At 72.0% G+C, this 55899-nt stretch carries 52 protein-coding genes, 1 rRNA gene, 2 pseudogenes and 1 riboswitch (1 of these 56 only partly in view); of the genes and pseudogenes, 20 read left to right on the top strand and 35 right to left on the bottom strand.

The window, feature by feature from the left end:
* Positions 1-234, bottom strand: partial view of a LysR family transcriptional regulator gene (locus ACFY2L_RS22990; protein WP_390657195.1) — the 5' portion only. It extends 669 nt beyond the left edge of the window; 234 of the gene's 903 nt are visible here — the first part of the coding sequence; its start codon is at positions 232-234; its stop codon lies off the left edge, out of view.
* Positions 235-308: 74 nt separating this feature from the next.
* Between ACFY2L_RS22990 and ACFY2L_RS22985 the strand changes: the two genes are divergently transcribed.
* A complete protein-coding gene (locus ACFY2L_RS22985; RefSeq protein WP_390657194.1) occupies positions 309-1244 on the top strand; it encodes a DMT family transporter in 936 nt (311 codons plus the stop codon).
* Positions 1245-1333: 89 nt separating this feature from the next.
* Here the strand turns inward: ACFY2L_RS22985 and ACFY2L_RS22980 are convergent, their stop codons facing one another.
* Positions 1334-2665, bottom strand: a complete 1332-nt coding sequence (locus ACFY2L_RS22980) for an aminotransferase class I/II-fold pyridoxal phosphate-dependent enzyme (protein ID WP_390823229.1) — start codon at positions 2663-2665, stop codon at positions 1334-1336.
* Between the two features lie 35 nt (positions 2666-2700).
* Here ACFY2L_RS22980 and ACFY2L_RS22975 point away from each other — a divergent pair, with 35 nt between their 5' ends.
* Together ACFY2L_RS22975 and ACFY2L_RS22970 are read left to right on the top strand one after the other, a co-directional pair.
* Complete coding sequence (locus ACFY2L_RS22975) at positions 2701-3384, top strand: pyridoxamine 5'-phosphate oxidase family protein (RefSeq protein ID WP_390657192.1); 684 nt, start codon at positions 2701-2703, stop codon at positions 3382-3384.
* The gene (locus tag ACFY2L_RS22970; protein WP_390823228.1) at positions 3384-4016 is read left to right on the top strand and encodes an FMN-binding negative transcriptional regulator; all 633 of its coding nucleotides are present in this window, start codon (positions 3384-3386) and stop codon (positions 4014-4016) included. Before ACFY2L_RS22975 ends, ACFY2L_RS22970 begins: the two co-directional genes overlap by 1 nt.
* A 208-nt stretch (positions 4017-4224) precedes the next feature.
* Here the strand turns inward: ACFY2L_RS22970 and ACFY2L_RS22965 are convergent.
* The 3 genes and pseudogenes from ACFY2L_RS22965 to ACFY2L_RS22955 all read right to left on the bottom strand — a co-directional run.
* Positions 4225-4356 (bottom strand): annotated as a pseudogene (locus tag ACFY2L_RS22965) (EamA family transporter); the annotation flags it as partial.
* Between the two features lie 25 nt (positions 4357-4381).
* Positions 4382-5383 (bottom strand): DMT family transporter, encoded by a 1002-nt coding sequence (locus ACFY2L_RS22960; RefSeq protein WP_390657190.1) that lies wholly within the window; start codon positions 5381-5383, stop codon positions 4382-4384.
* A gap of 84 nt (positions 5384-5467) precedes the next feature.
* A complete protein-coding gene (locus ACFY2L_RS22955) occupies positions 5468-6091 on the bottom strand; it encodes a Clp protease N-terminal domain-containing protein (RefSeq protein WP_390657189.1) in 624 nt (207 codons plus the stop codon).
* 244 nt (positions 6092-6335) lie between these two features.
* Here ACFY2L_RS22955 and ACFY2L_RS22950 point away from each other — a divergent pair, with 244 nt between their 5' ends.
* Positions 6336-6764, top strand: a complete 429-nt coding sequence (locus tag ACFY2L_RS22950) for an SRPBCC family protein (RefSeq protein WP_390657188.1) — start codon at positions 6336-6338, stop codon at positions 6762-6764.
* Positions 6765-6860: 96 nt separating this feature from the next.
* Here ACFY2L_RS22950 and ACFY2L_RS22945 read toward each other — a convergent pair whose 3' ends face one another.
* Complete coding sequence (locus ACFY2L_RS22945) at positions 6861-7514, bottom strand: PadR family transcriptional regulator (protein WP_390823227.1); 654 nt, start codon at positions 7512-7514, stop codon at positions 6861-6863.
* A gap of 163 nt (positions 7515-7677) precedes the next feature.
* Here ACFY2L_RS22945 and ACFY2L_RS22940 point away from each other — a divergent pair, with 163 nt between their 5' ends.
* Entirely contained in the window at positions 7678-8106 is a 429-nt protein-coding gene (locus tag ACFY2L_RS22940) for a VOC family protein (RefSeq protein ID WP_390823226.1), read from the top strand.
* 261 nt (positions 8107-8367) lie between these two features.
* Here ACFY2L_RS22940 and ACFY2L_RS22935 read toward each other — a convergent pair whose 3' ends face one another.
* Positions 8368-9789: a sensor histidine kinase gene (locus ACFY2L_RS22935; RefSeq protein ID WP_390657185.1), complete on the bottom strand. Its 1422-nt coding sequence runs from the start codon at positions 9787-9789 to the stop codon at positions 8368-8370.
* Positions 9786-10472 carry a response regulator transcription factor gene (locus ACFY2L_RS22930; protein WP_390823225.1) on the bottom strand — a complete coding sequence of 229 codons (687 nt, stop codon included), beginning with the start codon at positions 10470-10472 and terminating at the stop codon, positions 9786-9788. The genes ACFY2L_RS22935 and ACFY2L_RS22930 overlap by 4 nt, the downstream gene beginning before the upstream one ends.
* 192 nt (positions 10473-10664) lie before the next feature.
* On the opposite strand from ACFY2L_RS22930, the gene ACFY2L_RS22925 reads away from it, so the two are divergent.
* The 4 genes from ACFY2L_RS22925 to ACFY2L_RS22910 all read left to right on the top strand — a co-directional run bounded on the left by ACFY2L_RS22925 (position 10665) and on the right by ACFY2L_RS22910 (position 15420).
* Positions 10665-11213, top strand: a complete 549-nt coding sequence (locus ACFY2L_RS22925) for a hypothetical protein (RefSeq protein ID WP_390823224.1) — start codon at positions 10665-10667, stop codon at positions 11211-11213.
* Between the two features lie 283 nt (positions 11214-11496).
* Positions 11497-13773 carry an MMPL family transporter gene (locus tag ACFY2L_RS22920; RefSeq protein ID WP_390823223.1) on the top strand — a complete coding sequence of 759 codons (2277 nt, stop codon included), beginning with the start codon at positions 11497-11499 and terminating at the stop codon, positions 13771-13773.
* The gene (locus ACFY2L_RS22915; protein WP_390823222.1) at positions 13770-14486 is read left to right on the top strand and encodes a DUF2993 domain-containing protein; all 717 of its coding nucleotides are present in this window, start codon (positions 13770-13772) and stop codon (positions 14484-14486) included. The genes ACFY2L_RS22920 and ACFY2L_RS22915 overlap by 4 nt, the downstream gene beginning before the upstream one ends.
* 142 nt (positions 14487-14628) lie before the next feature.
* Complete coding sequence (locus ACFY2L_RS22910; RefSeq protein ID WP_390657180.1) at positions 14629-15420, top strand: SDR family NAD(P)-dependent oxidoreductase; 792 nt, start codon at positions 14629-14631, stop codon at positions 15418-15420.
* A 27-nt stretch (positions 15421-15447) separates the two neighbouring features.
* Here ACFY2L_RS22910 and ACFY2L_RS22905 read toward each other — a convergent pair whose 3' ends face one another.
* From ACFY2L_RS22905 to ACFY2L_RS22865, 9 genes are all read right to left on the bottom strand, one after another.
* A complete protein-coding gene (locus tag ACFY2L_RS22905) occupies positions 15448-16287 on the bottom strand; it encodes a class II glutamine amidotransferase (RefSeq protein ID WP_390657179.1) in 840 nt (279 codons plus the stop codon).
* 148 nt (positions 16288-16435) lie between these two features.
* Complete coding sequence (locus tag ACFY2L_RS22900; protein ID WP_390657178.1) at positions 16436-16849, bottom strand: hypothetical protein; 414 nt, start codon at positions 16847-16849, stop codon at positions 16436-16438.
* Positions 16850-16889: 40 nt separating this feature from the next.
* Positions 16890-17333 carry an SHOCT domain-containing protein gene (locus ACFY2L_RS22895; protein WP_390657177.1) on the bottom strand — a complete coding sequence of 148 codons (444 nt, stop codon included), beginning with the start codon at positions 17331-17333 and terminating at the stop codon, positions 16890-16892.
* Between the two features lie 121 nt (positions 17334-17454).
* On the bottom strand, positions 17455-18123 hold the full coding sequence (locus ACFY2L_RS22890) for an HdeD family acid-resistance protein (protein WP_390657176.1): 669 nt from the start codon (positions 18121-18123) through the stop codon (positions 17455-17457).
* A 17-nt stretch (positions 18124-18140) separates the two neighbouring features.
* Entirely contained in the window at positions 18141-18338 is a 198-nt protein-coding gene (locus tag ACFY2L_RS22885) for a hypothetical protein (protein WP_390657175.1), read from the bottom strand.
* A gap of 113 nt (positions 18339-18451) precedes the next feature.
* Complete coding sequence (locus ACFY2L_RS22880) at positions 18452-18970, bottom strand: hypothetical protein (protein WP_390657174.1); 519 nt, start codon at positions 18968-18970, stop codon at positions 18452-18454.
* A gap of 19 nt (positions 18971-18989) precedes the next feature.
* Entirely contained in the window at positions 18990-20594 is a 1605-nt protein-coding gene (locus ACFY2L_RS22875; protein ID WP_390823221.1) for an MFS transporter, read from the bottom strand.
* A gap of 154 nt (positions 20595-20748) precedes the next feature.
* Entirely contained in the window at positions 20749-23877 is a 3129-nt protein-coding gene (locus tag ACFY2L_RS22870; protein WP_390823220.1) for a LuxR C-terminal-related transcriptional regulator, read from the bottom strand.
* A 93-nt stretch (positions 23878-23970) separates the two neighbouring features.
* Positions 23971-24945, bottom strand: a complete 975-nt coding sequence (locus tag ACFY2L_RS22865; RefSeq protein WP_390823219.1) for an NAD-dependent epimerase/dehydratase family protein — start codon at positions 24943-24945, stop codon at positions 23971-23973.
* Positions 24946-25121: 176 nt separating this feature from the next.
* On the opposite strand from ACFY2L_RS22865, the gene ACFY2L_RS22860 reads away from it, so the two are divergent.
* Entirely contained in the window at positions 25122-25931 is an 810-nt protein-coding gene (locus ACFY2L_RS22860; protein ID WP_390657170.1) for a PhzF family phenazine biosynthesis protein, read from the top strand.
* A gap of 4 nt (positions 25932-25935) precedes the next feature.
* On the opposite strand, the gene ACFY2L_RS22855 is transcribed toward ACFY2L_RS22860, so the two are convergent.
* Both ACFY2L_RS22855 and ACFY2L_RS22850 read right to left on the bottom strand, forming a co-directional pair.
* A complete protein-coding gene (locus tag ACFY2L_RS22855; protein ID WP_390823218.1) occupies positions 25936-26739 on the bottom strand; it encodes a CPBP family intramembrane glutamic endopeptidase in 804 nt (267 codons plus the stop codon).
* Positions 26740-26832: 93 nt separating this feature from the next.
* Positions 26833-28350: a glutamate-cysteine ligase family protein gene (locus ACFY2L_RS22850; RefSeq protein WP_390823217.1), complete on the bottom strand. Its 1518-nt coding sequence runs from the start codon at positions 28348-28350 to the stop codon at positions 26833-26835.
* A 566-nt stretch (positions 28351-28916) separates the two neighbouring features.
* On the opposite strand from ACFY2L_RS22850, the gene ACFY2L_RS22845 reads away from it, so the two are divergent.
* The 3 genes from ACFY2L_RS22845 to ACFY2L_RS22835 all read left to right on the top strand — a co-directional run bounded on the left by ACFY2L_RS22845 (position 28917) and on the right by ACFY2L_RS22835 (position 31362).
* Positions 28917-29507 carry a hypothetical protein gene (locus ACFY2L_RS22845; protein WP_390657167.1) on the top strand — a complete coding sequence of 197 codons (591 nt, stop codon included), beginning with the start codon at positions 28917-28919 and terminating at the stop codon, positions 29505-29507.
* A 418-nt stretch (positions 29508-29925) separates the two neighbouring features.
* Positions 29926-30114: a DUF5999 family protein gene (locus ACFY2L_RS22840; protein ID WP_057580598.1), complete on the top strand. Its 189-nt coding sequence runs from the start codon at positions 29926-29928 to the stop codon at positions 30112-30114.
* A gap of 201 nt (positions 30115-30315) precedes the next feature.
* On the top strand, positions 30316-31362 hold the full coding sequence (locus tag ACFY2L_RS22835) for a LacI family DNA-binding transcriptional regulator (RefSeq protein ID WP_390823216.1): 1047 nt from the start codon (positions 30316-30318) through the stop codon (positions 31360-31362).
* Here ACFY2L_RS22835 and ACFY2L_RS22830 read toward each other — a convergent pair.
* From ACFY2L_RS22830 to ACFY2L_RS22815, 4 genes are all read right to left on the bottom strand, one after another.
* On the bottom strand, positions 31355-32416 hold the full coding sequence (locus ACFY2L_RS22830) for an endo-1,4-beta-xylanase (RefSeq protein WP_390823215.1): 1062 nt from the start codon (positions 32414-32416) through the stop codon (positions 31355-31357). The genes ACFY2L_RS22835 and ACFY2L_RS22830 overlap by 8 nt on opposite strands.
* A 59-nt stretch (positions 32417-32475) precedes the next feature.
* Positions 32476-33240: a carbohydrate ABC transporter permease gene (locus ACFY2L_RS22825; protein WP_390657876.1), complete on the bottom strand. Its 765-nt coding sequence runs from the start codon at positions 33238-33240 to the stop codon at positions 32476-32478.
* 62 nt (positions 33241-33302) lie between these two features.
* Positions 33303-34301 carry a carbohydrate ABC transporter permease gene (locus ACFY2L_RS22820; RefSeq protein ID WP_390657164.1) on the bottom strand — a complete coding sequence of 333 codons (999 nt, stop codon included), beginning with the start codon at positions 34299-34301 and terminating at the stop codon, positions 33303-33305.
* A 43-nt stretch (positions 34302-34344) separates the two neighbouring features.
* Positions 34345-35637 carry an extracellular solute-binding protein gene (locus ACFY2L_RS22815; protein ID WP_390657875.1) on the bottom strand — a complete coding sequence of 431 codons (1293 nt, stop codon included), beginning with the start codon at positions 35635-35637 and terminating at the stop codon, positions 34345-34347.
* A 400-nt stretch (positions 35638-36037) separates the two neighbouring features.
* Between ACFY2L_RS22815 and ACFY2L_RS22810 the strand changes: the two genes are divergently transcribed.
* The 6 genes from ACFY2L_RS22810 to ACFY2L_RS22785 all read left to right on the top strand — a co-directional run bounded on the left by ACFY2L_RS22810 (position 36038) and on the right by ACFY2L_RS22785 (position 41883).
* Positions 36038-37996, top strand: a complete 1959-nt coding sequence (locus tag ACFY2L_RS22810) for an amino acid transporter (RefSeq protein WP_390823214.1) — start codon at positions 36038-36040, stop codon at positions 37994-37996.
* Between the two features lie 100 nt (positions 37997-38096).
* Positions 38097-38492, top strand: coding sequence for a molybdopterin-binding protein (locus ACFY2L_RS22805; protein WP_390657162.1), 396 nt, complete (start codon positions 38097-38099; stop codon positions 38490-38492).
* Between the two features lie 158 nt (positions 38493-38650).
* On the top strand, positions 38651-39472 hold the full coding sequence (gene modA / locus ACFY2L_RS22800) for a molybdate ABC transporter substrate-binding protein (RefSeq protein WP_390657161.1): 822 nt from the start codon (positions 38651-38653) through the stop codon (positions 39470-39472).
* On the top strand, positions 39469-40353 hold the full coding sequence (locus ACFY2L_RS22795; protein WP_390823213.1) for an ABC transporter permease: 885 nt from the start codon (positions 39469-39471) through the stop codon (positions 40351-40353). The genes modA and ACFY2L_RS22795 overlap by 4 nt, the downstream gene beginning before the upstream one ends.
* Positions 40350-41435, top strand: a complete 1086-nt coding sequence (locus ACFY2L_RS22790) for an ABC transporter ATP-binding protein (RefSeq protein WP_390823212.1) — start codon at positions 40350-40352, stop codon at positions 41433-41435. Before ACFY2L_RS22795 ends, ACFY2L_RS22790 begins: the two co-directional genes overlap by 4 nt.
* A gap of 28 nt (positions 41436-41463) precedes the next feature.
* Positions 41464-41883: a molybdopterin-binding protein gene (locus ACFY2L_RS22785; RefSeq protein WP_390657158.1), complete on the top strand. Its 420-nt coding sequence runs from the start codon at positions 41464-41466 to the stop codon at positions 41881-41883.
* A gap of 62 nt (positions 41884-41945) precedes the next feature.
* On the opposite strand, the gene gcvP is transcribed toward ACFY2L_RS22785, so the two are convergent.
* A complete protein-coding gene (gene gcvP, locus ACFY2L_RS22780; RefSeq protein ID WP_390657157.1) occupies positions 41946-44831 on the bottom strand; it encodes an aminomethyl-transferring glycine dehydrogenase in 2886 nt (961 codons plus the stop codon).
* A 185-nt stretch (positions 44832-45016) separates the two neighbouring features.
* Positions 45017-45112: riboswitch (glycine riboswitch) on the bottom strand.
* A gap of 112 nt (positions 45113-45224) precedes the next feature.
* Here gcvP and ACFY2L_RS22775 point away from each other — a divergent pair.
* Positions 45225-45596, top strand: coding sequence for a PRC-barrel domain-containing protein (locus tag ACFY2L_RS22775; protein WP_390657156.1), 372 nt, complete (start codon positions 45225-45227; stop codon positions 45594-45596).
* Here the strand turns inward: ACFY2L_RS22775 and ACFY2L_RS22770 are convergent.
* The 11 genes and pseudogenes from ACFY2L_RS22770 to rrf all read right to left on the bottom strand — a co-directional run.
* A pseudogene (locus ACFY2L_RS22770) lies at positions 45518-47007 on the bottom strand (DNA polymerase IV). The gene ACFY2L_RS22775 and the pseudogene ACFY2L_RS22770 overlap by 79 nt on opposite strands.
* A 65-nt stretch (positions 47008-47072) precedes the next feature.
* A complete protein-coding gene (locus ACFY2L_RS22765) occupies positions 47073-47756 on the bottom strand; it encodes a MerR family transcriptional regulator (RefSeq protein ID WP_390657154.1) in 684 nt (227 codons plus the stop codon).
* A gap of 242 nt (positions 47757-47998) precedes the next feature.
* Positions 47999-48472 (bottom strand): bifunctional nuclease family protein, encoded by a 474-nt coding sequence (locus tag ACFY2L_RS22760; protein ID WP_055634823.1) that lies wholly within the window; start codon positions 48470-48472, stop codon positions 47999-48001.
* A gap of 83 nt (positions 48473-48555) precedes the next feature.
* Positions 48556-49293 carry a MerR family transcriptional regulator gene (locus tag ACFY2L_RS22755; RefSeq protein ID WP_390823211.1) on the bottom strand — a complete coding sequence of 246 codons (738 nt, stop codon included), beginning with the start codon at positions 49291-49293 and terminating at the stop codon, positions 48556-48558.
* Between the two features lie 42 nt (positions 49294-49335).
* On the bottom strand, positions 49336-50220 hold the full coding sequence (locus ACFY2L_RS22750; protein ID WP_390657874.1) for an FHA domain-containing protein: 885 nt from the start codon (positions 50218-50220) through the stop codon (positions 49336-49338).
* A gap of 82 nt (positions 50221-50302) precedes the next feature.
* Positions 50303-51136, bottom strand: coding sequence for a DUF881 domain-containing protein (locus tag ACFY2L_RS22745; protein WP_390657152.1), 834 nt, complete (start codon positions 51134-51136; stop codon positions 50303-50305).
* A gap of 5 nt (positions 51137-51141) precedes the next feature.
* Entirely contained in the window at positions 51142-51474 is a 333-nt protein-coding gene (locus tag ACFY2L_RS22740; protein ID WP_003988855.1) for a small basic family protein, read from the bottom strand.
* Positions 51471-52367: a DUF881 domain-containing protein gene (locus ACFY2L_RS22735; RefSeq protein WP_390657151.1), complete on the bottom strand. Its 897-nt coding sequence runs from the start codon at positions 52365-52367 to the stop codon at positions 51471-51473. The genes ACFY2L_RS22740 and ACFY2L_RS22735 overlap by 4 nt, the downstream gene beginning before the upstream one ends.
* Before the next feature lie 107 nt (positions 52368-52474).
* Complete coding sequence (locus ACFY2L_RS22730; protein WP_390657150.1) at positions 52475-54970, bottom strand: sugar phosphate nucleotidyltransferase; 2496 nt, start codon at positions 54968-54970, stop codon at positions 52475-52477.
* 116 nt (positions 54971-55086) lie between these two features.
* On the bottom strand, positions 55087-55695 hold the full coding sequence (locus ACFY2L_RS22725) for a CDP-alcohol phosphatidyltransferase family protein (RefSeq protein WP_390657149.1): 609 nt from the start codon (positions 55693-55695) through the stop codon (positions 55087-55089).
* A gap of 109 nt (positions 55696-55804) precedes the next feature.
* A 5S ribosomal RNA gene (gene rrf / locus ACFY2L_RS22720) occupies positions 55805-55899 on the bottom strand; the annotation flags it as partial.

Here is a 55899-nt window from a genome sequence, read left to right as displayed (position 1 = left end):
GAGCTCGACCTGGGACAGGATCCGGGAGGCGTGGTCGGCGAGCAGCCGCCCCGCGTCCGTCAGCCGTACCCCCCGCCCGTGCTTGGCCAGGAGCCGCTGCCCCACCTCCCGCTCCAGTTTGGCCAGCTGCTGCGAGACGGCCGAGGTCGTGATGTGCAGTCCGGCCGCCGCGGCGCTGACCGAGCCGTGCCGGGCGAGGGCATCGAGGGTGCGCAGGCGCTCCAGGTTCAACATGTAAGCAATGCTACGAGATACCGGGTGCGAATTCTCGATTGTGCTTATAGGTGCGGTCCAGCATCGTTACGGCCATGACCACCGTCACCGACACCACGAGCCGGACCCCCGCCGCCGTCACCGCCCGCCCCCGCCGCACCCTCGACTGGCGTCTGCGCTTCGGCGCGCTCTCGCTGATCTGGGGCTTCAGCTTCCTGCTCATCAAGGTGGGCACCCACGGCTACGCGCCCTTCCAGGTCACCCTGGGCCGGCTGGTCTTCGGTACGGCGGTGCTGGCCGCCGCGATGGCGGTGAAGCGGGAACGACTGCCGCGCGGGGCACGCACATGGGCGCATCTGACGGTCGCCGCGTTCCTCCTGAACGCCCTGCCGTTCTCCCTGTTCGCCTACGCCGAGCTGACGATCCCGTCCACACTGGCGGGCATCTGCAACGCGACCTCGCCGCTGTGGGGCATGGCCCTCTCCCTGGTCGCCCTGTCGGAGGACCGGCCGACCCGGGTGCGCGTCGCGGGCCTCGGCCTGGGCTTCCTCGGTGTACTGACGGTCCTGGGCGCCTGGCAGGGCTTCGCCGGCCTGGACGGCCGGGGCACCGCGATGGCGCTGCTGGCGTCGCTGAGCTACCCGGTCGGCTGGATCTACGTCCGCCGGACGCTGGCGGGGGCGGGGGCCTCGGCGCTGTCGATGACGGGCGCGCAGCTGTTCGTCGCGAGCCTCCAACTGGCTCTGGTCACCCCGCTGTTCACGAGCCTTCCGACCCGCTTCGCGCTGCTGCCGCTGCTGGCGATCGCCGCACTGGGCGCCCTCGGCACCGGTCTGGCCCTGCTGATCCAGTACGGCCTGGTCGCCGAGGTCGGCCCGACGACCGCGCAGATGGTCACGTACTTCATCCCGGTGATCGCGACGGGGGCGGGGGTGGCCCTGCTGGGCGAGTCGCTTCGCTGGAGCACGCCGGTGGGTGCGGTGATCGTTCTCGCGGGGGCGGCACTGACACAGGTGAGGGGCAGGTCGTAGACCGCGGGTGGGGTGCGGCGCACGCACGGCTGCGGGTCCGTCGTGGCCGGTCGCGGCCGCGCACTCCGGCGGGACCGCCCACCCCGCCCCTAGACGTAACTCCGTGCCGGTGACGGGCCCACCGCCGAGGCCACCGCGTCCGCCAGCGGGCCGGTCTCCTCCCCCGTCAGCGTCGACACCGTGATGCGGATCGCCGGCGCGGACCCGAGACGGAACCGTGCCCCCGGCGCCACCGCCCACCCGGCGTGCAGCAGCCGGGCCACCGCCCCCGTCTCGTCCGGCACCGGGACCCACACGTTCATCCCGCTGCGGCCGTGAGAGGCGACCCCCCGCTCGGCCAGCGCGGCCGTCAACGCCTCGCGCCGCTCCCGGTAGGAGGCGGCCACCGCGCGGCCGTCCACCGCCCCGTCCGCCCACAGCCGCACCACGGCCCGCTGCACCAGCAGGCTCACCCAGCCGGGCCCCAGCCGCTGCCGCCCCCGCACCCGGTCCACCGTCACCGCGTCGCCGGTCAGCACGGCGAGTCGCAGGTCGGGGCCGTACGCCTTGGCGACCGAGCGGACGAAGGCCCAGTGCCGAGTGACGCCCGCGAGGGGGTGCAGGGGCAGGTCGACGATGCCGTGGCCGTGGTCGTCCTCGATCAGCAGGGTCCTGGGATGGCCTGCGAGGACGGCCCGCAGTTCCCCCGCCCGTGCGGCGCTCACGGACGCGCCCGTGGGGTTCTGCGCCCGGTCGGTGACGAGTACGGCGCGCGCCCCGGCCTCCAGCGCGGCCCGCAGATCGCCGGGGAGCGGCCCCTCGTCGTCCACGCCCACCGGGACCGTGCGCAGCCCGAGCGCGGGCACGAGGTCCAGGGTCCGCCCCCAGCCGGGGTCCTCGACGGCGACCCCGTCACCGGGTTTGAGGTGCGCCGTCAGCACCCGCTCGACGGCGTCCAGGGATCCGGAGGCCACGGTGAGCGGTCCGGCGGGCACGCCGTCGGCGTCGAGCGCGGCCCGGGCCGCCTGGGCCAGTTCGGGGTCCACGGGGTCGGCCCCGTACAGGACCGGAGCACGGTCGCCCCGCGCGGCGGCCGCCGCGAACGCGCCCGCGAGCGGGGGCAGCAGGGCCGGGTCGGGATTGCCGTCCGCCAGGTCACGGACCCCCGCCGGGACGTCGACGCGCACCTTCTCGCGGCCGGTGGTGGCCGGCTTGGGCCGCACCCGGCTGCCGCGGCGTCCGTGGGTCTCGATCACCCCGCGCTCACGCAGGGTGCGGTACGCGGCCGCCACGGTGTTCGGGTTGACCCCGAGCGTGACCGCCAACTCCCGCATCGGAGGCAGCGGTTGGCCCGGTTCCAGCACACCTTCGCCCACCGCGCGCTCGATGCTCGCGGAAATGTCCGCCGCACGCCGGCCTTGGATCGGATACTCTCCTAGCACAAAGAAGATTATGCACTAGTGCAATGGAGAACGCCATGCAGGGGACTCCCCAGCCGACGCCGCAGCCCGCCGCGTACCCCGCGACCGACCGCACGGTCCCCACGCGTGCCGCGCACAAGGCCTCCTACGACAGGGAACTGGTGCACTCGATACTCGACGAGGGCTATGTCTGCCACCTCGGATTCGTGCGCGACGGCGCGCCGGTGGTGCTGCCGACGCTGTACGGCCGGGTCGGCGAGACGCTCTATGTGCACGGTTCGACGGGCTCGCGCCCGCTGCGGATGACCGGTCAGGCCGACCCGGGGCTTCCGGTGTGCCTGACGGTGACCCATGTGGACGGTCTGGTCCTGGCCCGCTCGGCCTTCCACCACTCGGTCAACTACCGCTCGGTCGTGGTGCACGGCCTCGCGTACGACGTCACCGACCCGCAGGAGAAGCGCGCGGCGCTCGACGCCCTGGTCGACCATGTGGTCCCCGGCCGCGCCGCCGACTCCCGCCCGGCCGACAAGAAGGAGCTGGCGGCGACCGCGGTGATCCGCCTCGACCTGAACGAGGTCTCCGCCAAGACCCGCACCGGCGGTGTGAACGAGGAGCCCGAGGACCTGGCACTTCCCTACTGGGCGGGCGTGGTCCCGCTGCGCAAGGGCTACGGCACCCCGCTCCCCGAGGCCGACCTCGCCCCCGGCACCGCGCTGCCGGACTACCTGGCGGTCCTGTGATGCTCGTCCACCCCTGGGACGCGCCCCGCGACGACGACGAGTGGCGCGGCTGGCTGGCCACGCACGACTTCGGCCAGCTGGCCGTGAACGGCCTCGCGGGCGAACCGCCGTTCGTCCAGCCCCTCCACTTCGCGTACGACGCCGACCGGGGCGAGGCGCTCACCCATCTGGCCCGCCCCAACCCGCTGTGGCCCGCCCTGGAGGCGAACCCGGTGGTCGTGCTGAGCGTGGTCGACGACTACGTGTTCGTCCGCGGCCCCTGGCAGGCGGAGCCGGGCGGCCCGGCCGAGCACGGCACTCCGACCAGCTTCTACGCGGCGGTCCAGCTCCACTGCACGGCCCATGTCGTGGACGACCCGGCCGCCAAGGCCGACCTCCTCAACCGCCAGCTGGGCCATTTCCAGCCGGAGGGCGGCTCGGCCCGGGCGGCGGTGGGCGAGGCACCGTACGGCCGTCTGCTCTCCGGCATCCGGGGCCTTCGCCTCGAGGTGACGGACGTACGGGCGAAGTTCAAGTACGCGGGCCGTCGGTCGTCCGAGGTCCAGGACCGCGTCGCGGCCGGGCTGGCGGCGCGGGGCGGACCGGGCGACGCGGCGGCACGGGAACATCTGCTGCGCCGGCGCGCCGTCTGACCCGCCGGTCCGTCACACCGGCACCGCCCCTCCCCTCGCCTCCGCCCACGCGAGGCCCCGCACCGAGCCCGGCATCAGCAGGATGCCACCGAGCGTCGGAGCCGTGAGGGGCGCTGCGCACCAGCGGCGACCGGTGTCGGGCTCGCCGCCTTCCAGACGGCCTGCTTCACCAGCGGTCACCACCAAGCGGGTGCGGCGGCCCGGGCAGCGGGGTGGTCCGGGGGCGCGGGCGCAGCAGGCGGGCGGCGAGCAGCGGCACCAGCCCGGCCGCGCACCGCCAGAACGGCGGCGCGACGGCGCCGGGATCGCCGGCCCGGAAGACCAGGGAGGCGGCGGCACCCCCGTCGGAAGGCACGATCGCCACCCTAGGCAGCGGTCGAGGGCACCGGCGACTCCCTTTCCGGCGTGCCGCCGGCCACCGGCTCGAGGGAGCCCTTGGCGGGTGTGGACGACTGGGCGATGAAGGCGCCCAGGAGCACCACCGCACCGCCGGCGATCTGCGGCGGCGACAGGTGCTCGCCGAGCAGGATCCAGGCCAGGACGGTCGCGACGACCGCCTCCAGGCAGGCCACCACCCCGGCGACCGGCGGGGAGAGCCGGCGTACCGAGACCACGCCGGTGACGTAGGCGACGACCGTGGCGATCAGCACGATCCACGCGAGCAGCAGCCAGGCCGGGACCTCGGTGCCGTTCATTCCGGCGGTGTGCCGGAGCACCGGCCAGTCCAGGTTCCAGGGGCGGGCCACGGCGGTCAGCACCAGGGCGCCGACGAGGAGGCCGTAGGCGATCACGCCGAGCGGGTCGGGGACGTCGTCGCCGGAGTCGCTGCCCTGGTCGGACAGCACGAAGTAGCCGACCTGACAGCAGGCGGCGGCCAGCGCGAGAAGCAGTCCGAGGGCGTCGAAGCGCAGCCCCGACCACACCTCCACGACACACGCGAGCCCGCCCACCGCGAGGACCACGCCGAACGCGGCGGCGCGGGTCACCGGCCGCCGCTGCACGAACCGCACCCAGCCGAGCACCAGGGCGGGCGCGAGGTACTCCAGAAGCAGCGCGACGGCGACGGGCATCCGGGAGATCGAGGCGAAGTAGAAGGCCTGCACCCCGGCCACTCCGAGCAGACCGAACCCGGCGAGCAGGGCGGGCCTGCGGTGCAGCAGCGCGCGATGGCGGACGGCGAGCGGCAGCATCACCAGGGCGGCGCCGGTCACCCTCAGCCAGACCACGTGCAGCGGGTCGAGCCCCGCCTCGATCAGCGGCTTGGCCGCGACCCCCGATCCGCCGAAGGCGATCGCCGACCCGACCGCCAGACCGAGCCCGATGCCCTTTCCGCGGTTGACCTGACTCACAGACGTACGCACCGGCACATGATGACAGGCGATGACATGACCGTCATCTCTTGTGACACCTGTCTGGGGCTGTGGACGCGGAGGGCCGGGGAGCGGCCGGTTTCAGCGCGCGGCCTCGCCACCCCCGGCACACTCCTCCAGCCCGTCCGCGATCCGCGCGCGCAGGTCGCACAGGTCGACCCCGGCGTGGGTGAGGACCTCGACGGCCCGTGCCTCCGGGTCCGCGACGATCGCCGCGAGCAGGTCGACCCCACGGGCCGTCGCGCCGCCGCGACGGACGGCGCTCGCGCGGGCCCGGTCGAGCGCGGCGGCGGCCAGCGGCGAGAAGCCCGCCACGGAGAGGGCGGCCGGAAGCGCGCGGGCGTCGTCGACGGCCGTGGCGGCGGGCAGGGCTCCGGCGCCGCGGACGTCCGGCACCACGGGCAGCGCCCCGGAGTCCTCCACGCCCCGCTGCCAGCGCAGGCCGTAGCCGATGCTGCGCTGGACGAGATAGCCGAGCAGCCGGGCGAGCTGGGGTCCGCCGTCGAAGGCGGCGCGGACCCGGGTGTCGTGCTCCAGCAGGGAGTGCAGCAGATGGGCGGTGTCGATCTGCCGGTCCCCGTCGCGCACCGCACGGCGGCGGGCAGCCGCCAGCGCCGCCGCGGACTCGGCGTCGAGGCCCGGGGCGTCGTCCGTCCGGTGCGCCGCATGGTCACGCGTCGACTGCCGGGGAATACGGGGTTGCACCTCCCCACCTCATCAGCCCCGGCCGGACGGGGCATCCTCGGAGCGAAGCATTTCCGGCTCCCACGCAGAGCGGACACCGGCGGACGAAATCTCCTCCCTACGGATGAGATCAGGCCATCTCCCCCCGCACGGGGCGTGCGCTGCACGGTTCCTGACGGTTCATCAGTATTGAATGTTCGAGGCCCTGGCGTTACGTTCCGCGACACCGCAGCCCGAGTCTGCCCGAACCCGAAGAGGTGGTCGCATGGCCGAAGTCAGCGCGGAGGCACGCATCCAGGCACCGGCCGAGAAGGTGTGGGCCCAGCTCACCGACTGGCCGGCCTACGGCGCGTGGAACGCGACCCACACCAACTTCCCCCAGGGCGGGCCCGAGACCCTCGAAGTGGGCGCGACCTTCCAGGAGAACATGAAGCTGATGGGCTTTCCGGCCGAGGTCGAGTGGACGGTCGCGGAACTGGAGCCGGCCCGGGTGCTGGCCATCCGCGGCAAGGGCCCGATGGCCGTGTCCGTCGCCACCCGCTACACCCTCACCCCCGACGGCGACGCCACGACGGTCCGGATCGACGGCGAGTTCACGGGCGCGGCGGTGTCGTTGATGGCGGGGAAGCTGAAGGACTCGGGAACGGCCGCGCTCAACGAGTCACTGCGCAAGCTGGGCGGACTGGTGGCCTGACGCCGAGCCGCCCGCACACGCGAGGGCGCCCCGCGGATCGCTCCACGGGGCGCCCCGACCGTCGTACGGCTGCCGACGGCCCTCGTCCGACCGCGGTCAGTCCTCGTCGGCGAGGATCAGGTACAGCTTCTTGCGGGCGTCGTTGATGACCGTCAGCGCCTTGTCGCGCTGCTCCTTGCTGCCGGTCTTCCAGACCTGCCCGAAGGCCTCCATCAGACCGAAACCGGCCTGGCGGATCTCACCGAGCGCCTCCCAGTCGACCCCTCGCGAGGCCTCCTCCCAGGGGGCGTCCGGGCCCTGCTCCGCCGCCTCGCGGCCTTCGCCGGTGAGCGAGAACAGCTTCTTGCCGCCTTCGCTCTCACTGCTGATCAGGCCCTCGTCCTCCAGGAGCTGGAGGGTCGGGTACACCGAACCCGGGCTGGGCTTCCACGCCCCGCCGCTGCGCTCGGCGATCTCCTGGATCATCTCGTAGCCGTGCATCGGCCGGTCCTTGAGCAGGGCCAGGATCGAGGCCCGTACGTCACCGCGCCGCGCCCTTCCCCGGGGACCGCCGCGCCCTCGTCCGCCCCAGGGGCCGGGACCGAAGCCCGGACCGCCCGGACCGAAACCGGGACCGCCGGGGCCGAACCCCGGGCCGCCCGGACCGAAGGGCCCGAAGGCCGCACGCCGTCCGTCGGGACCGCCGAAGCCACCGCGGCCGCGCCGGGGGCCGTCCTGACCATGTCCACGCTCGAATCCATGGGTACGCATCGCACACCACTCCTTCATTCCATCGTTGATCTGTCGCGATGCGTCAACGATATATCGGAACAGATCGCTTGACAAGGCCCGCGATCGTCGCCGCCCTTGTCTTCCAGGCGATCTGGCCCGTGGACGCTGCTCGGTGAACGGCACGCGCCCATACGGTGGGCCGATGACGTCGATCAAGAAGTTCCAGGTCACCTTCGACTGCGCCGAACCTGAGCGCCTCGCTCGTTTCTGGTGCGAGGTGTTGGGGTATGTCGTGCCGCCGCCGCCGGAGGGGTTCGCCACTTGGGATGACTTCCAGAGCTCGCAGCCACCTGAGCAGCGGGATTCCTGGTTCGCCTGCATCGATCCCTCCGGGGTGGGCCCTCGGCTGTACTTCCAGCGCGTCCCCGAGGGGAAGGCCGCCAAGAACCGGGTGCACCTTGATGTGCGGGTCGGCACCGGACTCGTGGGTGAGGAGCGCCTCGCCGCCCTTGAGGCCGAATGCGCACGGTTGGTCCCGCTTGGCGCGGTACACGTGCAAACGCTGTACGACGGCAACGACGCGTGCATCCCGATGCTGGACATCGAGGGCAATGAGTTCTGTATCGACTGAGGGCCGCGCAGGGGCGTCGGGAGGTGGCCGTGGGCGAGCCTGCGCAGTCGGGAGCCGCCTGGGAGTACGCCTCGGACGTACAGGTGGCGTTCGTCGGCGTCGACGGGGTCGGACGGCTTGGGTCACTGGCCCGCTACTGGGACGAGCCTTTCGAACGTGCTCGTCTGGAGGATTCTTCTGTGCGGCCGCATGGGCGCGTTGCTCCTTCCTGCGCTGCCGGCGTGCCGGGCAGGAGCCTGACGGTGTCGGGTGTACAGCGGATCAGGGCAGGGTTCGCAAAGCGTGAGGATCGTCGGCTGCGGCGTTCCGTGGTGCGGTGCCGGGGTGCGGTGGCAGGCGGACGGTGAAGCAGGCGCCGCCTTCCGGGGCGTCCCCTCGGGCGCTGATGGTGCCGCCCAGCCGGGTGGTCAGGCGGTGGGCGATGGCCAGGCCCAGGCCGCTGCCGACGGCGCGGACTCCCCGGTAGCGTTCGGCGAGGGCGCCGCGCTCGAAGGCCATCGCCACGTCGTCGTCCGTCAGACCGGGACCGCCGTCGCGGACCTGCAGGCGAGCACCGGAACCGTCCGCGTACAGGGCCAGGACCAGGGGCCGGCCCGCCGGGGTCACGCGCAGGGCGTTCTCGGCGAGGCCGTCGATGAGCTGCCGTACCCGGAAGCCGTCGGTGGTGATCGGCAGCGGCTGTCCGGGGCGTTCGAGGCGGAAGTCGACGTCGTGCCGGGCGCAGCGTGCCGACCAGGCGGCCGCTGCCTCGGCGACCAGTGCGTCCAGGTCCGTGTCGGCGTCGTCCAGGGTGAAGTCGTCGGCTTCGAGGCGGGCCAGGGCGAGCAGGTCGCCCACGAACCGCTCCAGCCGCCTGATCTCGGTGTGCAGGACGCGGCCGGTTTCGGGTACCTCGTCGCCGGTGATCACCTCGTCGGCGAGGGCCTCGGCGTATCCCCGAGCGATGGTCAGCGGGGTGCGGATCTCGTGCGAGACGGACAGGAGGAAGTCCCGCTGCCGGTTCTCGCTGCGGGCGAGCGCCGCGTCCAGGGAATTGAGCGCGGCGGCCAGCTCGGCGACCTCGGCGGGCCCTTCCGCGGGTACCCGGAGCCCGCGCTCACCCCCGGAAAGCCGGTGGGCGGTGCGGGCGGCCGAGGTGAGCGGTCCGGCCAGCCGCCGTGCCAGCAGCGCACCGGCCAGAGCCGAACCGGTCAGGCCCAGGGCCAGGGGAAGCACCAGGCCGCCGCGCATCCGTTCGGTGGCCTCGTCGACGGAGGTCATGGGCTGGGTCAGCACGAGCGCCCCGCCGTTGCGTGTCGGCACTCCCTCGACCAGGACCCGCCGGCCGTCGAGGATCGCCGTCGCCGACAGGTCCTCGCCCGCGAGCAGCACCTCGCGCCCGGCGGCGTCGACGACCACCGCCGCCGGTCCGTCCACCTCACCGGAGGGCTGGACGCGGGCGAATTCGATGCCGCTCGGGCCGGCGATCCGCTGCTGCCGGTCCAGCATCCAGGAGGCCAGGGGCGGGGTGCGGGCCAGGACCTCTGCCTGCCGGGCGAGTTGGTCGCGCTCCTGGGCCTCGGCGTTCGTACGGATCATCCGCCAGGCGAACAGACCGGTGACCACCACAGCCAGCGCCGCCACGGCGGTGGTGAGCAGGACGATGCTCCCGGCCAGGGTGCCGCGGCGGCCTGCGGCGGTCATCGGGCGGTGTCGGCGACGCCGTACCCGACACCGCGGACGGTGCGGATCGGACCGGCGTCACCGAGCTTGGCCCGCAGCTGGGCGATGTAGACGTCCACCACGCGCGTGTCCCGGTAGTCGGCGTAACCCCACACCTGCGCGAGCAGCCGGTCGCGCGAGAACACCTGCCCGGGGTGGCGCATCAGGAACGCGAGCAGATTGAACTCGGTGGTCGTCAGCTCCACCGGGCCGTCATCCACGTGCAGGGTGCGGCGGCCGGTGTCCAGCACGAGCCGCCCCACCCGGCGCACCGGGTCGCGCTGCGGGCCGGCGGCGCGCCGCAGCAGGCTTTTGACGCGGGCGACCAGCTCGTGCGGGGAGAAGGGCTTGGTGAGGTAGTCATCGGCACCGAGCTCCAGCCCGAGGATGCGGTCGGTCACCTCGTCCCGCGCGGTCACGAACACGACGGGAGTCCAGTCGCCCTCCTCGCGCAACCGGCGGCAGACCTCCACGCCGTCCATGCCGGGCAGGGCGATGTCCAGCACGATCGCCACCGGGCGCATCCTGCGGGCCGCGGCCAGCGCACCGTTGCCGTCCGTTTCGACGTGGACGCCGAAACCCTCCCGGCTCAGGTAGCGCCGCTGCAGATCGGCGATGTGGTGCTCGTCCTCGACGACCAGGACGAGGCCCTTGTTCTCCGGCATGTTGCCTCTCTCCTCGCAGCCCCGGGACGCGGGGGCCGTCGCGGGGCACCGGGGGATGCCCCGATGCTAACCAGCCCCCGCGGTGCCGGACCGCCCCCGCTGCCGATCCTTACACCGCCCGAATAATCGCCGAACCCTCCGCTCGCACGTCTGCGACAGCCTGGGGCCGAAATCGAGAAACGGGAGGACAACGTGAACCCCAACGGCACCGCCGTGTCCCGCAGGACCCGGACGACCGCCCTGGTCGTCGCCACCGCCGCCGTGGTGGCCGGGGTGGTGTGGTCGACCCCTTCCGGGACGACCGGCACCACTTCGACCGGCGTCACCTCGACCGTCGTGGACAGCTCGTTGGTCCAGCTCGCCGAGACGGCCCCCTTGGCCCTCGACGGCACCGAGTCGCACGCCGTGCCCGGCTGGATACCGCCGGAGCTCCGTGCCGACCTGCGGCAGCTGCGCACGATGGAGCCGGAGCAGCGTCGCGAGGCCGCCGCACGGATCTGGCAGGACGCGCTGGCCGGTGAGTACGGCCCACGGGTGCGGGTCCGGGCCGCCGAGGCCCGGCGCCGCTTCGAGACGCTGCCCCAGGAACTGCGCGACGACCTGAAGGACCTGCGTTCCCTCGACGCCGAGGAGGCGCGGAACGAGCTCCGGGAGATCCGCGACAAGGCACTGGACGGCGCATACGGCGATCAGGTGCAGCGGTGGGCCGAGCGCCGCGCAGGGCTGTGGAAGCAGGACTGAGCGTGGCGTACCTCCGGGCACGCCGGTGGACGGGTCCGTCGTGTCGGGCCGCGCTTCCCGCCGCCGTGCTCCTCACCGGGTCGTCCCCCGGCGAGGCGTCCGCTGCCACCCCGACCTCGCCGGCTCCGGCGGAGCAGCGCTTCTCGGTCTGAGCCTCGTCATGGCCGCCGGACTGCTGACCGCCTTCGCGCTGTTCCCGCCCGCGCGCCTGTCCCCGCCCACGCCCGCACCGCCCCCTGCACGGCACCGCTGAACCAGCCGGTGCCCGACCGGAAACGAGATCATGACGCGCTCACCCGAAAAACCCTCCTCGCCGCCCTGCCCGGAGGCGGCCGCCGCCGCCACGCTCGGCCGGCTGCACCGGCTCGGCCGCTGGTGCGCCCGACGGCCGTGGTGGGTGCTCGGCACCTGGCTGCTGGTGCTGCTGGCCGCCGTGGCCGCCGACCAGACCTGGGGTGGGACGTACGAGGACGACTTCGCCCTGCCCGGCACCTCCGTCCAGACCGGCGCCGACCTGCTGGACGCCCACGGCTCCGCCCAGGTCCGCGGCACCGCCTCGCAGATCGTGCTGCGCCCCGAAAGCGGACCGCTCAGCGCCCACCAGGACGCCGTCGACGGGACGATCGCCGAACTGGAACAGCTGCCGGATGTGATCTCCGTGGCCGACCCCCTCGTCACCCCGGGCGCGGTCTCCGCCGACGGCACCACCGGCATCGTCACCGTCCGCTTCACGGACAACCCGGTCCGCTTCGACACGTCCTACCTCGACGGCGTGGACGACGCCGTGCACGGGCTGCGCGCGGACGGCGTCGAGGTCGAGTACGGCGGCCCGCTGGGCCAGCTGGCACGCCCGGAGGCCGCGCACCGGCTGTCCGAGGTGATCGGGCTGGGCACCGCCGTGGTCGTCCTGCTGGCCGGGTTCGGCAGCCTGGCCGCCGCCGGGCTGCCGCTGCTGACCGCGGTGATCGGCCTGCTCTGCGGCATCTCCCTGCTCGGGCTGCTGGCCGCGGGGTTCACCTTCGGGACCGCCGCACCGACGCTGGCCACCATGATGGGCCTGGGCGTGGGGATCGACTACGCGCTGTTCCTCATCACCCGCCACCGACGGCTGCTGCGGGACATCCGCGACCCGGCCGAGGCCGCGGGCCGGGCGGTGGCCACCAGCGGCCGGGCGGTGATCGTCGCCGCGGCGACCGTGGGGCTCGCGCTCGGCGGGCTGTACGCGTCGGGTGTCGGCTTCATCGGCACCCTCGGCGTGGCCGCCGGCCTGACCGTCGTGGTGGCCGCCGTCGCCGCGCTCACCTTCGCGCCGGCCGTCCTGGGCATCGCGGGCCGCCGTATCGACCGCTGGCGGGTGCGCACACCGGTCGACGAACCGGACGGGACGGCCGACACCTGGCACCGCTGGGCCGCCGCGGTCGGCCGCCGTCCGTGGCTGTTCCTCGTCCTCGGACTCCTGGTCCTGGGAGTGCTCAGCGTCCCGGCGGCCTCCATGCGGCTGGGCCACATCGACGCCGGTGCCGGCCCGGGCGACTACACCGACCGCCGCGCCTACGACCTGGTGTCCGACGGCTTCGGCCCCGGTACCAACGGCCAGTTCACCGTCGTCGCCCACCTCGACCGCGAGCGCGCCGACGGCCCTGCCGGGACCGCCGGACTCTCCGCGTCCCTGCACGACGCACTGGCCTCGGCCCCCGGAGTCGCCAGGGTGTCCGCCCCCGCCGCCACCGAGGACCAGGCTCTGCTGATCACTACCGTCACCCCCGACACCGGCCCCGAGGAGCAGGCCACCTCGGACCTGCTGCACCGACTGGAGGACCACACCCTCCCCGACGCGCTCGCCGGCTCCGGCGCGGAAGGCTACGTCACCGGCGTCACCGCCGCCCAGCTCACCTTCCGCGACGTGGTCGTGGACCGGCTGCCCGTCATCATCGCGGTCGTGGTCGCGGCGGCCTTCCTGCTCCTGCTCACCGTCTTCCGCAGCCTGCTCGTCGCCCTCAAGGCCGCCCTGCTCAACCTGCTGTCCATCGGCGCCGCCTACGGGGTCGTCGTCGCGGTCTTCCAGTGGGGCTGGGGCGGTTCCTTCTTCGGCGTCGCCGATCCCGTACCGGTCGAGTCGTACGTGCCGATGATGATGTTCGCGATCGTCTTCGGCCTGTCCATGGACTACGAGGTCTTCCTGCTGTCCCGGATCCGGGAGTCCTGGCTGCACACGCACGACAACGACCTCAGTGTCGCCACCGGACTCGCCGGCACCGCCCGTGTCATCACCTGCGCCGCACTCATCATGACCAGCGTCTTCCTCGCGTTCCTGCTCTCCGCCAACGTGGTGATCAAGATGCTGGCTCTCGGCCTGGGCGTCAGCGTCATCATCGACGCCACCCTCGTCCGGCTCGTCCTGGTGCCCTCCACCATGTATCTGCTCGGCCGGGCCAACTGGTGGCTGCCCCGCCGGCTGGACCGGATCCTGCCCCACCTCGACCCGGAGGGCCCGGCGCCGACCACCCCCGAGGGCGGACCGACCACTGCCACCCGGGCCACATCGGGAGACCACGCGTGATCCGCCACGTGCTGGGGCGGTACCGCACCGCGTCCGTCGCCGTCACTGCCCTCGCGGTCCTGCTGCTCGCCGCCACCGTCGCCGAGGTCGCCGCCCGCGGCCTGGTGCGGGGCCGCATGGCCACCGCGGCCGACCGGGTCCTCGGCGACGGCAGCGACGTCCACGTCGACGGCGGACCAGCCCTCCTCGACCTGTTCGACCGGCACATCGACGCCGTGACCGTCAGCAGCGACCACGCCACCGTCGGCCGCATTCCCGACGTGTCCGTGCGGGCGCGCCTGGACGACATACGCCTGACCGGCAACGCGTCCGGAACCGTCGCCCGGACCCAGGCGGACGTCGAGATTCCCGCCGCCTCCCTCCAGAGCCTGGCAGCCGGCTCCGGCGGACGCCTCCCGGTCTCGGCCGTCCGCCTCGACGACGCGGCCGACACCCTCACGCTCGTCCTCGGCCGAGGGGGCCTCGGGGAGGCCACTCTGCGGCCCCAGTTGCAGAACGGCCGTGTGACCCTGCACCTCGAAGACGCCGAGATCCTCGGAAGCCCCGCACCCGCCGGGTTCGTCGACCGAATCCAGGACGGCCTCTCCGACCGCGCGGGCCTCGACTACCCCCTGGGCCTCAAAGCCACCTCACTCGACGTCACCGACACCGGCCTCGATGTCGCCCTCACCGGAGGCCCGACCCGACTCCCGGCACAGGACACCGCTCAATGACGCTCCCCGTACGGCTGCTGGGTGGGCGTGGCGTCGTTCTGGCGCTGCTCGACCGACGAGGGGCTCGGCATCGCCGCCGCCCCCTGAAAGCCTCACCGCCCCGGCGCTCCGACCCGTCACCTCCCTCTGGAAAACTCGGGACATGACGACGCAGCGCAGCTCCGCCACGTACCTGTCCGCACTGTTCTCGCTGGACGGTCTGGTCGCCGTGGTGACGGGCGGGAGTTCCGGGATCGGCCGGGCCATCGCCGGATCGCTCGCGCGGGCGGGGGCGAGCGTGGTGGTCGTGGCCCGCCGGGAGCCGGAACTGGCCGCCACCGTCGACGAGTTGACGGCGGAGGGCGGCCGGGCCGCGTGGGTGAGCGCCGACCTGGGCACCCGCGAGGGGGTGCGCGCGGCGGCGGAGCGGGCCGCCGCCGTGTACGGGGAGCCCGACATCCTCGTCAACTGCGCCGGCATCAACGTGCGGCCGCCGATGGGCGAGCTGGGCGAGGACGTGTGGGACGCCACGATGGCGGTGAACCTGGAGGCGCCCTATCTGCTGGGCCTGCGGTTCGGCCCCGGCATGGCGGAGCGGGGCTTCGGGCGGATCATCCACATCACGTCGCAGCAGGCGCACCGGGCCTTCGTCCAGAGCGGCGCCTACGGCGTCTCGAAGGGGGCGCTGGAGTCGCTGGCGCGCTCCCAGGCCGAGGCGTGGTCACCGCACGGCGTCACCTGCAACACGCTGGTGCCCGGCTTCGTCATGACGCCGCTGAACGCGCGGCTGTCGTCCGATCCGGAGAAGGTGGCGGCGCTGGCCGCGCGCACGATGGTCAAGCGCAACGGCCTCGCCGAGGACTTCGCCGGAGCGGCGGTGTTCCTGGCCTCCCGCGCCTCCGGCTATGTCACCGGGCAGGCGATCTTCGTCGACGGCGGCTTCTCCGTGCACTGATCCCCCGCGACCACGGGGGCGGGAGGTTCACGCCGCGCGCGGAGCGAAGTGCTCGAGTTGGTCGGCGCCCGGTTCCACGACGCCGTAGCTGCTCTCGGGCACCTCGTTCCAGGCGCCGGGGAGGTCGCCCAGGGGCTCGGAGACCACGAGGCGGGTGTCGTCGGAGACCCCGTGCAGGAACGTGATGTCGGGATGGAGCTCGCGCAGTGTCTCCACCCGGGTGCTGTAGTAGAGGGACCGCGAGGCGCCCTGGCTGGAGTAGCGGAAGCCCCACAGCCGGTGTCCGTCGCTGACCGCGACCGTCATCTGCAGCGGGAACTCCACGCCGTACTTGTGCCCGGTCTGTTCCACGAAGCCCGCCATCCGTTCGACGGCGGCGGGCGGATCCTGCTCCAGGCCGAAGGTGAGCGCCAGGTAGAACATCATCTCGGAGTCCGTCGAGCCCTCCATCTCCAGGAAGAGTTCCGGGTCCACGGCCAGGGCGAGATCGCGCCGCATGCGGTGGAAGTCGGTGATCGCCCCGTTGTGCATCCACATCCAGCGGCCGTGCCGGAAGGGGTGGCAGTTCGTCTGCTGCACCGCCGTGCCGGTCGTGGCCCGGATGTGGGCGAAGAACAGCGGGGAGCGGACGTGGCGGGCGAGTTCCCGCAGGTTGCGGTTGCTCCAGGCCGGTCCGGTGTCACGGAAGATCGCCGGGGCGTCGCCGTCCATGTCGGGCGCGTACCAGCCGACGCCGAAGCCGTCGCCGTTGGTCGTCTCGACGCCCATCCGGGCGTGCAGGCTCTGGTCGATGAGCGAGTGCGCCGGTCTGTAGAGGATCGTGTCAAGGAGTACGGGAGTTCCCGAGTAGGCCAGCCATCGGCACATCGTCCTCAGCCTTCCTGATCAGACGGAGTCTTCCGGTCCTGGCGGGCGGGGCCGCGCCGGTCCCCTCCCGGCCCGCGCGCCGCTCGCCCGGTCGGCCGCCGCTCCCCTGACGGTCCGGCCGGGCGAGCGGCGCCGTGCGCTCCAGGGGTCATGCGTACCTGTCCGGCCGTACGACGCACAGGGCCCAGATGACGAACGCCGAGAAGGCGATCATCACGACCGACCAGACCGGGTAGTACGGCAGCGAGAGGAAGTTGGCGATGATGACGAGGCCGGCGATGGCCACACCGCCGACGCGGGCCCACATCGCCGTCTGGAACAGCCCCATGCTGACGATCACCGCGACCGCGCCGAGGATGAGATGGACCCAGCCCCAGCCGGTGAGGTCGAACTCGAAGACGTAGTTGCGCGTCGTGACGAAGATGTCGTCCTCGGCGATGCCCATGATCCCGCGGAAGATGTCCAGCACTCCGGCGATCATGAGGATGACGGCGGCGAACGCCGTCAGACCCTCGGCCCACTGCCTCCGGGGCTCGTGCGCGCGCGTCGGGTTGGTCGTCATGCCTTGCCTCGATTCGGTGTCATCGTGTCGTTCGGCGGGCTCAGTGATGTCCCGCGGATCCGTGCCCGCTCAGCACCAGCTGCTTGGCCCGGTCGAACTCCTCGTCCGTGATGTCTCCGCGGGCCTTGATCTCGGACAGCCGGGCGAGTTCGTCCACGCTGCTGGTCGGGCCGCCCGTGCCCTTGGCGGTCTCCCGGACGTAGTCGTCGAACTGCTTCTGCTGGGCCCGCGCCTGCGCCGCCTCGCGGCGGCCCATGTTCTTCCCGCGTGCCACGACGTAGACGAACACGCCCAGGAACGGCAGGAAGATGCAGAACGCCAGCCAGCCGGTCTTGCCCCAGCCGCTGAGGTCGTCGTCGCGGAAGATGTCCAGGACGACCCGGAAGAGCAGGACGAACCACATGATCCACAGGAAGAAGATCAGCATGGTCCAGAAGGCGCTCAGCAGCGGATAGTCGTAGGCGAGGTACGTGTCCCCGGTCATCTCACTCCTCCGTTCCGGGCCTGAGCCCGTCGGCCGATCCCTGGCGTCTTCAGCGTGCGCACGGCAAGCCGTGGGCGCCTCACCCCGGGCGGGTGAAGCCGTCCGGGGCCGGGCCGGCGGGTCAGCGGGGCCCCGGGTGACCGTGCGGGCCGGGGATGCCGGCCCTGCGCAGTGCGGCCCGCCAGGCGAGGGCCAGCACCACCTCGACCAGGCCGAGCAGGACCAGCCACAGACCGAGCAGCCGGGTCAGCGCCCGGGCCGACTCGGTGGGCAGGGCCAGCACGACGACCCCGGCGACGATGCCGAGGAGCGCGGCGCCCATGACGAAGGCGCGGTGGGGCAGGTCCCGGGCGGCGAGTGCCGTGTAGAGGGTGAGGACCCCGGACACCAGCCACACGACCCCGACGATCAGCGAGAGCGCGGCGATGGTCTGCAGCGGGTTGCGCAGGCAGAGCACACCGGCCAGGACGTAGAGGACGGACAGCAGGAGCCCGGGCAGCCGTTCGCCGTGGTCCTCCCGGGCGAAGGCGGCGACGAACCGGAACATCCCCGTCACGAGCAGGTACAGGCCGATGAGGACGGCCAGGACGTGCAGGGTCTCGTCCGGCCAGACCAGGACCAGGACGCCGGGCAGGAGGGTGGCGACGGCCGACCCGAGGAGCCAGGTCCAGGAACGCCCGAGGGCGGCCAGGACGTCGGCGGGGTCCGTGCCCGCCGGCCCCGGGGCGGCCGCACCGCCGGGCGTCCGCTGCGGTCCGGGGTACGGCTCCGGTCCTCGCGACTCGGTCATGGCTCCTCCCAGCGGGGTCAGTCCGGCATCTGCCGCATCTCCAGGACCCGCAGTCCCAGCGACTGGCAGCGGGCCAGCAGTCCGTACAGATGCGCCTCGTCGACGACGTGTCCGAACAGGACGGTCTGGCCGGACATCACCACGTGCTCCAGCTCGGGAAACACCTGGATCAACGTCTCCGACATCTGTCCGTCGACACGGATCTCGTAGCGCATGAGCCTTCCTAGGGGTCTCCCTGCGATCCTCCGCCGCGGCCTCCCGACGGGCCTCACCCGGTGCAGGTGATACGCGCCCGGCCGCGCGGCTGATCTGCGGTGATGGCTCCCGGTCAATGGGTGATGACCAGCTTGAACGCGATGATCAGCAGGCCGAGCAGCAGGTTCACGGCGGCGGTGATCGCCACCAGCCGCCAGGGCGCGCCGACCCGCCGTGCCGCCGCCGTCGACCAGCCCACCTGGCCCGCCACGGCGACCGCGAGCGCGAGCCACAGCGCGCCCTGCGTATCGAGGCCGAGCAGGGGACTGACGGCCACGGCCAGGGCGGGCGGGACGGCGGCCTCGACGATCGGCCACTCCTCACGGCACACCTCCCGTACGACCGCGCGGTCCGGTGTCCGGTGGGCCAGCCGCGCCCCGAACAGGTGGGCGTGCACATGCGCGATCCAGAAGGCCACGCCCGTGAGCAGCAGGAGCAGCACCAGTTCCACTCGCGGGAACGAGCCGAAGGTGCCGGCGCCGACGACGACGGAGGCGGCGAGCATGGAACCGTAGACGCCGCCGGTGTACTCGGCGCGGCCCCGGCGCCCGGCGGCGCGCTCCCGGGCCGTGCGGTGCTGAGTGTCGGGCATGACCGGGCTCCTTCACGGGTCAGGCCGCGCGGGCGCGCGCCGGTTCGGGGCGGGCGGCGGGCCGGGTCGGCAGATTCCCCGTGACCAGGAGACTGGCCAGGGTGATTCCGCCGGCGGCGAGGATCCCCGCCTTGAGTCCGTCGAGCTGCGCCGACGCGTAGGAGTCGGTGAGCGCGTCCACCTCCGACGGCGGCAGACCCGCCCGCTCGGCGGCGGAGCGCACGTGGTCGGTGGAGACGAAGCTGATCCCGGCCTCCAGGGCGACGCTCGTCTGCTGCTTGGCCTCCTGCGACAGTCTCGGATCGTCCTCGACCTGGGTGGTGAAGGCCTGGGCGAGGGCGCCCACGAGCAGCGACCCGATGAGCGCGGTGCCCAGCGCGGACCCCAGGTTCTGGGCGGTGAACTGCAGCCCGCCGACCTCGCTGCGCTCCTCCTCGCCCACGCTGGACTGGACGACGTTGCCGAGCTGCGAGGCGAGCAGGCCCATCCCGATGCCGAGCAGCGCCATGGCGCAGGCGAACTGCGCGTCGTCGATCACCGGGTCGATGGTGGCCAGCAGCCACACGATGGCGGCGATCAGCGTCAGCAGGGCCAGCCGGACCACGCGGCGTGCTCCCGCCGCCCGGCCCAGCCGCGCGGCGAGCAGGGAGGCGGCGAGCATGGTGACGGACACGGGCAGCAGGCGCAGGCCGGTCTCGAAGGCGTCGAAGCCCTGCACCACCTGAAGGTAGAGCGGAATGGTGAAGAACAGCCCCAGCAGAATGAGGTTCTGGCTCAGCAGGCACAGCAGGCCGGAGCGCAGCGGGAGATTGCGCAGCAGTGCCAGGTGCACCAGCGGATCGGTGTGCCGCTCCTCCCGGTGCCGCTCCCAGCGCACGAAGAGCGCCAGGACGACGGCGCCGAGGCCGATCACGAACAGGGTGGGCGCGAAGCCCATCACCGTGAACGGCGGGTTGCGCGGCTGCACCCAGCCCCAGGTGCCGCTCTGCAGCACGCCCAGCACGCCCAGGGCCAGGCCGGCCGCCGACAGGGCCGCGCCGACGCCGTCCAGCCGCGGCCGGGGCCCGGTCCGCGGGACCTCCGTGATCACCCGGCGGAAGGCCAGCACCACGAGGACGACCACGACCTCACCGGCGAAGACCAGCCGCCAGGTGAGGTACGTCGTCACCCAGCCGCCGAGCAGCGGTCCGACGGCGATGCCCGCACCGGCGAGCCCGCCGATGACGCCGTAGGCGACGGCCCGGTCGCGCCCCCGGTAGGACTCGGCGACCAGGGCCGCCATGGCCGGCAGCACCATCGCGGCACCGAGCCCCTCGATCACCGACCAGCCCACGGCGAGGACCCAGACGGTGGGAGCGACGGCGGTCAGGGCCGAGCCGACGCCGTAGACGACGAGCCCGAGGAGAAACAGCCTGCGCCGCCCCAGGATGTCGCCGAAGCGGCCGCCCACGATCATGAAGGCCGCCATGACCAGCGCGTACAGCGTGATGACGGCCTGGATGGCGGTCACCTCGGTGTCGAAGTCCTCCACCAGCTGGCTGATGGAGACGTTCATGACGGACGTGTCCAGCACCATCAGGAACTGGGCCGTGCCCAGGACGATCAGAGCCCGCCAGCGTGCCACGTCACCCACCTCGTCGAGTCGGGGCCGCCCGGGGACACCGGCGGCGCCGGCCGGGCAGCGGCCGGGGCGAACCGGCCACCACCCCGATCCCAGCGGAGGAGCCGGCCGCGCGCCTCACCCGCCAGGGGCGAACCCGGGCGGGCGGGTCACGCGGTCACAGAAGGCCGAGCTCCCGTGCGCGGCGCACCGCGTCGTGGCGGCGGTTGACGCCCAGCTTCCGGTAGGCGCTCTTGAGGTGGGTCTTGACCGTGTTAACCGACAGGTACAGGTCGGCGGCGATGTCCTCCGTGGACATCATCAGCGCAAGCCGGCGCAGCACGTCGCGCTCGCGTCCGCTCAGCTCCTCGACGACCACCGCGGGAGGCTGCTCGCCGGCGGGGGGCGGCGGCGGGGCGGGGGTGAGCCAGCCCTGGGCCAGTTCCCGCAGGGGCGCCGCGGTCAGCAGCGGCCGCAGCCACGGTCCGGCTTCGAGGAAGGGCCGGCGCAGCCGTTCGCGCCGGGCCTCGCGCAGGGCCCGGGCGACCAGCCGGCGAGCGGCGGCCGGGTCGCCGGTCTGCTCGGCGGCGCGGGCCCGCACCAGCGTGGCCCGGACGGTGACCGCGGGACCGCTGCGGTCCTCGGGGCGGGCCCGGTCGAGCAGGTCGGCCGCCGCGGCGGGCTCGCCCGCCGCCAGCCGGGCCCGGGCCGCCTCCACGGCACAGGCAGGCTGCTCGTCCGGCACCTCGCGCAGCAGCCGCACCGCGGCCTCGGGCCGGCCGTCGGCGAGGTGCGCGGCCGAGGCGACGAGCGCCGACTGCCCCGCCGCCCAGGGCGAGACCGCTTCGGCGGCGACCGCCCGCTCCACCGCTTCCCGCGCGGCCCCGGTCTCTCCCCGGGCCAGGTGCAGCCGTGCCGTGACGATGGCCCGGCCCGCCTCCATGACCGGGTCCCGCAGCGCGGGGTGCGAGTCGGCCGCCGCTTCGAGAAAGGTCTGCGCCTCGTCGAGCTCGTCGCGGTCGACGGCCACGGCGGCCAGGACGAGCAGCCCGACGCCGGAGCCGGCCGACCGGGGCAGCCCGAAACGCTCCGTCTCGGCCATCGCCGCACGAGCCCTGCGCTCCGCCGGGCCGGGCCGGCCGTTCAGCCAGTCGATCAGGGCCAGGCGGCCGAGGGCGTCCTCGCGCAACAGCGCGGTCGAGGCTCCGCCGGGGCAGTCGGCGGCCGCGCCGAGGGCGGCCGCCGCCTCCTCGAACCGCCCCGCCCACAGCCGGGTCGAGCCCACGTGGGTCAGCAGCAGGGCGGTGAGTTCGGGATGCCTGTCCAGCAGATGCGCGGGGACGTGGCCCCGCACCCGCTCGGCCTCCGCCACGGCCGCCTCCGCCCGCCCGGGCGCGCCGGTCAGCCGCCCCACGGAGGCCTCCAGCAGCGCACAGCTCAACTGCGCGGCCGCCGACTCCGGAACGACGACCACGGCTCCCGCCGAACCGAAGGCAGCCACCCCGCCTGAACCGGCGGCAGCCTCCTCCGCCGCCTCGGGCGCACCCACGTGCTCCTCCGCCGCCCCGAGCACCTCTCCGCCCGACCCGTCGGCTGCCTCCGCCCGCCCGACGGCGCCGATGTCCGTCGACCCGCCGACACCGGCCCCCTCCGGACTCCGGCCGCGCACTCCCGCCACCCCGGCAGGGGTGCCCGGGGCGGCGGGAGTCCTCACCCACCCCGCACCGGCCCCCGGCGCACCACCGGCACCCATCCCCTCGGGACGCCTGTCCCCCACGCCCACCGCCCCAGCCGCACCCTCGGCCTCCGCAGCCTCGACCACCCCAGCGACACCCACCGCATCCGCCATCTCAGCCGCCCCGGCCACGCCCACCGCATCCGCCACCCCAGCCACGCCGGCCGCTGCCACCGCCTCCACCCCCGTCGCCGCCCGCGCCGCCTCCGCCAGCCCCCGCTCCGCCCGGCGCAGATGGATCAGGCCGTGTTCGAGGTCGCAGCGGGAGAGGGCGAGGGCCGCGCGGACGAGGTCCGTCGCCGGGGTCCTGGGCTCGGGTCCCATCCGGGAGAACAGGTCGACGAGGTCGTCGGAGTGCAGGCCGGTGAAGAGCCGGCCGATGGCGAGGTCGTCGACCAGGGCACTCGCGGTGAACTCCCAGTCGCCCGCCGCGGCACCGTGCCCGAGCGTCTCCGGAAGGAACCCGGACCGCCCGAACCAGCGGGCGGCCCGTCGGTGGAGCTCGGGCTCCAGTCCCGGGGCCCGCACCCGCAGATGGGCCCGCAGGATCTCCCCGAACAGCGGGTGCAGGCGGTACCAGGCGTGTCCGAGATCCTCCACGAACGCGTTCTCCCGGTGCAGCCCGGCCAGGATGGGCTCGGAGTCGGCGCGTTCGGTCAGCGCGTTGGCCAGCTCGGGACAGAGGCGTTCGAGGACGCTGACCCGCAGCAGGAGATCCTGGACCTCGGGGCTCTGCTGCTTGAGCACCTCCGCCAGCAGGAAGTCGGCGACGGTGCTGCGGTCGGCCTCGAACTCCTTCAGATACGTCTCCGGGTCCGGGTTCTCCTGCGCGGCCAGGGCGCACAGCCGGAGGCCGGCGGCCCAGCCCCGGGTGCGCTCCACCAGCGCGCCCGCCGCGGGCAGCGGAAGGCGCAGCCCGTGCAGCGCGAGCAGTTCGGCCGTCTCCTCCGGGGTGAAGGCCAGTTCCGCGCCCCGGATCTCCGTCAGCTCGCCCGCGGCCCGGTAGCGGTGCAGCGGCAGCAGCGGTTCGGTGCGGGTGACGAGGATCAGCCGCAGGCCGCCTCCGGCGTGGTGCAGCACGAACTCCAGCTGCTGGGCGATGTCCGGGTCGTGCACCTGGTCGTACTCGTCGAGGACCACGGTCACGGGCCGCTCCCGCGCGCTGAGATCGGCGGCCAGCCGCGCCAGCAGGGTCCGGGTGACCCGGCTCGCGTCCGCCGGGCTGCCGACCCCGGCGGGCGGCGCCACCCCGGAGGCCCGCAGCGCCTGGAGCAGGTACGCCCAGAACATTCCGGGGCCCTGGTCGGCGGCTTCGGTGGTGAACCAGGCGACGGACGGCACCCGCTCGGCCGCCCAGTCGGCGACCAGCAGGGTCTTCCCCGCACCGGCGGAGCCGTTCACCATGGTCAGCGGGGTGCGCAGCGCCTCGTCGAGATGCCGTACCAGTCTCTCGCGGCGCAGGAACGTCGCAGGACGCACCGGTATCGCGAACCGCGTGCGCAGATACGGGTCTCCTTGGGGGTCGGCCTCCGGAGCCGTCGGCTCCGCACCGTCTTCCTCCAGCCCAGCCATGCGCTCACCGCCCGGCGGTCGATCGTGGGTAGCGCTCGCCTCCTCCAGCATCGCAGGGTCGGCGCACCCGCGCAGCGGGGAGGAAACCCCAGTTCAGGAGCGCGCCGGCGGCCACAGACGCGCCCGGTACCACGCGGCCGAGTCCGCGAGGCGGCTCAGCGGGCCGGGCCCCGGGGGCCTGCCGGTGAGCTTCCAGAGGTCGTCGGCCAGGTACCAGTGGTCCTCGGCGGCCAGGGTGAACTGGCGTTCAGAGACCCGTCCCGGTGCGGCCCGCAGCCGCTCCCGGCAGACCGGCAGCGGCCAGTCGGCGTCCGGCAGGGGCGGCAGCACCCCCAGCGCGGCCAGCTCGGCCAGCAGATCCCCGATGCGCACGGGTTCCGGATGCCCGGCGTGGTAGACGCCGGGCGGCACCGGCCGGGCCCCCACGGCGACGGCGGCGATCAGCCGCCCGAGGTCTCCGGCGTCCGCCACGGTCAGCAGCGCGCGCCCGCCGTCCCATGCGGCCGGCACCCGTTCCACCAGTTCGCGCAGTGCGGGTACGACCCACCGGTCGCCGGCGCCGAGCACGATCCCGGGCCGCAGCACGACGGCCCCCGCCCGGCGCGCGTACGCCTCCCCCGCCAGCCGGGTCCTGCTCACGGCGGAGGCGGGCTCGGCGGGAACCCCGTCGACCGCGATCCCCCGGTGCGGTCCACCGCCGTAGACGGCGGCGGTCGACAGGTGCACCACACGGCCGGCCCCGGCCCGCGCGGCCTCCTCCATCAGCAGGCGGGTGCCCTCGACGTTGACCGCCTCGCACAGCCGTTCGTCCCCGCCGATGTAGGAGGCCAGATGGACGACGGCCCGTGCGCCCTCGCACAGCCCCCGGACCGAGTCCGGGTCGGTGAGGTCGCCCCGCACCCACTCGACGGGACTGTCGCCCTCGGGCACGCTCCGCACCAGCGCCCGCACCCGCGGAGCCGGGCCGGCGTCGCCGCGCCCTGCCGGGTCCAGCAGGGCGCGCAGGGTGTGCGAGCCGATGAATCCGGTCGCCCCCGTCACCACCACCGTGCCGTCGACCTGCCGCACCGCTTCCTCCTTCAGGGCGGGCGCCCAGCCCCGCCCCGCGGCTCCGTGCCCCCGTGAACGAACCGCAACCCTACGGCACTTGGCGCGCCACCCGCCGGAGTGGCCCGGGAAAACCGGGCCAGTGCTCATGGATTGGCCTTGGCCGAGGGCCTCGCCGACCCCCTACCGTCACGGGCATGCGGATTCGAATCGTCGACGCCTTCACCGACCGCCCCTTCGCCGGAAACCCGGCCGGGGTCCTCCTCCTCGACGCCTTCCCGGGCGACGACCGGCTCCAGAACGTGGCCCTGGAGGTCAACCACGCCGAGACCGCCTTCGCCCACCCGCTCCCGGCGGGCGGCGAGGCGGACTGGGCCCTGCGCTGGTTCACGCCCGTCGCCGAGGTCGACATGTGCGGCCACGCCACTCTCGCCACCGCCCACGTCCTGCACACCACGGGCGCCCACACCGGGCCGGTGCGGTTCGCCACCCGCAGCGGCGTCCTGGTGGCGACGCCGGCCGGGGACGGCTCGATCACCCTGGACTTCCCGACCGCCCCGCTCACCCCGGTCGGGCTGCCGGACGGGGTCGCCGAGGCCCTGGGCGCGGAGCCGGTCGCCGCCTTCGACACCGGTCCGCACGTGGGCGACCTGCTGGTCGAGCTCGCCGACGAGAAGACCGTCCACGCCCTGCGCCCGGACCACAGGGCCCTCGGGGCCTACTCCCGGCGCGGCATCATCGCCACGGCCCGCGCCGAGAACCCCGCCCTGGGCTACGACTTCGTCTCCCGCTGCTTCTTCCCGAACGTCGGCATCGACGAGGACCCGGTCACCGGCAGCGCCCACACCGCGCTGGCCCCCTACTGGACGGAACGTCTCGGCCGTACGCCGCTGACCGGGCTCCAGGCCTCCCCGCGCTCCGGCCGCGTCCGCACGGAACTGCGCGGCGAACGCACCCTGCTGACCGGCCGCGCGGTGACGGTCATCGAGGGCGAACTGCTCGCGTAGGGGGTCATGGGGTCGGCAGCCACGCCACCTTCCCCGCGAGCAGCGCGTAGCCGACGAACGCGCCGATGTCGAGCAGGGAGTGCGCCGCGACCAGCGGGCCGACCCGTCCCCAGCGCCGGTACAGCCAGACGAACACCACACCCATCACCATGTTGCCGATGAAGCCGCCGACGCCCTGGTAGAGGTGGTAGGAGCCGCGCAGCACCGCGCTGGCCATCAGCGCGGTGCCGGGCGTCCAGCCCAGCCGGTCCAGCCGGCGCAGCAGATAGCCGACCACGATGACCTCTTCGAGGATCGCGTTCTGCAGCGCGGACAGGATCAGCACGGGGTACTTCCACCACACCTCCGGCAGCGCCTCGGGGACCACGGTGAGGTTGAAGCCGAGCTCTCGGGCCAGCAGGTAGAAGGCGATTCCGGTGCTGCCGATGACGGCCGCGACCCCGGCGCCCCGGCCGAGGTCCGACCAGGGCCGGGTGCGGTCGAAGCCCAGCGTCCGCAGGCCGTTCTGGCCCTCGCGCAGCAGGAAGTGGGCGACCAGCGCGACCGGGACCAGTGCCGAGGCGATCCCGAACAGCTGCCAGGCGAGATCCAGCCAGGGACGGCCCGGCGCCGCCGAGGCGTTGAGGGTCGCGGCCTGGTCCTTGAGCCCTCCCGGCCGGGTGACCGATCCGACAAAACTGATCAGCGCGGACACACCGCTCGCGCCCAGCGAAAGCCCCAGGACGAGCAGTGTCTCGTCCCGGAGGATCCGCCGCGAGGGCCGCTCGTCGTCAACAGAATCGGCCACCGGCCCCGCCTCCACCTGCACACCCGCTTCCGGTCATGGGACGTCACAGCTTGCCCCATGAACCCGGCGCGACCGGCAGCACCCCCCGGGGACCGACCGGACATCCCCGGGAGCTCAGCCCACCGACACGGGCTCCGGCGCGCCCACGGGCCAGGTGTGCACCGGCTCGCCCAGGTGCATCAGCTCCGCGTACCGGCGGGTGGTGGCGGCCAGTGCCGCATCGCGGGACAGCCCCGCCTCCAGGCCGCGCCGGAAGGTCGCCACCTGCCAGGTCGCCCCGTTGGTCCGCCGTCGGCACCGCTCCTCGATGACGCCGAGGTAGTGGTCGCGATCGGCCGGCTCCACGCCCCAGGCGTCCAGCCCGGCCTCCGCCAGCGGCAGCAGCTCCTCGCGTACGAGACTCACGGCGTCGACCTCGCCCACGCCGCCGAGCCGTCCGCGCCGGGGCCACTGCAACCGCGCCTCGATGCCGTACCGGCACGCCGCGTCGAAGTTGGCCTCGGCGGCCTCGAACGGCAGCCGGGACCACACCGGCCGGGACTCCTCGGCCAGGGCGCGGACGACGCCGTAGTAGAAGGCCGCGTTGGCGACCACGTCGGTCACGGTGGGCCCGGCGGGCAGCACGCGGTTCTCCACGCGCAGGTGCGGTACGCCGTCGGCGATGCCGTAGACGGGGCGGTTCCAGCGGTAGATGGTCCCGTTGTGCAGGACCAGCTCGGCCAGTGAGGGGACGCCGCCCGCCTCCAGCACGGCCAGCGGGTCCTCCTCGTCGCAGATGGGCAGCAGGGCGGGGAAGTAGCGCAGGTTCTCCTCGAACAGTTCGTACGCGGAGCTGATCCACCGCTCGCCGAACCAGGTCCGCGGCCTGACGCCCTGGGCCTGGAGCTCCGGCGGCCGGGTGTCGGTGGCCTGCTGGAACAGCGGGGGCCGGGACTCGCGCCACAGCTCGCGGCCGAACAGGAAGGGCGAGTTCGCCCCGACGGCGATCTGCGCGGCGGTGACGGCCTGGGCCGCGTTCCACACGTCGGCGAAGCGGGCCGGGGTGACCTGGAGGTGCAGTTGCACGGAGGTGCAGGCGGCCTCGGGGACGATCGACTTCGAGGTGCACGAGAGCCGTTCCACGCCGTCGATGTCGAGGGCGAAGTCCTCGCCCCGGGCGGCCACGATCTGGTCGTTGAGCAGGGTGTAGCGGTCGACCTCGGACAGGTTGGACGAGACCAGGTCGTCACGGTCGAGGGTCGGCAGAATACCGATCATCACGATTCCCGCGTCGACCTCGCCGGCCTTTCGGTGGGCATATGCCAGTGACGTACGGAGTTCCTCGGCCAGCCGGTCGAATACCCGCCCGCCCAATCGGTGTGGGGCGATGTTGACTTCCAGGTTGAACATGGCGAGTTCTGTTTGGAAATCTCGGCTGGCGATCCTCTCGAGCACTGCGCCATTCAGCATTTTCGGCAGTCCGTCGGCACCCGCGAGATTCAGCTCGATCTCCAGCCCCATGAGGTTCTTGGGCCGGTCGAAGCGCTTCTGGGCCAGAAGCCGCTCCAGCCCCGTCAGACACCGCTGGAGCTTGTCGCGGTACTGCTGCCGATCGGACAGGTCGAACGCGCCTGCCACGACCTTCTCCCCCATCGAAGCGTCCCTCCTCGCATGGGCGGGCCGGGGATCCGGCCGCCGGTCTCCCGGGTCAGGTGGGATGATGCCCAGCCGGACCGATCGATAACGTCCTCTCCGGTCCCCCCTACCCGCTACTCTGACCGGAAGTCCTCCGAGTTGACCGGAGGCACATTCACGGGGCAAGCGGCAGAGCGCTCATTCACGAACTCAGGAACTCGTGAAATTCTCCGACGAGAATGGGCCGACCGTTGTGTGTGCATATCCCGAGGTCATCGGGACGCCGACCGCTCTGAATCGGGATGATTCACACGTATCGCCGACCGAATGAACCCTTGCCGAGTGTCCCGGCGTCGACTAGACGAAACACAGTCTGAACACATGTCGTATAAACTCCTCGCACAAGGCGGAGAAGGTGGCCCCGCGGTCGAAGGAGCCTGTCGTCCGGGTGACGGCAGGCCGCTCGCGCACCCCGGCTTTCCCCAGACCCCGGCCCCCGCCTCTCCGACCCTGACGAGAGCTAGCTGACAGCGCCGTCCGCCCCCGCCCTCGCGCCACCGCCTGTGAATGAGAGGCGACCCACCATGCCGCTGCACGTACCCCCGGCTCCCGCGCCCGCCCTGCGCTCCGTCCTCACGGCCCTCGGTTCCCCCACCGCGGTCCGCGAGGCGCGAACTCCGTCCCTGCGCACCGCCCAGGGCGAGGCCACCCCCGAACTCCCGCTGCCGCTGCACGTCCTGGACCGGATCACCCCCGAAGGCGTGACCGCTACCAGGCTGGCCGGCTGGCGCTTCCTGATCCGCTGCGGCGACCGGGCCGTGGCGGCGGCCGAGACCCGGCTGACCCCGGACGGCTGGGCGTTCTCCCATTTCTTCGAGGGTCCCTACATCGCCTCCACTGAACGCGCCCTGCGCCAGGCCGAGTCGGCGACCCAGCCGTACCAGGCGCGGCTGCTGTCGGTCCCGGGCCTCTACATGCTCACCCTCTGGCTGCACGGCGACACCGACACCGACGGCGTCACCGGCCATCCCGCGGCCACCGACCTGCTGGTGCCGCTGGCCCCGGCGCCGCCCGGGATCGCCGCCCACCGCGCCCACCGCGTCGCCGAGTTGCTCCCGGTGCTGACCCTCCGGGTGACGCCCTCGGCGCCGCCCCTGCTCGGCTCGCCCGCCTGACGCCGTACCCGCACACCCCGTACCCCGTACCCCGCCACCGCGGCCCCGGTGGCGGGGTACGGTGCTCCGCGCGCTGTGCAGGACTTCCGCATGCCCGCGCGGTGTGCGTCCGTGTGCCTGCGTGCCTGCGCCCCCGCGCGGCCGCCTCCCCGTCCGGACTAGCCCTATCCGGCCACGGGAAACCACCCGAAGTGACAGTGCAGTTGAGATGAACCGCCCGCGCGGGTGACGCGTCATGAACCTGTGAGGGGCGGTGCCGCGAAATCCCTGCGGATCCACGCCCGGAGGGCAACACTGGTTTCCGACCGACTTATCACAACGGGGGGCGGCCTTGAAGGACGTACACGACGCGTCACGCCGCGGGACAGACACGACCACAGCCATCTCACACATCACGCCAGAGCGGAAGAACCCATCCATGTGCCAGCACCAGCCACCGTGTCCGACAGCAACCTCCGCCGACCGGGAGTCCGCCCGTCTCGTGGCGCACCACCCGGAGCAGGGCTGGAGCCTGCTGTGCAACGGCGTCCTTCTCTTCGAGGACACCGGTGAGCTCCTGCCGGACGGCCGGGTCATCGCTCCTCACCGGGTCGTGACCGCAGCCTGAGCACCACCCGGACGGCGCGGGACCGTCGTCCGGGGACATGAGGGGCCGGACCGCAGACACACGCTGCGAACCGGCCCCGACGCGTGTCCGGGGCCGCTCACTCCTCGTAGCCCCCGCCTTCCCTTCCGTACGCACACGTTTTCCGGAAGACTCCTGGAAGTTTCGGTCGCTCGCCCGGAACGCGGCGACGGAGGTGGGGGAATGACGGCGGACGGCACGGCACCGGCGGCACACGGCAAGGTCACCATCACGGAGATCGCCCGGCAGGCCGGCGTCTCGGTGCCGACCGTCTCCCGGGTGGTCAACGGCCGCTCCGACGTCTCCCCGCGCACCCGCGCCCGGGTCGAGGAACTGCTGCGCGAACACGGCTACCGCAAGCGGCCCGCCGCCCCCTCCCCCACCCGGGCCGCCCTCCTCGACCTGGTCTTCAACGACCTCGACAGCCCCTGGGCGGTGGAGATCATCCGCGGCGTCGAGGAGGCCGCCCACGCGGCCGGTGCCGGGACCGTGGTCTCGGCGATCCACGGCCGCTCCGGCGCCGCCCGCGAGTGGATGCGCAATCTGCGCGCCCGCGCCTCCGACGGGGTCATCCTGGTCACCTCGGCCCTGGAACCCACGCTGCACGAGCAGTTGCGCATCCTGGGCGTCCCGCTGGTGGTGGTCGACCCGATGGGGTCCCCCACCGCCGACACCCCCACGATCGGCGCCGCCAACTGGTCCGGCGGCCTCGCCGCCACCGACCATCTGCTGGCCCTGGGGCACCGTCGCATCGGCCTGATCGCGGGCCCGCCCCGGCTGCTGTGCTCACGCGCCCGCTACGACGGCTACCGCGCGGCCCTGGAAGCGGCCGGGCTCGCCGTCGACGAAGCCCTCGTCGTCCCCGGCGACTTCCACCCCGAGTCGGGCTTCACCGGCTGCACCGCCCTCCTCGGCCTGCCGGAACCGCCCACCGCGCTCTTCGCGGCCAGCGACCAGATGGCGCTCGGCGCGATCGAGGCGCTGCGCCGGCGCGGTCTGCGCGTCCCGGAGGACATGAGCGTCGTCGGTTTCGACGACCTTCCCGAGGTCCGCTGGTCGGCCCCGCCCCTGACCACCGTCCGCCAGCCACTCGCCGACATGGGCAAGCTGGCCGTCCGCACGGTCCTGCGCCTGGCCCGCGGCGAGCGCCCCGACTCGCCGCGGGTGGAACTGGGCACGGAGCTGGTGGTGCGCGCCAGCACCGCGCCCCCTCGCGGCGGCGTCAGCTGAGCGCGTCCCGGATCGCCCGGTAGGCGGGCTTCGGCGCGAGCTGCTCGTCCCACGGCAGGGCGGCTCCCTCCCCCGGGAAGAAGGCCGGGATCCACGAGTACTTGTCGGTGTAGTCCCAGACGGTGATGCCCACGCACCGCCGCACCGCCAGGCACGCCTCGGTCATGTCCGCGTACCACTCCGCCTGCTGGGCCAGCTTCTCCACGGTGGCGGGCAGCAGCATCCGTACGTCGACCTCGGTGAGCGCCGTGTCCAGGCCGAGCCGGGAGAAGCGGCGGAGGTTGTCCTCCAGGGTGGCCGGATAGCCGTACTGCAGGGCGAGATGGGCCTGCAGGCCGATGCCGTCGAGCGGGACGCCCTGCGCCTTCAGTTCCTTGGCCAGGGTGTGGTAGGCGTCGCTCTTCGGGCCGACGGCCTCGATGTTGTAGTCGTTGAGGTAGAGCTTCGCCTTCGGGTCGGCCTGGTGGGCCCAGCGCAATGCGTCGGCGATGTAGCCGGGGCCGAGGGTCTTGTAGAAGATCGTCTCGCGGTAGGTGCCGTCCTCGTTGAACGCCTCGTTGACGACGTCCCAGGCGTAGACCTTGCCCCGGTAGTGGCGCGCCTCGGTCTGGATGTGCTTCTTCAGTACGGCTCGCAGTTCGCCGGCCGTCCACTGCCTGCCGGTCAGCCAGTCGGGCAGCTGGCTGTGCCAGACGAGGGTGTGGGCGCGGACCTTCTGGTGGTGGGCGCGCGCGAGGTTCACGATCTCGTCGCCGGCGGTCCAGTCGAAGACGCCCTGCTGCGGCTCGGTGGCGTACCACTTCATGCCGTTGCCGGGGGTGATCATGTCGAACTCGCTGCCCAGGATCCTCGTGTAGGCGGTGTCGGTGAGTTCGGGGTTGTCGGTGGCGCTGCCGAAGTAGCGGCCGTGGCGCTGGGCCAGGTCGGCCAGGGTGCTGGGCCGGGGCTTCTCGTGCGCCTGGGCGGCGGGTCCGCCGGCGATCCCGGCGGCGACCAGGACGGCGGCGAGCGCTCCGGCGAGTCTCAGCCGGGTGCGGGCGGCTGTGCTGGGCATGGATGCGACTCCTCACGATCGACGGGTGTGGGTGAGCCGTACGGGTCCGCGGGCGCGCGTCATCCCTTCGTGGCGCCGGCGGCGAGACCGCCGACGAGCTGGCGCTCGGCGACGGAGTAGCAGGCCAGGGCGGGGACCATGGCGAGGACGAGGTACGCGAAGATCCGCGCGTACTCGGCGGAGTACTGTCCCTGGAACTGCTGCACGCCGATGGGGAGCGTCCACCAGGTGGGCTCGTTGAAGACCAGCAGCGGCAGGAGGAAGTTGTTCCAGCTGCCGACGACGGCGAGCACGGAGACCGTGCCGAGCGCGGGCCGGGCCATCGGCAGCAGGATCCGCCAGAGGAAGCCGAGCGGCCCGCAGCCGTCGAGGGTGGCCGCCTCCTCCAGTTCGGCCGGGATCTCCCGGAAGAACCCGCGCAGGATGACGATGGTCATCGGCAGCCCGAAGGCCGCCTGCGGCAGGATCACGCCGAGCGGGTTGTCCAGCAGGTCCATCGACCGCAGCAGCAGGAACAGCGGCAGGGCGGCCACCGCGAACGGGAACATCAGCCCCATCGTGAACAGCGTGAACAGCAGCTCCCGGCCCCGGAAGGCGAACCGGGCGAAGGAGAACGCGGCGAGCGCGGACACCGCGACCACCACCACCGTCGTACCGGCCGCGATCAGGGTGCTGCTGCCGAGGAGCTGCCAGAAGGAGCGCGAGCCGAGGATGTCGGTGTAGTTGGAGGTGACCCACGGGTCGGGCAGGCCGATGGGGTTGCGGGAGAGCTGATCGGTCGACTTGAACCCGGACAGGACGGCGTACAGCAGCGGTACGCCCATCACCGCGCCGACGACGGCGAGGAGAAGGTGCACGGGCAGGGTCCGGCCGGTCCTGCGGACGCTCACGAGCCGCCTCCTCGCATGGTCGTGGTGGCGCCCTCCAGGTCACGGCGGAGCACGAACCGCTGGTAGGCGAGGGCGAAGACGAGGCTGATGCCGAACATGGCCACGCTGATCGCGCTGGCGTAGCCGACCTGGTAGCGCTTGAAGCCGTACTGGAACATGGTCACGGCCATCGTCTCGGAGTGGTGGTCGGGGCCGCCCGCGGTGAGGATCCACACGAGGTCGAAGAGCTGGATGGCCCCGATCACCGACAGGAACACGCTGATCCTCAGGGTGGGCGCGAGCAGCGGCAGTGTGACGCTGCGGAACCGCTGCCAGGGCCCGGCCCCGTCGATCAGCGCGGCCTCGGTCAACTCGGCCGGGACGGACTGCAGTCCGGCCAGGTAGAGCATCATGTGGAAGCCGAAGTACTTCCAGGTCATGACCAGGAAGAGGGTGGCCATCACGGTGGACGGATCGGCGAACCACTGGCCGCCGAGCCCGTCCAGGCCCACGGCGCCCAGCAGATGGTCCGCGAGCCCGTCGTCGGGAGCGAAGATCATGCTGAACAGCACGCCGGTGATCGCCTCGGAGAGGATGTACGGCGCGAAGAAGAGCATCCGGTACACGGCCCGGCCGCGGATCCTCTGGTTGAGCGCGACCGCGAGGGCGAGCGCGAACGGCAGCTGGAGCAGCAGGGACAGTCCGACGAGGACGAGGCAGCGCCACAGGTCGCCCAGGAACACCGGGTCCTGGAAGAGCCGGGTGAAGTTGTCGCCGCCGACGAAGTCCTCGGGCATCCCGAAGCCGCCCCAGCGGAAGAACGCGGCGTACAGGGCGAACAGCATCGGCAGCAGCACGAGCGTGCCGAACAGCACCAGGGCGGGCACCTGGAAGCCGACGGCGGTGAGCCAGTGCAGCACACGCCGCCTCGCCCGCCCGCGGTCCGCCCCGGGGACCACGGGCCGGTGACCGACGTCCGGGCCGCTGCGCTTGTCCGGGAGGAAGGTGGAGGTCATCGCCTCCGGCCCCCCTTCCTCGAGAAGGTCGAGGTCATCGCGGCTACTGCTCTTCCTTAGCGACCTTGGTGATCGACTCGGTGACCTGCTGGGGGGACTTGGAGCCCGCGATGAGCCCGGCGACACTGTCGTTGATCTCCTGGCCGACGGCGGGCGCGTACGCCTGGTCGAGATAGAGCTGGAAGCCGGTGGCGGCCTTCAACTGGGCTTGTACGGCTGAGAGGTTGGGGTCGGTGAGCGCGCTCTCGGCAGCCGGTACGACGGGCAGCACACCGGTCTTCTTGACCAGGGTGGTGTCCGTGGCCGCCGAGGCGAAGAACTTCAGGAAGTCGACGGCCGCCTGGGGGGCGCCCTTGCGCAGGGCATGCCCACCGCCTCCGCCGAAGACCTCGGTGATCGCGCCCTGGCCGCCCTCGACCGCGGGGAAGGGGAAGAAGCCCAGGTTCGAGCCGAGCCCCTTGCCCGCGTCGGCCTCCACGACCGGCGCCCACTGGCCCATCAGCTCCATGGCGGCCTTGCCGTTGCCCATGCTGGCGGCCTGACCGGTGGGGGTGCTGTAGGCGGCGCCGAGGAAGCCTTTCTGGAACGGCTGGAGATCGACCAGCTCCTGAAGGTGCTGACCGGCCTGCACGAACCCGTCCCCGGTGAAGTCCTTGTCGTCGTTCGCCTTCCGCAGCGCGTCGATCCCCGCGGTGCGCATGGCGAGGTAGGCCCAGTAGTACATCCCCGGCCACTTTTCCTTGCCGGCCAGGGCGAGCGGGGTGATCCCGGCGGACTTCAGCTTGCGCACGACGTCCAGGAAGCCGCTCCAGGTGGTGGGGGGCGCGCTGATGCCGGCCTGCTTGAAGAGCGCCTTGTTGTACCAGAAGCCGATCATGCCGATGTCGAACGGGATGCCGTAGACCTTCTCGTCGAACAGGTACGGCTCCCGGGCGACCGACAGCAGGGAGTCCCCCCACCCCTTGCTCCTGTCGGTCAGGTCCTCCACGAGCCCGGCGTCGATCTGCTGCCTCAGGACACCGCCGCCCCAGGTGTGGAAGATGTCGGGGAGCTTCCCGGAGGCGGTCAGCGCCGTCATCTTCGACTTGTAGGGGTCGTTCTCCAGCTGGACGATCTTGACCTTCACCTTGGGGTTCTGGGCCTCGAACTGCTTGGCGAGGGCGGCCCAGACGTCCTTGGTGGGCTGGGTGGTGGAGATGTTCCACCACTCGATCGTGGTCGTCCCCGACGACCCTCCGTCCGAGTCGCCGCCGCAGCCGCTCAGTGCCGTCATGCTCACACCGGCCGCGGCGGAGGCCGCCAGGAAGCCTCGGCGGGACAGTGCCGGGTCGCCCATCATGCGCTCCTTGGTAGATCGAAAGTTTCGAACCAGATCCAGAAAGCTTCGCTGCTGCCGCACCCTAGAGACACCCTCCGACAGGTGGCAACCCCTTGAACACAGGCAATCCAAGGGTCCGTTCAAGAGCGGGAAGCCAAAGGGTCCAGCGGAGGCGGCGAAACATTCGGAGTGAGCGACGAACATTACGGAGCGGGCGGGCCGCAGCCACCCGGCGGCCGGACGCCACCCCTCGACCCATGACGCCGTGTGCGTCAGCCCCCTGACCAGTCTTAACGGAAGCTTGACGCCGCCCGGCCCCGCAGCCGTGGGCCCATGCGTCACGCTCCGCTTACGCTGATTCCGCCGTCCACCGGATGGCCGAAACCGCACGCTGCGCCGCACCCCAGGAGCACTCCGCATGGCCACGACCGAGCACCCTCCCCCCAGTCGCCTGCGCGCCTGGATGCTGGAGGGTCTGGCCGACATGGGCAAGGGTCATGACCGGCCGGCACCGCCCGCCGAGCCGGAGGCCGGACCCGGGCACCGGGGCCAGCGCTGGTACCGCGTGATGTGCCTGACCGGTGTCGACTACTTCTCCACCCTCGGCTACCAGCCGGGCATCGCCGCGCTCGCGGCCGGACTGCTCTCGCCGGTCGCGACCGTCGTGCTGGTGATCGTCACCCTGGCCGGCGCCCTGCCGGTCTACCGGCGCGTCGCCGAGGAGAGCCCGCACGGCGAGGGCTCGATCGCGATGCTGGAACGGCTGCTGTCCTTCTGGAAGGGCAAGCTGTTCGTCCTGACCCTGCTGGGCTTCGCCGCCACCGACTTCCTGATCACCATCACCCTGTCCGCGGCGGACGCCTCCACCCACCTGGTCGAGAACCCCCACCTGACGAACGTCCTGCACGGCCGGCAGATGATCATCACCCTCGTGCTGATCGCCCTGCTCGGCGCGGTGTTCCTCAAGGGCTTCCTGGAGGCCATCGGCGTCGCGGTCGCCCTGGTGGTCACCTATCTCGGCCTGAACGCGGTCGTGGTGAGCGTCGGCCTGTGGCACGTGCTCACCGAGGGCCATGTGGTCACCGACTGGTCGAGCGCCCTGACCGCCGAGCACGGCAACGTCTTCGCGATGATCGGCGTGTCCCTGCTGGTCTTCCCCAAACTGGCGCTGGGCCTGTCCGGCTTCGAGACCGGCGTCGCCGTCATGCCCCACGTCCAGGGCGATCCGGACGACACCGAGGAGCGCCCCACGGGCCGCATCCGGGGCACCAAGAAGCTGCTCACGGCCGCCGCGCTGATCATGAGCGTCTTCCTGATCGCCACCAGTTTCATCACCACCTGGCTGATCCCGGAGAAGGAGTTCGAGTCCGGCGGCCAGGCCAACGGCCGTGCGCTCGCCTACCTGGCGCACGAGTACCTGGGCAACGGCTTCGGCACGGTCTACGACGTCTCGACCATCGCCATCCTCTGGTTCGCCGGCGCCTCCGCCATGGCCGGGCTGCTCAACCTGATGCCCCGCTACCTCCCCCGGTACGGCATGGCCCCGCACTGGGCGCGAGCGGTGCGCCCGATGGTCATCGTCTTCACCCTGGTCGCCTTCCTGGTCACCTGGATCTTCGACGCCGACGTCGACGCCCAGGGCGGCGCCTACGCCACCGGCGTCCTGGTGCTGATGTCCTCGGCCGCCATCGCCGTGACCATCGCCGCCCGCCGGGCCCGGCAGCGCGGCTGGACCATCGGCTTCGCGACCGTCTCGGCGGTCCTGCTCTACGTCACCGGCGCGAACGTCGTCGAACGGCCCGACGGTGTGAAGATCGGCGCCTGCTTCATCGCCGGCATCATCCTCGTCTCCCTCCTTTCCCGGCTGGCCCGCGCCTTCGAGCTGCGCGTGACCAGCGTGACGCTGGACCCGATGGCGGAACGTTTCATCCGGGACATGTCCAGCCGCAAGATACGGTTCATCGCCAACGAGCCCGACCAGCGCGACCAGCGCGAGTACCGCGACAAGATCGAGCAGATCCGCGAGGACAACGACATCCCCGGCGAGGACTTCGTCTTCGTCGAGGTCACGGTCCTCGACCCCTCCGAGTTCGAGGCCGGCCTGACCGTGCGCGGCGAGGTCCTGCACCACCGCTACCGCGTCCTGACCCTGGAGTCCTCCTCCATCCCGAACGCCCTGGCCGCCCTGCTCCTGCACACCCGTGACACCACCGGCTGCACCCCGCACATCTACTTCGAATGGACCGAGGGCAGCCCCTTCGCCAACTTCCTGCGCTTCTTCCTCTTCGGGCAGGGCGAGGTCGCCCCGGTCACCCGCGAGGTCCTGCGGGAGGCCGAACCGGACCGCGCCCGCCGTCCTCGCGTCCACACCGGCTGAGGGCCGCGAGAGCCGGCGGCGCGATCGCCCCGCCGGCTCTCGCGGCGCCGGGAACGCCCTGGTGGCCGTACGCCTCGCTCCCGGCCCTATCGTGAGCCGCATGCAGAGCTACACAATCGGCCAGGCGGCACGGCTGCTCGGCGTGAGCCCCGACACCGCGCGCCGCTGGGCGGACGCCGGCCGGGTGGCGACCCACCGCGACGAGGCCGGACGGCGCCTGATCGACGGCAAGGACCTCGCCGCGTTCTCCGTGGAACTCGCCCGGTCCGACGGCGCGGACGAGGAACCCCCGTACACCTCGGCCCGCAACGCCTTCCCCGGCATCGTCACCGCGATCAAGCTCGGCGACGTCGCCGCCCAGGTGGAGATCCAGGCCGGCCCGCACCGCCTGGTCTCCCTGCTCACCCGGGAGGCCGTGGAGGAACTGGGCCTGGAGGTCGGCATGGAGGCCACCGCCCGGGTGAAGTCGACAAACGTCCATATCGACCGCGTCTGAGCCGTCGCGGTCCACCTCGCGTGTGAACGCACATGCAGGGCATCCGATGCCCGCTCCCCGGATTATGCGAAGCCACAGGAGACTTCTGTCTCGCAGATGCGGCATCATCATCACACTGGGCCGTTCGTGGGACCGCTGAGACCGAGGAGCACACCGTGATGACCCGTATCAAGGGCCGCAGCCGCCGGGCCTTCCAGATGACCGGCGCGGGAACCGCCGCGCTGCTGGCCCTGAGCGCCTGCTCCCTGGACGGCTCCGGCGGCACGAAGGCCGCGTCCGGCTCCTCCCCGGCCTCCACCCGGCTCTCCGGCACGGTCACGGTCTTCGCGGCGGCCTCGCTCAAGGAGAGCTTCACGGCACTGGGCGAGGAGTTCGAGAAGGCCCACCCCGGCACGGAGGTCACCTTCAACTTCGGCGGCAGCGACACTCTCGCGGCGAGCATCACCGGCGGCGCCCCGGCCGACGTGTTCGCCTCCGCCAGCCCCAAGACCATGGCGATCGTGACGGACGCGAAGGACAACGCCACCGAACCGGTCACCTTCGTCCGCAACCGGCTGGAGATCGCCACCCTGCCCGGCAACCCCGGCAAGGTCGCCTCCCTGAAGGACCTCACCCGCTCCGGCCTGAAGGTCGTGCTGTGCGACAAGGAGGTGCCGTGCGGGGCCGCCGCGCAGAAGGCGCTCCGGGCGAGCGGTCTCGAGCTCACGCCCGTCTCCTACGAGCAGGACGTCAAGGCCGCCCTGACCAAGGTCGAGCTGAAGGAGGCGGACGCCGCGGTCGTGTACCGGACGGATGTGCGCGCGGCCGGTGACAAGGTGGAGGGCGTGGAGTTCCCCGAGTCCGCCGACGCCGTCAACGACTACCCGATCGCCCTGCTCAAGGACGCGCCGAACGCCGGGGCCGCCAAGGCGTTCATCGCCCTGGTGCGGTCCGCGGAAGGCCGGCGGGTGCTGACCGCGGCCGGGTTCCTGAAGCCGTGACGTCTCGCACCACGGCCCGCGCCGCGGACACCCTGGAGGGCGGCCCGAGGCGCCGCCGCGTCCGCGGGGGCGGCTTCCGCAGGGGCGGCGGCACCCTCCGTGCGGGCGGTGTCCCGCTCCCCCTGCTGATCCCGGCCCTCCTCGGGCTCGCCTTCCTCCTCGTCCCCCTCGTCGCCCTCCTCGTACGGGCCCCCTGGCACACCCTGCCCGAGCAGCTGACCAGCGCCGAGGTCTGGCAGGCCCTGCGGCTGTCGCTGGTGTGCGCCACGGCGGCGACCGCGGTGAGCCTGGTCATCGGGGTGCCGCTGGCCTGGCTCCTGGCCCGCACGGACTTCCCCGGCCGCGGCCTGGTCCGCGCCCTGGTGACCCTCCCCCTCGTCCTGCCCCCGGTCGTCGGCGGTGTGGCGCTGCTGCTCGCCCTCGGCCGCAACGGCGTCGTCGGTCAGTGGCTGGACTTCTGGTTCGGCGTCACCCTCCCCTTCACCACGGCCGGCGTGGTGGTCGCGGAGACGTTCGTGGCTATGCCGTTCCTGGTCATCAGCGTCGAGGGCACGCTCCGGGCGGCCGACCCGCGCTACGAGGAGGCCGCCGCCACCCTCGGCGCCTCCCGGTTCACCGCCTTCCGCCGGGTCACCCTCCCCCTGATCGCGCCGGGCATCGCGGCCGGCGCCGTGCTGGCCTGGGCCCGCGCGCTCGGCGAGTTCGGCGCGACCATCACCTTCGCCGGGAACTTCCCGGGCCGTACCCAGACCATGCCGCTGGCCGTGTACCTGGCCCTGCAGAGCGACCCGGAGGCGGCCATCGCCCTCAGCCTGGTCCTGCTGGCCGTCTCGATCGCCGTCCTCGCCGGTCTGCGGGACCGCTGGATGACGGCGTCATGAGCACCCCGCGCGAGGATGCCCGCCTGCCCGAGGCCGGACCCGAGCAGGGTCTCGAAGCCCGCCTCGTCGTCGACCGGGGCCCCTTCCGGCTCGATGTCGCCCTGACCGCCGCCCCCGGCGACGTCGTGGCCCTCCTCGGCCCCAACGGCGCCGGCAAGACCACCGCCCTGCGCGCCCTGGCCGGCCTCGTCCCGCTCGACGGCGGCCACCTGCGCCTGGACGGTACGGCCCTGGAACGTACGCCGCCGGAAGCCCGCCCGGTCGGCGTCGTCTTCCAGGACTACCTCCTCTTCCCCCACCTCAGTGCCCTGGACAACGTGGCCTTCGGGCCCCGCTGCCAGGGCGCCACCAAGGCGGAGGCCCGCGCCCGGGCCGCGGAGTGGCTGGCGCGGATGGGCCTCGCCGAGCACGCCGGCACCAGGCCCCGCCGCCTCTCCGGCGGCCAGGCCCAGCGCGTCGCCCTCGCCCGCGCCCTGGCCACCCGACCCCGGCTGCTGCTCCTCGACGAACCCCTCGCCGCCCTGGACGCGCGCACCCGCCTGGAGGTGCGCGCTCAGCTGCGCCGCCATCTGGCGGGCTTCGAGGCGGTCGCCGTCCTCGTCACGCACGACCCGCTCGACGCCATGGTGCTGGCGGACCGTCTGGTCGTGGTCGAGGACGGCCGGGTCGTCCAGGAGGGCACCCCGTCCGACATCGCCCGTCACCCGCGCACGGACTACATCGCCCAGCTCGTCGGCCTGAACCTCTACCGCGGCCTCGCCGACGGTCACACGGTCCGCCTCGACGGCGGCCCGACGATCACCACCACGGACGTCCTGTCCGGACCCGTCTTCGTCGCGTTCCCGCCGAGCGCGGTCACCCTCCACCGGGACCGTCCCGTCGGCGCCAGCGCACGCAACCTCTGGCCCTGCGAGGTCACCGGCCTGGAGACCCACGGCGACCAGATCCGCGCCGCCCTCACCGGCGCGCTCCCCCTCGCCGCCGACCTCACCGCCGTCGCCGCCGCCGAACTCGACCTGCACCCGGGCGCCCCTGTCTGGGCGACGGTCAAGGCGGCACAGACTCACGCATACCCGGCATAGCGGGCCCGGAGTCCTACCGTTGGTGCCCATGACCCTGAGCATCCGCAACCAGCTCCCCGGCACCGTCACCGCCATCCGCCCCGGCGAGATCATGGCCACCGTCAAGATCCGCCTGGACGGCGGCCAGGACCTCACCGCGGCCATCACCCTGGAGGCCGTGGACGAGTTGGCCCTCACCGCCGGCACCGCCGTCCGCGCGCTGGTGAAGTCCACGGAGGTGTCCGTCGCCACCGCCCGGGTCGACGGGCTCTCGATCCGCAACCAGCTCTTCGGCACGATCACCGGACTCACGCTCGGTGAGGTCATGGCCTCCGTGAAGATCACCGTGGACGGGGGCGAACTGACCGCCGCGATCACCAAGGACGCGGCCACCGACCTCGGCCTCTTCGTGGGCTCCGACGTCATCGCGCTGGTCAAGTCCACCGAGGTGGCCCTCATGACGGCCTGACACGCCGAAGGCCGCGTGCTCCCGTCCGGTTCGGGCGGGAGCACGCGGCCCTCTGCTCTCGCTCAGTCCTCGTACGCGTCCAGCGGCGGGCACGAGCAGACCAGGTTGCGGTCGCCGAAGGCCTGGTCGATCCGGCGCACCGGCGGCCAGTACTTGTCGGCGGCGGACACCCCGGCCGGGAAGACCGCCTCCTCGCGCGTGTACGCGTGGTCCCACCCGGCGCCGAGCGCGGCGGCGGTGTGCGGGGCGTTGCGCAGCGGGTTGTCCTCGGCCGGCCATTCGCCCGAGCCGACCTTCTCGATCTCCGCGCGGATCGCGATCATGGCCTCGCAGAACCGGTCCAGCTCGAGGAGGTCCTCGGACTCGGTCGGCTCGATCATCAGGGTTCCGGCCACCGGGAACGACATCGTCGGCGCGTGGAAGCCGTAGTCGATGAGACGCTTCGCGACGTCGTCGACGCTCACCCCGGTCGCCTTGGTCAGCGGCCGCAGGTCGATGATGCACTCGTGCGCGACCAGCCCGCCGGGGCCCGTGTACAGCACCGGGTAGTGCGGCTCGAGCCGCTTGGCGATGTAGTTGGCGCTGAGCACGGCCACCTGGGTGGCCCGCTTGAGCCCCTCGCCGCCCATGAGCCGCACATAGGCCCAGGAGATCGGCAGGATCCCCGCGGAACCCCACGGTGCGGCCGAGATCGGCCCCACGCCGGTCTCGGGCCCGGCGGCGGGCTGCATCGGGTGGTTGGGCAGGTACGGCGCGAGGTGCGACCGCACCGCCACCGGCCCGACGCCCGGGCCGCCGCCACCGTGCGGGATGCAGAACGTCTTGTGCAGGTTCAGATGGGAGACGTCACCGCCGAAGTGGCCCGGCTTGGCGAGTCCGACGAGCGCGTTCAGGTTGGCGCCGTCCACGTACACCTGGCCGCCCGCCTCGTGCACCTGCGCGCAGATGTCGGCGACGTGCTCCTCGAACACCCCGTGCGTCGACGGGTACGTGATCATCAGCACCGCCAGCTCGTCCCGGTGCTGCTCGATCTTCGTCCGCAGGTCCTGGACGTCGATCTCGCCGTCCTCGGCGGTCTTCACGACGACGACCTTCATCCCGGCCATCACGGCGCTCGCCGCGTTCGTCCCGTGCGCGGAGGACGGGATCAGACACACGGTCCGCTGCTCGTCCCCGTTGGCCCGGTGGTATCCGCGGACGGCGAGCAGCCCGGCCAGCTCGCCCTGCGAACCGGCGTTGGGCTGCAACGACACCTTGTCGTACCCGGTGACCTCGGCGAGCCGCTCCTCCAGCTCACGGATGAGCGTGAGGTAGCCCTCCGCCTGCCCGGCGGGCGCGAAGGGGTGCAGCTGCCCGAACTCGGGCCAGGTGACCGGCTCCATCTCGGTGGTCGCGTTGAGCTTCATGGTGCAGGAGCCCAGCGGGATCATGCCGCGGTCCAGCGCGTAGTCCCGGTCGGCGAGCCGGCGCAGGTAGCGCAGCATCGCGGTCTCGGACCGGTGCTGGTGGAACACGGGGTGCGTCAGGATCGCGTCGGACCGCAGCAGCCCGGCCGGCAGCGTCTCCTCGGTGACCGCGTCGAGCGCCTCGATGTCCCCGGTGACCCCGAAGGCGGCCCACACGGCGGCCACCTGGCCCCGTGCCGTGGTCTCGTCGCACGCGATCGACACCTGGTCGGCGTCGACGAGGCGCAGGTTGACCCCGTGGTCCCGTGCGGCGGCGACGACCTCCGCCGCCTTGCCGGGCACCCGCACGGTCAGCGTGTCGAAGTAGGAGCCGTGCACGACCTCGACCCCGCCGGCCGCGAGGCCGGCGGCCAGGATCGAGGCGTACCGGTGCGTCCGCCGCGCGATCGCCCGCAGTCCGTCGGGCCCGTGGTAGACGGCGTACATGCCGGCCATCACCGCGAGCAGCACCTGCGCCGTGCAGATGTTGCTGGTGGCCTTCTCACGCCGGATGTGCTGCTCCCGCGTCTGCAGCGCGAGCCGGTAGGCCTTGTGGCCGTCCGCGTCCACGGACACCCCCACGAGCCGCCCGGGCAGGCTGCGCGCGAACTTCTCGTGCACCGCCATGTAGCCGGCGTGGGGACCGCCGAAGCCCATCGGCACACCGAACCGCTGCGTCGTCCCGACCGCGATGTCCGCTCCCAGCTCACCGGGCGACTTCAGCAGCGTCAGGGCGAGCAGGTCGGCGGCGACGGTGACCAGCGCCCCGAGCCCGTGCGCCTGGTCGATCACGGCCTTGATGTCGCGTACGGCGCCGGAGGCGCCCGGGTACTGCAGCAGCACGCCGTTGATCTCACGCGCGGCGAGGTCGGCCGGGATGCCCTCGGCGAGGTCGGCGACCACGACCTCCACGCCCGTCGGCTCGGCGCGGGTCTCGATCACGGCGATGGTCTGCGGCAGCACGTCCGCGTCGACCAGGAAGATGCCCTTCTTGTTCTTCCCCATCCGCCGGGACAGCGCCAGCGCCTCGGCCGCGGCCGTGCCCTCGTCGAGCAGGGAGGCACCGGAGGTCGGCAGCCCGGTGAGGTCGGCGACCATGGTCTGGAAGTTCAGCAGGGCTTCCAGGCGCCCCTGCGAGATCTCCGGCTGGTAGGGGGTGTAGGCCGTGTACCAGGCCGGGTTCTCCATGACGTTGCGCAGGATGACCGGCGGCGTGAACGTGCCGTAGTAGCCGAGTCCGATCATGGAGTCGAGGACCTGGTTGCGGTCGGCCAGCGAGCGCAGCTCCGCCAGGACCTCGGCCTCGGTGCGCGCGGACGGCAGGTCCAGCGCGTCGGCGTTCTTGATCACGTCCGGGACCGCGGCGGCGGTGAGCTCGTCGAGCGAGCCGTAACCGACCTGCGCGAGCATCTTGGCCCGCGCCTCCTGGTCGGGCCCTATGTGGCGCTGCTCGAAGGGGATGCCCTGTTCGAGCTCGGAGAGCGGAATGCGATCGGCGGTCATTTCTGAGGCCTCCTGGTCTGACGCGACCTTCGAGGGGCACCACGACGCGGGTACCCGGACGGCCTCCCCCTCTGTCATCTCAACCTGAGAGCTTCACCGACCGCCACTGGGGCGGCCGGTTTTCACCGTCGGTGAGGACGGAGGCCGTCGACGCCGTCGACTTCCGCCCTGCTTTCCAGAGTGACCTCGTCCGCGCGGTACGTGGGCCTGAGAGATTCCGGGGAGGATTTGCTCCTTCGGCGCCTCCGGTGATCTCCGGAGGACTCTCCCGCACGGGGTCAGCAGCCGTTGCCAGACTACCAGCGAGGTCAACGGGACCTCCTCGAGTGGCCGCCCGTCCCGATGTGTTCTTTTGTAGTGCTTACGGATGAGTTGCGACCAAGTGGAGGGCCCGTGCAGACCGACATCGATCCGCGCAACCTGATCGGCCGCAAGGCGTTCGACCGCAATGGGACCCGGATCGGCACCGTCGACGAGGTCTACCTCGACGACGCCACCGGTGTCCCGGAGTGGGCAGCCATACGGACCGGCCTGTTCTCCCGGGACGCCTTCGTCCCCCTGGAGCCCAGCGAACTGGTCGACGGCGCCCTGCGCGTCCCCTTCGACCGGGCCCTGATCAAGGACGCCCCCGACTTCGGCGTGGGCCGGCACCTCTCCCCGGAACAGGAACTCCAGCTCTACCACCACTACGGCCTCGACGTGGCCGCGCCTCCCGCCTTCCCGGACCACGACTTCGGCAGGCTCGCGGGAACCGACGAGAGCTGAGCCGCGCTCACCCGGTCGTCCCGGATCCCACCGTCCGGTCCGGGAGGGGCGAGCGCGGAGCCCCTTCCTCCTCAGGTCTTCGCCGCACCAGCGGCAGTGGTTCCGCCGGCGCCAGCAGCGGGTCGTCCACACGGAAGGTCCGAACGCGCCCCGGCGCCGACTCCGGGGTCTCGAACCGCACGGTGACGCGGCCCAGGCCGCTGCCCTGCACCCATCCGTGCCCCAGCTCGGCGTGGACCACGTCATGTCCGGGGCGCCACCGGTGCTCGACGGGCACCGGCTCCTCACCGGCGGGCTCCTCGGGAACCTCCTCCTCGGCCCCGTCGCCCCGCTCCTCCCCCGCCGCCTGCGCGAACAGGTCCTCCTGCGTGAAGTCCGCCAGACCGCTGACGCCGACCCCGAGCAGCCGTACCCCGCCCGTGGTGTCGACGGAGTCCAGCAGCCGGGCGGCGGCCTCCCGCACCACCGCCGGATCGTCCGTGGGCCCACGCAGGGTCTCGGACCGGGTGAGCGTGGAGAAGTCGTAGCGCCGTACCTTCAGCACGATCGTCCGCCCGGACAGACCCGAGCCCCGCAGCCTGCGCACACACCGCTCCGCCAGCCGCCGCACCTCCAGCTCCACCCGCGTGCGGTCGTGGATGTCCACGTCGTACGTGTCCTCCACCGACACCGACTTGGCCTCCCGCTCCGCCACCACGGGCCGGTCGTCCCGCGCCAGCGCCATCGCGTACAGCCCGTGCCCGTGCGCCTTGCCCACCAGGCGCACCAGCTCGTCCTCGCCGGCCTCGGCGAGTTCGTCGACCGTGGTGATGCCGGCCCGCCGCAGATGGTCTCCGGTGGCCGGGCCGACCCCGGGCAGCGTCCGCACCGACATGGGCCCGAGCAGGGCCCGCTCGGTCCCCGGTTCGATGAGCACCAGGCCGTCGGGCTTGGCCTCCTCGGAGGCGATCTTCGCCAGCATCTTCGAGGCGGCCAGTCCCACCGACCCCGTGAGGCCGGTGACGGCCCGGATGTCCGCCCGCAACCGGACCCCGGCCAGCCGCGCCGACTCGCTGTCCCAGGCCGCTCCCCCGGCCTCCAGGTCCACGAACGCCTCATCGAGGCTCAGCGGCTCCACCAGCGGCGACAACGCCCGCAGCAAGGCCATCACCTGGTCGCTGATCGACCGGTAGAACGTGAAGCGCGGCACCAGATAGGCCGCGTTCGGGGCCAGCCTGCGCGCCTGGGGCATCGGCATCGCCGAGTGCACCCCGAAGGCCCGCGCCTCGTACGAGGCGGTGGCCACCACCCCGCGCGGCCCCAGACCGCCCACGACCACGGCCTTCCCCCGCAAGCTCGGCTTGGACGCCTGCTCCGCCTGGGCGTAGAAGGCATCCATGTCGAGATGCAGGATGGTGGGCGCGTTTCTCACATCTCCGATGCTGCACCACGCCACTGACAATGGCGCCGCGCAGCCGCCCACCGCCGTGAGGTGCCTCAGACCGCCCGGTTGCGCCTGCGGGCCAGCTCGTCCGCCGGGTTCGGCCCGACGAGCGTCTCACCGGTGTCGACCCGTTCACCGTGCAGCTGCGACAGCGCGCTCTCCACGTCGCGCCAGACCACGCCCACGGCGATCCCGAAGACGCCCTGGCCGCCCTGGAGCAGCGCGTGGACCTCGTCCGGCGAGGTGCACTCGTAGACCGTCGCGCCGTCGCTCATCAGCGTCATGCGCTCCAGGTCACGGAAGCCGCGCTCCCGCAGGTGCTGCACGGCGGTGCGGATGTTCTGCAGGGAGACCCCGGTGTCGAGGAACCGCTTGACGATCTTCAGGACGACGACGTCCCGGAAGCTGTACAGCCGCTGCGTGCCCGACCCGTACGCGGGCCGCACGCTGGGCTCGACGAGACCCGTACGGGCCCAGTAGTCGAGTTGCCGGTAGGTGATGCCGGCGGCCGCGCAGGCCGTCGGTCCGCGGTAGCCGATCTGCTCGGACGCCATGGACGTCGCCCCTCCGCTGCTCGGCACGGCCGCGGGTCGCTGCGGAGCGTGATCGGCCGCACTGCCCTGATGGGGGTATCCCCTGCTCGGGCGCAGCCGAGAGCTTGGGGGAGGGTACGGACCGCTCCCCCCGACACCGAGTCCGGGGGCACCCCCAGCCGTACCGTCGCCGCTGCTTCTCACGCCGACCTCCGTCCTTGACCTGCCCTCTCGACGGTAGGCAGTCACCAGGGGTGCGTCAACGATCGCCACACTCGCCACGCCGGGTGATAATCACCCTAAGAGTGGTTTCCCGCACCCCACCGCGGGGAAAGGCTAGCCGAATGCGCTGAGAACAGGGCGTAGGACGCTCTCACTCGCCGCCGGCACGTGCCGGAAACAGAGCGGCCGTCCTCGTGCCGCGGGCCCCGCCGCCGCAGCCGCGGCTACTGGTTGCTGGTGCCGAAGTCCTCGGGCGAGATCTGGTCGAGGAACTCGCGGAACTTCTCCACCTCGTCCTCCTGCTCGTCCGGGATCGCGATGCCCGCGTCGTCGAGGACCGTGTCGCTGCCGAAGATCGGCGTCCCGGTGCGCAGCGCCAGCGCTATGGCGTCGGACGGGCGTGCGCTCACCTCGACACCGCTGGCGAAGACCAGCTCCGCGTAGAAGACACCCTCCCGGAGATCCGTGATGCGCACTTCGGTGAGCTCCTGGCCGACGGCTTCCAGCACGTCCTTGAACAGGTCATGGGTCAGCGGTCGCGCGGGGGCCATGCCCTGCTGGGCGAAGGCGATCGCCGTCGCCTCCCCCGGTCCGATCCAGATGGGGAGGTAACGGTCGCCTCCCACTTCACGCAGCAGCACGATCGGTTGGTTGGAGGGCATTTCGACCCGGACACCTACGACATCGAGCTCGTTCACACAGCAACCCTAGGCCGTGCCCGGGACGTTTGGGTAGTCGGGCCGGGAACGGGTGACCGATCCGCCAGGGCGAAACGGGCGTCTCAGGGCAGCCGGACCCCGAGCGCGGTCTGCACCAGCGCCGCGTGGAGCCGGACCGTGAGCCCCGCCAGCTCCTTCGTACGGGCCTCCGCGTGGGCCCTGGTCTGCGGGTTGCGGTGACGCCTGAGCGGGGCCACCACCTGGTCCACCAGCCCGGCCTCACGGTCGGCCGCGGCCTTCATCACCCGCAGATGCCGGGGCTCGATCCCGAACCGCCCCAGCTCGGCGACGACCGAGGCCACCGTGGCGGCCTCCGCGTCGTAGACGCCGTTCTCCAGCGGGACGAGGAGCCCGTAGGACTCCCACTCCGCCAGCTCGGACTCGTCGATCCCGGCGGCCGCCAGCAGCTCGGCCCGCCCGATCCGGGCCGCCGTGGGCCCCTCCGCGGGCTCCGGGACGGCCTCCCCGTCGCGCTGCCTGCCCACGCTCGGCAACGGCACGGCCTCGCCCCGCTCCATGGCGTCCAGGTGCTCCCTGATCACCTTGAGCGGCAGATAGTGGTCCCGCTGCATCCTCAGGACGTGGCCGAGGCGCTCGACGTCCTGCGCGCTGAACTTGCGGTACCCCGAGGGGGTCCGCTGCGGCTCGATCAGGCCCTCCGCCTCCAGGAAACGGATCTTGGAGACGGTGACCTCGGGGAACTCGTCGCGCAGCGCGGTCAGCACGGTGCCGATGCTCATCAGACCACCGTCCGCGGCGGCGGTGCCGTTCCCGGCACCGCCCCTCGGTGTTTGAAGCATGGACCTTCCCTCTGTTCCCCCCGGACGGACTCCGGGGGAGGGTCAGTAGCCCCGCTGGCTCGCGTAGAAGACCAGCCGGTACTTGCCGATCTGCACCTCGTCACCGTTCGACAGAGCGACCTCGTCGATCCGCTCACGGTTGACGTAGGTGCCGTTCAGACTGCCGACGTCCGCGACCTTGAACGTGCCGTCCGGGTTGCGACGGAACTCCACGTGGCGACGCGACACCGTCACGTCGTCCAGGAAGATGTCGCTCTGCGGGTGACGCCCGGCCGTGGTCAGGTCGCCGTCCAGCAGGAAGCGGCTGCCCGAGTTCGGACCGCGGCGCACGACCAGAAGCGCCGAGCCCAACGGCAGCGCGTCGACCGCGGCCTGCGCCTCCGGGGAGAGCGCCGGCAGCTGGGTCTGGCCGGTGGCCTCGGAGTCGTAGGCCTCGAGACCGGAGATGGAGATGGTGGAGGTCGTCTCCGACGCGCGCTCGGGCGTCAGACCGGGGCGCAGCGGGGCGCCGCAGTTGGAGCAGAAGCGGCTGTTCTCCGCGTTGCGGTTACCGCACCTCGTACACACCAGGGCCGACATGGGAGAAAACCCTCCACCCGTACTTGAGGTTGACGGTTGGCCGAAACCTATGCCGCCGGACTGGGCGGGGTCAACAGACGCCGCGCCCTGACCTCCGGAAATGTCACCGCCCGGACCACCGACCTGGTCCCGGAACAGCGGCCGCTGGCCCTCTGCGTCGGGCTGTGCGCGATGGCGGGCGGTCGCGTTGTCGCCGCCCTCTCGCGCGCTCTTGCCGAACAACTTCGCAAACAACTTCACGGGCGATTCCCCTTGACCGAAACAGACCCGCCCGTGGGGCAGGACGAACCCTGACTGAATACACCGGCCGACCCGGACACCTTCACAACGTCCGTATCCACCAGACAGTTTCCACCACGCACCACCCGATCGGTGCGCCGACCCCCCGCAACCTCATGCCCCTGGCGGTTGTGCCCCATGCACCCCCGGTTCACCGGGAGGACGACCGAGCGTAGTCAGGCTGCTTCGCTGCTCGCAAGGCGTCCACAACGATCTTGTCCGACCGCTCCACGGTCACGGTGGCCTGCTCCTTCTCGAGAGTCTGCACCACGCCTCCAGGGATGTTCAGCGCCGGTTCGAGGTCCTGCGGGTTGCCGATGACCTTGAAACGAAACGGCGCGTTGATCTTGTTCCCGTCGACGCTCACGCTGTTGTCCGAATCCGTCAGGTAGGTGCCGGCCACGACCCGCACGTCGTTGACCTGGATCGCCTCGGCGCCGGCGGCGCGCAGTTCCTGGATCGCGTCGAGCAGCATGTCCGCCTCGACCGTCCCCTTCGTGTCCTCGATCGTCATCGTGATGCCCGGCCCCTGCGCGGCCACCGTGCCCGCCAGAATGCCGAGTTGCTTCTCCTTCTCGACCGTCTGCTTGCGGGCCTCCTCCGCCTGGTCGGAGCTGTTCTCCAGTTCCTCCCGCTGCTTCTCGAGGCCCTGCTTCTCGTCCTCAAGACGCTGACTTCGGTCGTCGAGTTCATCGAGGATGCGGACAAGATCCTCCTGGCGCGCCCCCCGCAGCGCGTTTCCGCTGTCGCTGTTGGAGGCGACCTGGACGGCCAGACCGAAGCCGAGACCGAACAGCAGCAGGGCGACGATGAGTTGGGCCCGGGTGACGCGCGGCGGCCACAGCCCCTTCACCAGGCGCTGCCGGCCGGTCAGCGCCGGCTCGGCGGCGTCCTCGGCCTGCTCCTCCGCGGAGGGGGGCGCCGGGACCTCCTCGGGCAGTTCCTTGCGCAGCCTGTTCTCGGCCGCCTCGTCCGGGCTGCTCATCGGCCTCACGCCCGGAAGACGTGCCGACGGATCGCCGCGGCGTTGGAGAAGATCCGGATGCCGAGGACGACCACGACACCGGTGGACAACTGGGCACCCACGCCCAGCTTGTCGCCCAGGAACACGATCAGCGCGGCCACGACCACGTTCGACAGGAACGACACGACGAAGACCTTGTCGTCGAAGATGCCGTCGAGCATGGCCCGCAGACCGCCGAACACGGCGTCCAGCGCCGCCACGACGGCGATCGGCAGATAAGGCTCGACGACCGCCGGAACCTCAGGCCGGACCAACAGGCCGGCCACGACTCCCACGACGAGGCCCAGTACGGCGATCACGATGTGCCCTTCTCCGTTCTCGGCTGTGCAGTACGTACGATCACACTCGGTGCGGCGGGCAGCCGGACGTCGTCCTCCACGGAGATGGCCGTCCGGATGCCGTAGTTCTCCTGCAGCACGTTCAGATAGACGCCGTCGGCGCTGTTCTGGAACCGGCTGCTGAGGTTCTTCCCGTCCCCCACCGCGAGCACCGTGTACGGCGGCACCAGCGGCTTGTTGTCGACCAGTATCGCGTCACCGGCGGCCCTGATCGCCGACAGGGCCGTCAGCCGCTGCCCGTTGATCGAGACGGCCTCGGCACCCGAAGCCCACAGTCCGTTGACGACCTTCTGCATGTCACGGTCACGGACCCGTCCGGTGTCCGAGAACCCGGAGGTCTCCCGCGGGTCGCCGTCGCCTCCCGTGGTGGCTTCCTTGGCGTCGTTCACGACGAGCTTGATCCCGGGGCCGTGCACCTCCACGGCGCCCGACAGAACGCTCACCAGGTCCGCCTGCCCGCTGCCACCGCTCTTCTCGAGCGCCTCCCGCTGCCGCGCGCTCACGTCGTCGCGCAGCTTGTCGACCGTGCTCTCCAGGTCGTCGGCCGCCTTCGTCTCGCTGTCGATGCGGTCGATCAGCTCCTCGCGCTCCTTGGCCACGACCGGGGCCGCGATACGCGCCTGTGCCGCGCCGACGGTCACCACGAGGGCCGCGAGCACCAGACCGGCGGCGAGACCCAGCTTCGCCCGCAGGGTCTTGGGCAGGCCTCCCGTGCCCTCGGACTGCTTCCGGGCGGCGGCCTCGGCGTAGCCGTCGTCGAGGCTGTGGTCCATGACGTTGGTGAGCAGCGACATGGACGCGTCCGGGCGCGTCGCGCGCGCGGGTGTGCTCCGAACGGGGGGCTGCTGCGGCATGCCGCACATCGTCGCATGTCGCGGCCACTACCTCCGAATGGCCCCACCGGCGTGCCGGACAGGCCCCCTTGGGGACACTTGTCCGGCACGCGCGTGTGGTGCGCGGATCAGCGCCCCGCGCTGTCCACGACCGACGACCACTCGTCCAGCAGTGCCTGCGCGGAGGCGTCGTCGGGCCCCTCCGCCCACAGATGGGTGACGGCCTCGGCCGGGTCGGGCAGCACCATCACCCAACGCCCGTCCGTCTCGACCACCCGCACCCCGTCGGTGGTGTCCACGAAGCGGTCTCCGGCCGCCTCGACGACCCGCCGCATCACCAGCCCCTTGACGGCCCACGGAGTCGCCAGATCCCGCTTCAGGACGTGCGCCCGCGGGATCCGCGCGTCGATCTGGCTCAGGGTGAGCTGCGTCCGCGCCACCAGCCCGATCAGCCGCACGAAGGCGGCCGTACCGTCGAAGACGCTGCTGAACTCCGGGACGATGAACCCGCCCTTGCCGTCCCCGCCGAAGATGGTCGACTCGTCCCGCCCGACCCGGGTCAGGTCGTCGGGCGAGGTCGTCGTCCACTCGACCTGCGTCCCGTGATAGGCGGCCACCTGCTCGGCGATCCTCGTCGTGGTCACCGGCAGCGCCACCCGCCCGCTGCGCCGCTCCGCGGCCACCAGGTCGAGCAGCACCAGCAGTGCCCGGTCGTCCTCGATGATGCGGCCCTTCTCGTCGACGAGGGAGAGCCGCTCGCCCACGGGATCGAACCGCACTCCGAACGCCGCCCGCGACGAGGCCACGATCTCACCGAGCCGCACGAGCCCCGAGCGCCGCTGATCACCGGTCTCCGTGGGCCTGGACTCGTTCAGACCGGGATTGATGGTCAGCGAGTCCACGCCCAGTTTCCCGAGGAGACTCGGCAGCACCAGTCCCGCGCTGCCGTTCGAGGCGTCGACGACGACCTTCAGCCCGGACTCGGCGATCCCGGTCGTGTCCACGTTCCGCAGCAGCGACCCCGTGTACGAGTCGAACACGCTGGCCGGGAAGTGCAGGTCCCCGATCTCTCCCGGGAAGGCCCGCCGGTACTCCTGCCGCGCGAACACCCGGTCCAGCTTCCGCTGGCTGCCCTGCGACAGATCGGCGCCCTGGCTGTCGAAGAACATGATGTCCACCGAGTCCGGGACCCCGGGCGAGGTCCGGATCATGATCCCGCCGGCCGACCCACGCGCCGTCTGCTGCCGCGCCACGGGCAGCGGTACGTTCTCCAGGTCCCGTACGTCGATGGCGCTGGCCTGCAGTGCGGAGATGACCGCCCGCTTCAGCGCCCGGGCGCCACGGGAGTGGTCGCGGGCCGTGGTGACCGTGGAGCCCTTCTTGAGCGTCGTCGCGTAGGCGCCGGCGAGACGCACCGCCAGCTCCGGCGTGATCTCGACGTTCAGGATGCCGGACACTCCGCGGGCGCCGAAGAGATGCGCCTGCCCGCGGGACTCCCAGATCACCGAGGTGTTGACGAACGCGCCGGCTTCGATGGTCTTGAACGGGTAGACCCGCACATTGCCCTGCACGATCGATTCTTCACCGATCAGGCATTCGTCGCCGATGACGGCGCCGTCCTCGATCCGGGCGGCGCGCATGATGTCGGTGTTCTTCCCCACGACACAGCCCCGCAGGTTGCTGTGCTGCCCGACGTACACGTTGTCGTGCACGACGGCCTTGTGCAGGAAGGCCCCGCTCTTCACGACGACATTGGAACCGACGACGGTGTGCTCACGGATTTCCGCGCCGGCCTCGACCTTCGCGTAGTCACCGATGAACAGCGGCCCGCGCAGGACGGCGTCGGGATGCACTTCGGCACCTTCCGCCACCCATACGCCCGGGGAGATCTCGAAGCCGTCGATCTCCACGTCGACCTTGCCCTCGAGCACGTCGGCCTGGGCCTTCACATAGCTCTCGTGCGTGCCGACGTCCTCCCAGTAGCCCTCGGCGATGAAGCCGTAGATCGGCTTCCCCTCCTTCATCAGCTGCGGGAAGACGTCGCCGGACCAGTCGACGGGCACATCGGCCTCGACATAGTCGAAGACCTCCGGCTCCATGACGTAGATGCCCGTGTTCACGGTGTCCGAGAAGACCTGGCCCCAGGTCGGCTTCTCCAGGAACCGCTCGACCTTGCCCTCTTCGTCGACGATCGTGATGCCGAACTCCAGCGGATTGGGCACACGCGTCAGACAGACGGTGACGAGCGCACCCTTCTCCTTGTGGAAGTTGATCAGCTCGGTGAGGTCGAAGTCCGTCAGGGCATCGCCGGAGATGACGAGGAAGGCGTCGTCCTTCAGCGCTTCCTCTGCGTTCTTGACGCTTCCCGCGGTGCCGAGTGGCTTCTCCTCATTGGCATAGCTGAGCTCCATACCGAGCTCTTCACCGTCACCGAAGTAGTTCTTGACCAATGAGGCCAGGAACTGCACGGTCACGACGGTCTCATTGAGCCCATGCCTTTTGAGCAGCCTCAGTACGTGCTCCATGATCGGCCGGTTGACCACCGGCAGGAGCGGCTTGGGCATGCTCGAGGTCATGGGGCGAAGGCGCGTGCCTTCGCCTCCGGCCATCACAACGGCCTTCATGTCGGAAGCGTCCTCCTAAAAGAGACGACGGTCTAGCCGACTTTCCCCATCCAGATTGTCCCGCACTTTTTCGCAACGGGCCATCGAGCCACCACTGCTGTCACCAATCGGCGAGGTCAGTCGGCCATGGCGTCCGCACGAACCAGGCGGCGGACCTGCACCACGTAGAGGACTCCTGCCCACCAGTACAGGGTTGTACCCCATCCTGCGAACGCCCATCCGAAAATAGCAGCGAGTGACGCGAGCCATCCACTTCCGTCACTGAGCAGGAGCAGCGGGAACGCGTACATCAGGTTGAAGGTGGCGGCCTTGCCCAGGTAGTTCACCTGCGGCGGCGGATAGCCGTGCCGTCTGAGGATGCCCACCATGACCAGCAGCAGCAGTTCCCGCGCAAGAAGTACGGCCGTCAACCAGAGGGGCAGAATCTCCCGCCAGGTGAGGCCGACCAGGGTCGAGAGGATGTAGAGGCGGTCCGCAGCGGGGTCCAGGAGCCGGCCGAGGCTGCTGATCTGGTTCCAGCGCCGCGCGAGCTTGCCGTCGAGGTAGTCGCTGACGCCGCTCAGAGCCAGCACCAGAAGCGCCCAGCCGTCGCTCTGCGGGCCCCCGAACTCGGGCCTGAGGATCAGCCACAGGAACAGGGGCACGCCGAGGAGACGCGCCATGCTGAGGATGTTCGGGATGGTGAGGACCCGGTCCGTCTGAACACGGGTCTCCTGGACTGCCACCCGGGGGCCTCCAGTAGAAAACGAGCCAACGATGCTCCCTGACCCTACCTCAACGCAAAAAAGCTCTGGCTCCTGGGCTGCATGCCCAAGAGCCAGAGCTCTAAAAGGAGTTCGGCGGTGTCCTACTCTCCCACAGGGTCCCCCCTGCAGTACCATCGGCGCTGTAAGGCTTAGCTTCCGGGTTCGGAATGTAACCGGGCGTTT

Source organism: Streptomyces sp. NPDC001381 (genome assembly GCF_042895685.1).
Classification (GTDB): domain Bacteria; phylum Actinomycetota; class Actinomycetes; order Streptomycetales; family Streptomycetaceae; genus Streptomyces.
The sequence above is the reverse complement of the archived record's forward strand: the minus strand, read 5'-3'. Positions and strand labels throughout refer to the sequence as shown.

Bases quoted from the DNA above. Each gene is read 5' to 3' on its own strand.
- ACFY2L_RS22860 (WP_390657170.1), top strand. From the start codon at position 25,122: ATGCGGATTCGAATCGTCGACGCCTTCACCGACCGCCCCTTCGCCGGA.
- ACFY2L_RS22920 (WP_390823223.1), top strand. From the start codon at position 11,497: ATGACGCGCTCACCCGAAAAACCCTCCTCGCCGCCCTGCCCGGAGGCG.
- ACFY2L_RS22950 (WP_390657188.1), top strand. From the start codon at position 6,336: ATGGCCGAAGTCAGCGCGGAGGCACGCATCCAGGCACCGGCCGAGAAG.
- ACFY2L_RS22910 (WP_390657180.1), top strand. From the start codon at position 14,629: ATGACGACGCAGCGCAGCTCCGCCACGTACCTGTCCGCACTGTTCTCG.
- ACFY2L_RS22900 (WP_390657178.1), bottom strand. From the start codon at position 16,849: ATGACGACCAACCCGACGCGCGCGCACGAGCCCCGGAGGCAGTGGGCC.
- ACFY2L_RS22895 (WP_390657177.1), bottom strand. From the start codon at position 17,333: ATGACCGGGGACACGTACCTCGCCTACGACTATCCGCTGCTGAGCGCC.
- ACFY2L_RS22870 (WP_390823220.1), bottom strand. From the start codon at position 23,877: ATGGCTGGGCTGGAGGAAGACGGTGCGGAGCCGACGGCTCCGGAGGCC.
- ACFY2L_RS22850 (WP_390823217.1), bottom strand. From the start codon at position 28,350: ATGGGGGAGAAGGTCGTGGCAGGCGCGTTCGACCTGTCCGATCGGCAG.
- ACFY2L_RS22820 (WP_390657164.1), bottom strand. From the start codon at position 34,301: ATGACCTCCACCTTCCTCCCGGACAAGCGCAGCGGCCCGGACGTCGGT.
- ACFY2L_RS22885 (WP_390657175.1), bottom strand. From the start codon at position 18,338: ATGCGCTACGAGATCCGTGTCGACGGACAGATGTCGGAGACGTTGATC.
- ACFY2L_RS22815 (WP_390657875.1), bottom strand. From the start codon at position 35,637: ATGGGCGACCCGGCACTGTCCCGCCGAGGCTTCCTGGCGGCCTCCGCC.
- ACFY2L_RS22880 (WP_390657174.1), bottom strand. From the start codon at position 18,970: ATGCCCGACACTCAGCACCGCACGGCCCGGGAGCGCGCCGCCGGGCGC.
- ACFY2L_RS22940 (WP_390823226.1), top strand. From the start codon at position 7,678: ATGACGTCGATCAAGAAGTTCCAGGTCACCTTCGACTGCGCCGAACCT.
- ACFY2L_RS22835 (WP_390823216.1), top strand. From the start codon at position 30,316: ATGACGGCGGACGGCACGGCACCGGCGGCACACGGCAAGGTCACCATC.
- ACFY2L_RS22825 (WP_390657876.1), bottom strand. From the start codon at position 33,240: ATGGGCGTACCGCTGCTGTACGCCGTCCTGTCCGGGTTCAAGTCGACC.
- ACFY2L_RS22930 (WP_390823225.1), bottom strand. From the start codon at position 10,472: ATGCCGGAGAACAAGGGCCTCGTCCTGGTCGTCGAGGACGAGCACCAC.
- ACFY2L_RS22830 (WP_390823215.1), bottom strand. From the start codon at position 32,416: ATGCCCAGCACAGCCGCCCGCACCCGGCTGAGACTCGCCGGAGCGCTC.
- ACFY2L_RS22730 (WP_390657150.1), bottom strand. From the start codon at position 54,970: ATGAAGGCCGTTGTGATGGCCGGAGGCGAAGGCACGCGCCTTCGCCCC.
- ACFY2L_RS22985 (WP_390657194.1), top strand. From the start codon at position 309: ATGACCACCGTCACCGACACCACGAGCCGGACCCCCGCCGCCGTCACC.
- ACFY2L_RS22790 (WP_390823212.1), top strand. From the start codon at position 40,350: ATGAGCACCCCGCGCGAGGATGCCCGCCTGCCCGAGGCCGGACCCGAG.
- ACFY2L_RS22785 (WP_390657158.1), top strand. From the start codon at position 41,464: ATGACCCTGAGCATCCGCAACCAGCTCCCCGGCACCGTCACCGCCATC.
- ACFY2L_RS22735 (WP_390657151.1), bottom strand. From the start codon at position 52,367: ATGCCGCAGCAGCCCCCCGTTCGGAGCACACCCGCGCGCGCGACGCGC.
- ACFY2L_RS22970 (WP_390823228.1), top strand. From the start codon at position 3,384: ATGCTCGTCCACCCCTGGGACGCGCCCCGCGACGACGACGAGTGGCGC.
- modA (WP_390657161.1), top strand. From the start codon at position 38,651: ATGACCCGTATCAAGGGCCGCAGCCGCCGGGCCTTCCAGATGACCGGC.
- ACFY2L_RS22845 (WP_390657167.1), top strand. From the start codon at position 28,917: ATGCCGCTGCACGTACCCCCGGCTCCCGCGCCCGCCCTGCGCTCCGTC.
- ACFY2L_RS22945 (WP_390823227.1), bottom strand. From the start codon at position 7,514: ATGCGTACCCATGGATTCGAGCGTGGACATGGTCAGGACGGCCCCCGG.
- ACFY2L_RS22810 (WP_390823214.1), top strand. From the start codon at position 36,038: ATGGCCACGACCGAGCACCCTCCCCCCAGTCGCCTGCGCGCCTGGATG.
- ACFY2L_RS22840 (WP_057580598.1), top strand. From the start codon at position 29,926: ATGTGCCAGCACCAGCCACCGTGTCCGACAGCAACCTCCGCCGACCGG.
- ACFY2L_RS22805 (WP_390657162.1), top strand. From the start codon at position 38,097: ATGCAGAGCTACACAATCGGCCAGGCGGCACGGCTGCTCGGCGTGAGC.
- ACFY2L_RS22890 (WP_390657176.1), bottom strand. From the start codon at position 18,123: ATGACCGAGTCGCGAGGACCGGAGCCGTACCCCGGACCGCAGCGGACG.
- ACFY2L_RS22755 (WP_390823211.1), bottom strand. From the start codon at position 49,293: ATGCTTCAAACACCGAGGGGCGGTGCCGGGAACGGCACCGCCGCCGCG.
- ACFY2L_RS22935 (WP_390657185.1), bottom strand. From the start codon at position 9,789: ATGACCGCCGCAGGCCGCCGCGGCACCCTGGCCGGGAGCATCGTCCTG.
- ACFY2L_RS22745 (WP_390657152.1), bottom strand. From the start codon at position 51,136: ATGAGCAGCCCGGACGAGGCGGCCGAGAACAGGCTGCGCAAGGAACTG.
- ACFY2L_RS22905 (WP_390657179.1), bottom strand. From the start codon at position 16,287: ATGTGCCGATGGCTGGCCTACTCGGGAACTCCCGTACTCCTTGACACG.
- gcvP (WP_390657157.1), bottom strand. From the start codon at position 44,831: ATGACCGCCGATCGCATTCCGCTCTCCGAGCTCGAACAGGGCATCCCC.
- ACFY2L_RS22975 (WP_390657192.1), top strand. From the start codon at position 2,701: ATGCAGGGGACTCCCCAGCCGACGCCGCAGCCCGCCGCGTACCCCGCG.